Genomic DNA, 57,671 nt, shown 5'->3' with positions numbered 1-57,671 from the left:
ATAACTGCGTTGATGAGAGGCCACTTTCTCCTTCCCGTACAGGATGACGATTTTTTCACTATAAACCTTGACATGTACTTTTTCTCCCACAAGAGAATCAGGTACGGAATAATGAACATTTTTCATGCTGATAGTTGACCATTTATCCACAATGTACTCATAGACCTCAAAACAGCCCAGATTACCGGGAAAAGGCTTCAGCGATGACAGGTCAGCTTCCAGACGTGATGTTTTCTCCGCTGTTGAAAGACTGCCTTGCTCGTTGTTGACCTGCATACATACCCGGTTTAAATGCTCCTGGGCAGAATGTATATCACCAAAATGGTCTGTCAGGCAGAAAGCTTTCCTTCTGACATATTCCACGCTGCGCTCCACATGTCCTTTCTCCCATCCGGCCCGTACATTACAGAAACGGTACTCAAAACAATAGAAACCGGACATCTTCATCAAAGCTTCTGTAGGTTTCTTATCACCACCGACAAAGCTCTTGACGGCTACACGCATATTGTCATAGGCCATCATGGCGGGGACACCATGTATATCCCTGAAAAAGTTACGGTGGGATTCCATGAAGGCAAGCGTATTCTGATGCCTGAAAAGATAGGCGTATCTGCCATTGCTATGCCCGAAAGTGAATACGGCCAGATAAAACTTGGTTTTGACGCCGTCAATAAAAAGAAGAACTTCACCCCAGTCAAACTCGGCAATGCATCCAGGCTCATAGAACAACCGGATAAAGGCTTCGCTCTTTTTCTTCTCTTTGTATGACTCTATATTTTTTATATAACTGCATACTGTGGCGTAACTGATGGTGTATCCTTGAGATAACAGAAACTGGTGGATATCCTTTTTCAACATGCGCTGTTTGCGAAGTCCGGTAGCTATCTTAACGGCATTCTTCTTCAGGCAAAATCCTATCTTATCCTTAATCTCTTGTGTGAGCCGGCGAGGACGGCGTCTGGAACTGTCATACCTGGGCTGGATGGTAAGCAAATCACTCAAAGCCTCTTCTGGATTGTCCGTGCGGATGGCTGACTCGTACTTTGAAAGAATATTGTCAACGGTATGACGGCTGACATGAAGTTCACGAGAGATACGCCGTTTGCTATAACCGCATACTCTATACATGTGTATTATTGATTGTCTTTCTACCATAGTCTTCATTTTACCTTTGCATTTGGATTATACAAAGGTCATTATACTTATCCTATGGTGGCGCAATTTTCAACTGGAATATTGGCGCACTTTTCAATTAGTATCTACATTCTACACTTTCTACAATGTTATAAATCAATGTATTAGTATATAAAAACGACTTCTATACATTTCTACAACTTTCTACAAAATGCAGTTTTTCTATATTTCTTCTCACTACTGTCCCGTAAAAGTGGATAAATAGTTCTTTGAAATTATTGAAATATAGTCAATTACACGGTTTTTTGAAATGAAACGGACTTGATTTTGCAACTTTGCAGTCTAATACAAATGGCTGCTATGTTCCAAGACAAATACGTATTCTCTCAATTAACCGCTTTTCTGAACAGGACTCAGTTCAACAACTATGTTCGCAAGTATGATGGCAACAGATATGTGAAACATTTCACTTGCTGGAATCAGATGCTCGCGATGATGTTTGGACAACTGAGTAACCGTGAGAGCCTGCGAGACTTAGTCGTTGCTTTCGAGGCGCATAGGGCCAAGCAATATCATCTTGGTTTAGGTCGTGAACCGATAGCCAAGACAACTCTTGCGACAGCGAACCAGAACCGTGATTACAGAATCTTCGAAGACTTTGCATTCTATATGATGAAGGAAGCCTGCGAGAAGCGGACGACCAACATCCTTGACATTTCCGGAAAGAAATATGCGTTTGATTCAACAACGATTCCGTTGTGTCTTGCAACATTCCCATGGGCAAAGTTCCGAAGCAAGAAAGGAGGGGTGAAAGCTCATGTCTTATACGACATTGAAGCACAAGTTCCTGCCTTCTATACTGTAACTACTGCATCAAAGCATGATTCCACAGCAATGTCTTCAATCCATTATGAACCAAATGCTTATTATATATTCGACAGGGCTTATGACTCCTTTAAAGAACTCTATAGGATACATCTTACAGACTCTTTCTTTGTTGTCAGAGCCAAGACGAACTTAAAGTATAAGACAGTCAGATGGAAGCGAAGAATGCCAAAGAACATAATGACAGATGCGGAAGTGAAACTGACCGGATATCTCTCCGAGAAAAAATATCCTGAGTCATTCAGACTCGTCCGATATTACGACGAAGAGGATGACCGTGAGTTCACTTTTTTGACGAATGCAAAACAACTTTCTGCACTGGATGTCGCCGATCTTTATAAGAAAAGATGGTTAATCGAGCTGTTCTTCAAATGGCTCAAGCAGCATCTCAAGATAAAGAAATTCTGGGGCACAACAGAGAACGCTGTTCGCATACAAATCAGTGTGGCTATTATCACGTACTGTCTTGTGGCTATTGTCCAACATGATATGAAGTTGAAACGTTCAACCTATGAAGTTTTACAAATTCTCAGCATATCATTGACTGACAAAACCCACTTGCGTGACCTGTTCGACAAGACTAATTTCAATGATGTCAAAGATCTAAATGATCCCCTGATTCCGGGGCTTTTTGATTAATTGTTTAACTCGTCCCATTTTAACGGGACACTAATGATTTCTTCTACAAAATGGCACTTTATAGACAGATTTTCTACACTTATTACCCAATAATAAAACCGTTATATTGTTGATATATACTTGTTTATGCAGATTGTAGAAATTGTAGAAGGTGTAGAGAGCAAAAATGTATTACTTTATGCGTTGAATTTTGCCGGAAAAATAGCGGGCAATGTTATATATAGTGACTATATTTGCATAGAAACCAACTATTTATGATATGAAACCTTATGTAACGATTGAACTGCAACCTTATCTGCATGATTTCCTTTACCATGAATTTGGGTGTACAAGGGGAACTGACGAATATATACAGGTCACATCGGCCAATGACCTGGGCAAATTTATTCAGGCTATGGTGACAGTCAGTGACCGTCCGCCCCAGCAGTCCCTTAAGGACCATCCGATAAAGCTGTGCCTTCCTATCCGTGAATGGAATCATTTTATCCTGAAAGAGAATTTTATTTATATTCCGGAGTGGAAACAGCAGATGCTTCGCGACTATATCGAGGCATCGTTCCGCATCCGTATTCGTGAGTACTTTGTTTCAGGCTATGAGAAAGGGTATAAGCAGGATAGGATTATCAAAGCCTTTCTGGCTGCCTATAATATCAAGGCCAACGCATTGAATTATGATGCGGTGAAGAAGTATGATTATCGTAATCGCCGGCGGATTGTCAAGGAAGTGAACCATGACATACAACTGACCCTTTTTGATTAACATTATTTAATCTGTTAAACTTTAAGTAAAAAACGGATTTTCAATTGAATATCACTTAAACTTTTAACTAAAATGAATCAGGATGACAGACGGTCGCAGGTATGCGGCATGTGTTTTCTTCCGATAGCGGATGCTTCGGTTGGAAATTGTCCAGGTGCGGATTTTATTAGGGTCCGCGGTGACTGGGAAGTTATCGGAATATCTTCCGGAGAGTTTAAAGAGAGCTGCGATACGTCCGGAGGCGTAGTGAAACAAGAGCTTAAGGCTGTTGTTACGGATACGGGAAAAGCCAATATGGGGAGAATACAGGAGCTGGTACGGCAGGAAGGGTTGGTGCTGCTCGATTTATCGAATGGTGACTGCAAGGTGGTAGGCACGGACCAGTTCCCGGTGTCGTTCTCAACGGAATATGCAGGTTCTCCTTTGAAATTAACCCTCTCTTTTAAACGTGATAGTGCGGAGTTTGCCAAAAATTTAAAGTCCTTTTAAGCGGGTAGCGCTGTTGTACCTTTGTATCGTTTATTAGTAGATACAAATATAATGGCGTTTTCAAATTTATATAGTGCGGTCTGTCGGGGCAAATGGTTCGTTTCGTTCCGGGAGGTTGAATCCAACCTGCTTGTTGTCGATAAACTGTTGGAACGCGACTTTGATAGTCAGGATACCGGTCGGTTGTCTGAGCGTGAAGCTATACCGCTGATGATTGCGACAAAAGATGGGCGTAGCGCAAGACTCGGCAATAGCTTCAGCGATGCTCCGCAAGGTAGTACGGCTATCATTCCGGTTCATGGTACTATGCTGAAGTATGGTACGTATTGCAGTTACGGGACAACGGAATATGCGGCCCTTATTCGTGACGCGGCTGACTCGGCTAATATCTCTTCTGTTTTGTGTGACATCGATTCCGGTGGCGGTGCAGTGGATGCCATTGCACCGCTGGTCGATGCCATTCTTTATGCAAAAAGTAAAGGAAAAGCGGTTGTTGCACATTGTGACCTTTGTGCATCGGCTGCTTATTATGCTGCTTCCTACTGTGATGAGATTATTGCCTCGAATACCATATCTGCCGAGTTCGGCAGTATCGGTGTGATGATGAGCTTTCCGGATTATGCTAAGTATTATGAAAATGCCGGCGTTAAGGTGCATACTATTTACTCCAATCTTTCCGATTACAAGAATGCTCCGTTTGAAGCGGCCAAGAAAGGTGATTACGCTTCCATCCGTGACGAAGAACTGGACCCGTTGGCAAGGGATTTTCAGGCAAATGTCAGGAAGAACCGGGGTGAATGTTTGAAGCAGGAGACTGAAGGACTGCTTCGCGGACGCATGTTCTATGCGGAAGATGCGCTGAAAGTTGGACTTATAGATAGTATCGGTAACCAGGATTATGCTGTACGGCGTAGCCGGGAAATCAATGCGGAAATGACAATTAACAATTATATCAACTCAAAATCCTGAAAGTATGTTTGGAAAAGTAATGAGCGTGGTACTTGGCTTTTTGGGCATCTCGGCCTTTGCGAAAGACGAGAAAGGAAAATCAATCCTTCTTTCTACGCAGGAAGAGCAGTTGAAGCAGAAGTACGGGGCGGTATTCGTCGAAGCCTTTAAAAAGGATCTCGCCGAATTTGAGAAAGAGGGTAGGAATGCAGAGGAAGCGGTTACCGATGACGTGAAAGCGGAATTGGAACGGGAGCGCGACAGTAACGAGACAGCGCTTGCCCAGGCACGTAAATCCTTGAAAGAACTGGATGATAAAGTGAAAGCTCTGAAGGATGAGATTGCCCAAAAAGATGCGCAAATAGAAAAAATGACAAAAGAACCGGTTCCGGATGCCGGTCAGCAGGTTGATGGGGGTAAATCAGAGATGGGTAATAAGTTTAAACCGGACATGAGTCTGGCACATAACCGTTATTTGGACGCAGCTTTCAAAGGTGCGGCATACAGTGGTAACTCGACCATTGAAACAACTGAACTCCAGAAGGAGTTTGGGAAGTATGTATCTTCGGAACGGATTGAGATACTCAAAGGACTGATGGGTACTACGGAGTCCACGAAGTACATGTCAACATTGGTAACGGATAAGACGGAAGTACGTGCGCAGCAGGCTGCCATTGATTCAGTGCTTCAGCAGTTCGTTCCGAAGTGGACGCCTAAAGGCAAGTCTAAGTTCACTCCGCTGACAATAAAGAACTACAAGTGTAAAATCAACGTTCCCATTACGCCGTCGGACATCATGGAGGATATTCTCGGCTATCTGTATGATGAGAACTTGAAACCGGAAGATATGCCGGTAGTGAAATACATCTTGTATCAGCTTATATTCCCAAAACTGGACGAGGAACGCGAAATCGCATTGGCGGTTGGTGAGTTTAAGGAAACTTCGGCTACAAAGGACGGTGATGCCGCTACGGATGCTAATGACGTCATGGACGGTTATGTCACCCAATTGAAGAAACTCAAGAAAGCGAATAATGAAGCGATAACCTGGCTGCTCGATGGTGAGAAGCTCGAGGATGCGACACTGGTTGACCAGATAGAGAAAGCGGTTGAGGAAGTGAAACCTCTGTACAAGAAAAAATCCATGTTTATCCATGCGGACCCGGACTTGGTAACACGTTATGGTAAGGCATATCGTAAAAAATATCCTTGGCTGAAGAATGAGGACGGTGAGAAAATCAAGGTCGATTTTTCCAAGTTCTCGTTTGTGCCGCTTGAAGGCATGCGAGGTACGGGTGTGTTCTTCATCACACCGAAAGAGAACTTCAAACATCTGCGCAGTAAGGACCCTCAGAGTGCAAAAGTTTGGATGCAGGGAGAGAATTACGATGTGAAGATTTTTGCGGAATGGTGGGAGGCTACCGGATTTTGGCTGGCTGAAGCTATTTTCGCTTATCTGCCGCCGGCAGAAGAGGCTTCTGTTTCTTCGGCTTCTGATGATGGCATTTGAAATGAAAGGAGGTATATATGAGTGAAAACTATACAATGGTATCAGTACCGAAAAAGACATCGAACGCCGGACGTCCGAAAGGGAAGAAGTCCTATGTCATGCTTTTCCGTTGGGAGGACGTTAAGACCTGCACCCGTGATGAAAAGGGCGTGAAGGTGACCGCTTTTGAAATGGCGGAAGGCAAAAAACCGATAGCGGTGTATACTACGGATTCTACAATAAACATCTATCATACCAGTGAGGGGGAAGATGATGCGCGCGGATTCATTCACCACGTGGATTATGAGCATCCGGGTACGGAGCTGGAACATGATGAGTTTGTTAACAACAACATCAACGAGAACCTGGGGGCGATTGTTTTCGGGTGTTCGGGGGATGATGCGAAGATTGCCGGAACACCGTGTACTCCGCTCAAGATGACCAAGGCGGATTCTCAGGATAACAAGGAAGGGGATAAGAATACCATTAATCTGGCCAGTTCTTTACGCGGTGGCACTATCGGCCATATAGCCAAGAGCCTTATTCCGGCAACGGACAGCGAGGAAATCAACGCTGTTTTAGGATTGCCGCCTGCTTCGGAATTGTCGTCTGACGGAGATGGAATGTAGTTTTGTTTAAAGGTTGGTTATAGGAGAGGCGTTTGCTTGGCATGCGCCTCTCTGTCCTTTTATAGGATATTGATAGGGGATATTTTTGTATCGAATAAAAAAAATAAATTATGGCAACGAAAAAGGAAACTGAAAAAGATGAGTTAACAAAGGTGGATATCACCCATGCAGATGTGAATGATGGTATGGCAGCGCCGGAACAGGAGGCTTTGTCTGAAATGGAAAAAGTGAATGCTACGGCTCAGGACCATATAACGGTTGTTATTCCTTATTGCAGGGAATTTGCTCAGGGCAGAGAGCTGCTGTATGCTTTACGCTCCTGGCAGGAGAATGTACGTTTCGGAATCAATGTGGTGGTCATCGGTGACCGTGAGGCTTGGTTCAGCGAAGAAATTACCTTTATCGAGCATCAGCGTGTATCCGATAATGTGCAGGTTGATACACTCGCTAAATTGAGAATTGCTGTAGCTTCTCCTGAAGTGACCGGATATTTCATCTGGAGTAATGATGATATCTATGTTATGAATCCGGTTGCATTGCCACACATCGCACTTCCTAAAGTATCGGGCAAGCTTGTTCCGATGAGATTCAAGGGACTTTATGCGGAGAATATGAAACAGACCGCAATGTTGTTGGAAAAGAACGGTTTGCCATGCCTGAATTATGAGACCCATACTCCGGTATTGTTTGATAAAGAGAAGTTGACTGCGATGTTTGAACGGTTCCCGGAACTGGAAAAGGGAGGTTACCTGTTTACTTCTGTTTATTATAATTCCCATCCATATCCGACACAGCCGGTGTATCTTGATTGGAAAACCGACCAGGTGTTGCTGCCTGTAGTATCGCAGAGTCCGGATGAGAATAAGGTGGTTGATATCTTATCCCGTAAGGTGTTTATGAACAATGCTGTTTCGGGGTATTCTTCTTGGTTGGAAAAATTCCTTGATAAATGTTTCCCGGTTTCTTCCGATTTTGAGAATTGAAGGGAGCTTACGGGAAGTGCTTCACGGAGAGAGCCGCTCTCTTTCCGTGAAGAATTTCCGTTCCTGAATGAACCGGACTGCCCCATGGAGCTGGAAGCGCTTGTTTCGCGTAAGTTCAGCAAGTATCATGCTTATGTGCGGTTACACCGGAAATTGCGCGATTGCACCTCTTTGGAAGAATGCGCTACTGTCAGTCGTGAACTGATTGATAGCTATATCGGTAATCGGATGATATGGGAAGAGTTGAACTATTACAAGGAAAACCACTCGCTGTTGGGAAAACATCCGGCTTTTGCCGAGTTCCGCCGCAGGAGTGAGCTTCTGAAACTTCCGGTCAAGGAACTGGTACGTAGGCTGAGACAGGTGGAGAATAATATTTGGCGGGTTAAGTCGGAACTGGCGAAAGGGGATAAACCGCATTTGGATGCGATTCGCCGTGAAAGGTTGGCCGGCTATGAGAAGGAGCTGGCAGATATAAATCGTCTGTTGGAATGAGTTATTATTTTAATTTGGAGGAACTCCGGAAAGAAATGTCCGATTCCCGTATTTTCACCAGACGTTTTGAAACAATGTTGACGTTCAAGCTGAATAGCTTGAAAGAATTATGCGGACGTTTGCCTAAGGAAAACGAGGCGTTTTTTATCGAGACAAAGAAGAGTTTTACGGCATTTACCTTTATTGTGTATCTGATAAAGCATGCAGGGCAGGTGAATCATTTGTATGTAGCGACCTATTCGACGAATGAGCGTATCATTAATGCGCTGCTCCGCTGGAAGGAAAAAGGATTTATCGGCGTCATTCATCTCCATATTTCGGAAACGATTAAGTTCCGGATGCCGAAGGTATTTGAACGGCTGATGCAGCTCTACCGGGAAGGAACGATTGAGTTGTCTTTCTCCTGGAGATAAGAAGATAACCTGTCTTGACACAACGGCAGGTTATTTTGTTGTTGAGGGGTCGGGAAATTACGGGGAAAATGCAATGGAAGAGCAGTATGTATTCTTAAAAAACAAGGAAGTGTATGAGTTTCGTAGCGGACGAAGTGGTAAAATGGCGTGAAGATCCGCCATGGTTTGACCGGATAGACATGGATGAACTGGGACGGCTGGCCGGTATCGGTTATGAGCCGAAACAGATTGCAATGTATTACAATGTTCCGGAAACGGATTTTATCTGGTATTTCAACCTTGTAGGGTCTCCGTTGAAATACCATTATGAACGTGGGCAGTTGTTGCAACGGGCCAAAGAGGGTTTGGCTATGGCTGCCAGTGCGGAGACGGGGGATAACGTGACTCAGGCGCAGCGGTTTGATAAGTTCCGCCAGGCGACCGGGTATCGTAATTCGATTAGTAAGATATTTTATGACGATATAGGCTGATGTTTGAAAAATCTTATTTTGAGACCTTGCAGGACTACATTGCTTCAGGATGTACGATAGAACTGACCGGTGATGAATTGGATTACTATAATGCGCTGTATGCCCTGGTGGGGATAAATCGTAAATATGGTAAGGACAATGCAATCGCTTTCCTGATGCACGAGCCGTTTAATGTGGAACGGATGCGTGCCAGGCAGATGTACAGTGAAGCCATTAATCTGTTCTACCTGAATGATACCATAGAGAACAATGCGCACCGGAACATGGTGTTTGACAATCTGATGAAAGCTGCCCATGTGGTTCTTCAGAACGCAGTTAACTCCAAAGACATGGAAGTGTACGGCAATCTGACCGTACAGGCTGCCAGGATTAAGCAGCTTGACAGACCGGACCCGGTGAAGCCGAAAGAACTGGATGAGAAGCCTTTCAAGGTGTATGACCTTGACCCGGAAAAGGTGAGGCTTCCTTCTGCCAACCGGAATCTGTTGGCTGCTCAGATTGACTCGATGCCGGATATACCATCCAGGGAGAAGGTACGGCTGAAACGTGATGCCAATGTGGTTGATATTGATTTTGAAGAAATGCTCGATGACCAGGAAGAAAAAACTAAAGATATTGGATGATGTGGAGCTGCGCTATTCCAATTGGATGGCTCAGCTCATATCGGTTATGATGCCATGGTCGCTCTATTGGGTTGCCGGGCGTGCTTCTGCCAAAACAGTGCAGGTGCTTGCGGAACGGGTGCAGGAAGTTGCGCACGATTGTCCGGGTGCGCCGTTTGCATGGGTGTCGGATACCTATTCGGATTTGCACAAGAATATCATCCCCTCTCTTATTGACGGGTTGTCTATGCTGGGGTGGGAACTTGACAGACATTATGTGATAAACAAAGAACCGCCTCAGGAGTGGAAGGAACGGATGTACAACGTGTGCTCCGATTGGAGAAATACAATGGTGTTCTACACCGGCTTTAACTTCACTTTTATCTCATTGGACCGCCCGGCAATCGGTGCGGGACGCTCTTATGTAGGCGTATTCGGGGATGAGGTGAAGTATTTCCCGGAAGAAAAGTTCACGAACTTGCTGAAGGCGGTGCGTGGCTTTCGGGTGAAGTATGGGGACAGTGTCTGGTATCGCAGTCGTACCCTTACGACCGATATGCCGAACCCGAACCATTTGGGCGAATATGACTGGATTTTGAAGCTGGCGAAGCAGAATGATAAGAAAAAGATACTGCTGATGCTGCGTACCGGTTTTGTCTACAATGAGACGAAAAGAGAATACCTGGCCTGCTTGCAGCATTATAATGAGCTGAAGAATAGTTTCCGGACCGACAGGTCTTTGGAGGCAAAGCTGACGGCCGCCGGGCGTTCCCTGGAACTTGCAGGAAAGAACATGAAACGCTGGGAAGCCCGCTGGATAAAGACGCGTCGTGGTGTATCGTTTTTTTTCATATCTTCTTCCTATGTGAATGCGGATGTATTGGGTGAGGACTGGTTCACGGATGAGTTTGCGGAAGGGCTTGAGGGTTTGGAATGCAATGTGCTTTCCATCATTCCGAAATTGGAGGCTGGCCAGATGTTTTATTGTAATCTGGCGATGAAGCATTTTTATTCGGACGGCTATCTGAATGAAGTGATAGAACGGCATCCGTTCGGGTGGGAACAGGACTGCACAGTCCTTCGTTACCTGGATGTGAGCAAGCCGCTGGAAGCAGGCATGGATGCGGGCAATATGCTTTCCATGGTTTTTGGGCAGAGGAGCGGGCATATCATGCGCGTGATGAAAGAACTGTACACGCTTCCACCGAACAGTGTGCGTGTGTTGGCGGATAGGTTTCTGTACTACTTCAAACCGCACAGACGTAAAATACTGAAGCTGTATTATGACCGTGCCATGAACAACTACAAAGGGGTAGGTGCGGATATGGCTACGCAGATAAAGAAGAACATAGAAACGGATGCTGACGGTAATCGTACCGGATGGCAAGTGCAGCTAATGTCTTTGGGACAGGGGAATATCGGCAGTAACCTGGAATATCGTTTCTTTATGGACTTGCTGAGCGGGAACCTGGAGCGCAATCTGTTTTTGTTGTTAATAGACCAATATAATTGTCCGAACCTTAAGTCGGAAATGGAAGTGACGGAAACCAAAATAGCGAGCGGTCCTAACAGTGCCAGTCTGATAGTCAAGCAGAAGACTGGGGATAAATTGCCTACGCACAGACTGCCTAAGGAGTCTACCAACTTGACGGATGCACTGAAATATTTCATATTGAGAAAGGAATATATTCGTGTGTGGAGGATAGGCAGGAGTGTATCGGGTGCTGCCTCTGTATAACACTTTTTTTTGTTGATTTCGTTTAGCCTGGCCTTGTTGTCCGTGAGGATAGCAGGGCTTTTTTGTATGGTGTGCCGGTATGGGTGGGATAGGGCGCACTACGGGCACGAAACTACGGGACTGTAAATATTTTGTCATATTTCCGAATGCGGGCGGGCGGCTGCGATTGCAAACGGACGACGGCGCGGCTCGGGCAGCGAGCTGCTTCATTCCTGCGATTTTATCACAGGAATGGGGTTTTTGTTTTGTCTTTCAATGGAATATAGTTCTTTAAAGGGCTTTTCTCGGTTGAAAAACGTCCGAATATGGTGAGAAGTCGCCCGTAGGAGTGGGGGCGCGCGAAAATTCCGTGTGGTACGCTTGGTTATAGATACTGTATAGGGTACAGGCATAACCAAACTTAACCACACGGAATTTTCGCGTTTTAGCGGTAGAAAGCAGTGCTTTCTGTCTGTTTTTTTGCACCTATGCAGGTACGCCCGGTATTGTCTATTCAAAGGATGTACCGGGCAGAGAGGTATTTTTTTATTTTTCCGTTCCTTCAACCACGGCGGGGGATTTGTTTAAAGTTAAAAGGATATAATTTTATATCTTTTATCGGATGAATATTTGTAGGATATAAAATTATATCCTATCTTTGTAGTGTAATCAAAAAACAATATGATATGCCAACAGTTTTAATTTTATTCGGATTGAAATTTAAAATCTACACAGCGGAACACCAGCCACCGCATTGCCATGTCACCAGCCAAGACGGGCAAGCCAAGTTTGAAATCAGAGACGAAGTCAAATTGATAGAGAACAAAGGTATGAAACCTAAAGACTTGAGTTTGGCAAGAGCGATTTTAGAGGAAAATCTGGAAGTTATCCAGGAAGAATGGAAAAAATTGCATGGGGATTTTTAATCCCCCATGCTTCTCAATATAAAGAAGGAGGTTGATATGAAGATTATTAAATTATGGTTTGAGAATGGTAGGATTTATGTAACCAATGACAAGGAGGAGACTTTGTACCAATCTTTGAAATTCTATCCTCGCTTGTTAGTGGCTACCGATGAGCAACGTGCAAAGTATGAATTTGAACCGTTTGGTATCCATTGGGATGACATAGACGAAGATATGAGCTATGAAAGTTTCTATTATGATGATACCAAAGAACCGGCCCCTGGCATTCAGGATGCTTTCCTTTCACATCCGGAATTGAATATCTCGGCGGTTGCCCGGAGGATGGGCATTCAGCAGAGTTTGTTGGCAAGCTATATAAAGGGAACGAAAACGCCCTCACCGGAACGTAAGAAGCTGATATTGGATACTATCCATGACATTGGCAGTTCGTTACAGGCTGTATCATTTTAGATAATTGGTACATGATAATGATATACTATATTGTTTGACGGCAAAGAGACTTTTACGGGTTGGAAGCTTCTTTTGTGTAGATATTGCAGCTTTACCGATGAGATTTGTTCTTTTTGTAAACTGATGGCGAGCATAGTTTTTCAAAGATGGGGATTTTTTTATGGATGTTTCGCAAAAAAAATCTTTTTTATTTTGTCATGTCAAAATAAACCTACATTTTTGTAATGCTCCTAAAAATTAGTGACTTGGTTTCAATATACTGAGAAATATAACATGAATCCCTTTTCAAGACATAATCCGTGAAATCGGGTTAAGGTTGCACTAATACCTTTGGGCATGTTTTGATAAGGGATTCACCATTTTTTTAATGATAGATTATAATATAAGTGTATATCTTGCCGAAAAACGTTTTAGGAGAAGGCTAAAAAGTATAGCTAAAAGAAAGAAACGCAGGAAAAAGGGAATTCTTGAGTTTGACAAAAATAGGTTATATTTGTTAGCAGCAAAAAAAATAAAGTCATATGAGGATGCTTTAGTCGTTTTTCTGCCTAGAAATTTATCATATTTGGTTTATGATACCAAAAGCCCTTTTTATATAAAAAAATTAGAAAAAGAAAAATCTAAGAAGGTACGGAACTTTGAAGTTCCAGAATGTTTCTCTATAATAGAAAATGAAACAGAAAGCTATCTTCTTTTAAGACAGATTATTTCTGCATTTATATATCAAACTTGTGATGAAATATGGCTTGATTATAAAAAGTGTAAGAAGGTAGATTTGGTAACACAAGTTTTTTTGGATGCCATTCTATTGGAAATAGATAATTTCATAAAGAAATGCAAAAAGGGAAATATATATAATAAGTATGTTAGACTAGCTTCTGTAGGAGGTAAGAATATAGACGATAAAAGTGTAAATAGGTTGCTTAATTCTGTGGGCTCGCCTACAGAGTTAATAAAACGGCGAATTTTATATAAAGACATTATTCCATATAGATTAAGGTGTTTTGATGGAGAGGGACTCGGACATGAAAGTATGCTGGCCCAAAAAGAAATTGATACCACAACGTTACTGGATTATGTAAATAGCTGTCTGAAAAGAGTGAAAAAAAAACTTAGTCGAGAAGCTATGAGAGATTTAGGTTGCGTCATAGGCGAAACATTAATAAATGCAGAAGAACATTCTTCATTAAAATATAGATATTTAATAGGGTATTTTGAGGAGTGTATGGATGGTAAAAGACATTTTGGTATGCTGAATTTGGTGATTTTGAATTTTGGACAAACAATTTATGAGAAATTTAAATATCCCAATGAAGATTCGTCTATAAATTTTGACTGTTTGGAAAAAATGAAAGAGTTATCAGACAGTTTTAAATCTCGTAATATTTTTAAAAAAGATGCCTTTACAGAAGAAACATTGTGGACGCTATATTCCTTGCAAGAGGGAGTAAGTTGCATTCCAAAAGAAATATGTAAAAGAGGAAATGGTACAATTCAATTTATTGATAGCTTTCACTACTGTCCCGTAAAAGTGGATAAATAGTTCTTTGAAATTATTGAAATATAGTCAATTACACGGTTTTTTGAAATGAAACGGACTTGATTTTGCAACTTTGCAGTCTAATACAAATGGCTGCTATGTTCCAAGACAAATACGTATTCTCTCAATTAACCGCTTTTCTGAACAGGACTCAGTTCAACAACTATGTTCGCAAGTATGATGGCAACAGATATGTGAAACATTTCACTTGCTGGAATCAGATGCTCGCGATGATGTTTGGACAACTGAGTAACCGTGAGAGCCTGCGAGACTTAGTCGTTGCTTTCGAGGCGCATAGGGCCAAGCAATATCATCTTGGTTTAGGTCGTGAACCGATAGCCAAGACAACTCTTGCGACAGCGAACCAGAACCGTGATTACAGAATCTTCGAAGACTTTGCATTCTATATGATGAAGGAAGCCTGCGAGAAGCGGACGACCAACATCCTTGACATTTCCGGAAAGAAATATGCGTTTGATTCAACAACGATTCCGTTGTGTCTTGCAACATTCCCATGGGCAAAGTTCCGAAGCAAGAAAGGAGGGGTGAAAGCTCATGTCTTATACGACATTGAAGCACAAGTTCCTGCCTTCTATACTGTAACTACTGCATCAAAGCATGATTCCACAGCAATGTCTTCAATCCATTATGAACCAAATGCTTATTATATATTCGACAGGGCTTATGACTCCTTTAAAGAACTCTATAGGATACATCTTACAGACTCTTTCTTTGTTGTCAGAGCCAAGACGAACTTAAAGTATAAGACAGTCAGATGGAAGCGAAGAATGCCAAAGAACATAATGACAGATGCGGAAGTGAAACTGACCGGATATCTCTCCGAGAAAAAATATCCTGAGTCATTCAGACTCGTCCGATATTACGACGAAGAGGATGACCGTGAGTTCACTTTTTTGACGAATGCAAAACAACTTTCTGCACTGGATGTCGCCGATCTTTATAAGAAAAGATGGTTAATCGAGCTGTTCTTCAAATGGCTCAAGCAGCATCTCAAGATAAAGAAATTCTGGGGCACAACAGAGAACGCTGTTCGCATACAAATCAGTGTGGCTATTATCACGTACTGTCTTGTGGCTATTGTCCAACATGATATGAAGTTGAAACGTTCAACCTATGAAGTTTTACAAATTCTCAGCATATCATTGACTGACAAAACCCACTTGCGTGACCTGTTCGACAAGACTAATTTCAATGATGTCAAAGATCTAAATGATCCCCTGATTCCGGGGCTTTTTGATTAATTGTTTAACTCGTCCCATTTTAACGGGACACTAATGGATAGCTTTTTTAAATTGAAAGGAAATGATAAAGCTGATAATATTTCGCGGATGTATCTTTTATCTGGCAATACAAGAATTGAATTTGATGGTACTTATAAGCTGGTAGATATAAAAGATGAAAATGGCACTTCAAGAGGAATTATTTCTTTTAATAAGTCGGGTAAATTAACGGATGTACCGGATAAAAAATATGTCTATACAGTACCTAACTATTTCCCTGGAACAGCTATCTTTGCAAAGTTGTTAATTAACGATGATGATTTGAATAATGAACAAAATTAATAACATAATTGATTTAGAGGACTATAGAAGCCAAATTGGGAGCGTAAAATCTAAAGTTTTTACAGGAAGGGATCGTGGAGAAGATGTTCGTAACAAGAGTCAATTAAATGACTTGTTTGAACATTTTGATAAGGTAAAACTAATCATTCCTAAAGATATATATTCCATAACTCCGTCTTTTTTGGAGGAATTATTTAGAAATGTTGTGCAAAAGTATGGTCGTTCCATTATTGAACAAAAATTAGAATTGGAAACGAATGGCTATGATTTGCAAGGCCCTTTAGATGAAGCTGTTGAAAGAATTCTTCAAAATAAAACAGGTTTAGATAAATAATAGAAATGAATATGGTGTTTATCAATAGTATATCAGTAGTAAAAGATTCCTTATGTTCTATAGCTACTCCTTCACCTGTTTTACAAGAAGTACATTGGACAGACTGGTTAGATATTGTCTATAAGATAGCGATGATTTTGATAGCTCTCTTCAATATTTGGTTTGCTATTACGATACATAAATTGAAAAATAAGAAAGAAGATAATTTTAAAGAGGCTGATAGAAAAATTGCATTACTTAAGACTTTGATACTAGATTATAATTTGAAATTTGTATATGATTTTTTTGATAGTCTTGAGTTGCATTTAAATGAATTGAAAACAAAAGAGGCGAATAAAAGGAATATAGAATCTGATATACAAGCAGATTTTAAAAAGTTAAATGAAAAATTTATAAATCTTTTATCTGCTGTTGATAATGGTTTGTATGGAAAAATTCTACAAATAGGAGATGATTGTAGGGATAAACTTGTCACCAATATAGGAGATGCTGGCGTTAATTTGTATGTTGAGTCCCAATATGTAAAATTAATAAAGAAACCTTATGAAGAAGCGAAAAAAGAGATGTTAAAGGTTCTCTTTAATTATAAAGGTATTTGATGATTTATAAAGCGGAGCAAAAAACTCCGCTTTTATTTTATTATTTCAAAAACAACTCCTATATTTGCAGTGCGAAACAGAGCAGCCCTGATTGGTTGTCGATGTGCATCGTATAATGCTCACAAGTTTGCGGGCTTTTTTTATGCCCGATTTTAAGATATTGGCGGCTGCCTTTCCCACACATTGTTTTTGCGGGTCAGCGGATTTCCCCGGTTGGCAAGCTTTCTTTTAAGCGTATAGCCTAGCCAGTCTGAACATGAAGAATTTCAGATCAGCCACCCCTCTTAACTGGCTTCGAAAAGCTTTGATTTTAGCATTGAACGACTCCGCTGAAGCATTTGTCAATCGTTCTTCAAAATAATTTATGATGGTCGTACTATGGTTTGAAAACGTATCAAGTACCTTGTTGAACTCCATATAGTCAAACTTTTCCACTTCATTGTACCATCTTGCGAGATTTAGCCTTGCTTCATCGAGACCTGACTTCTTGTTGAAGATGTCTGTCAGTTTCATGCTAAGGCTGTATCCTTCCAGAAGCTTGGGGAATTTATCAAAGAGAATGGCAGCCCTGGTCTTTTGCTGTTCATTCCATTTGCTCCAGTGTTTCAGTATAATGTGCTTGCTTCTGCTTACTATCTGTGACAGGGTTTCTCCGTTCTCCATTCTTTCAGGTTCCCATTTCCCTATTCTTTCCCTTTCCGCCTTACTCTTTGTTTCTTTCTTCTTTTGGCGATGCTCCCTGATAGCCTGATTTTCCGCATCAAGTACTTTCCACCGATAGCGTATTCTTAACTGGTCAACAGCTTCAGACATGAGCTGCTGTACATGAAAACGGTCATTGATCAGCTTTGCGGCAGGAAACACCTTTCTGACTGTCAGCATCATGGCTGAAGATAAATCTGTAGTGACAGTCTTGACAGACAGCCGTTTCCGGTGCGGAAGCCTGCGCAAGATTCCGCTTACCGCATCTGTGGCCACTCCACGAACTATTGCAACTAAAGCACCCTTACGACCTTTAGCTGCTTTATTGGTCAGAATCGTATAAACATCTCCATTGCTCAGGCAAGTTTCATCCAAAGAAAGCTTTTCTCCAATATTTTCAGGATAAAGGAGATAGTCATGCGCATGTTCGAGCTGATCCCAGTTCCGGTAATCACTGATTTTCTCCTTGTATTGTTTACGAAGAGTCTGCCCTTTTACGCCATAACGTTCCGCAAGCACACTGATGCTCACAGGAGTAGATTCAATCTCCTTCTTTTAAAAAAGAGACGAACTCAGAATTGAGCCGTGTACCGTCAAATTCGGATAAATCCCAGTCATAACTGAAGATTTCATTGGAAGATTTGTCAAGCCATTTACGTTTACGAACATGGAGATAAGTGGCGCGACCACGAATAGGATAGTCTTGGATTGTACGATACTCACCAAAACCATAGGATATGATATCCGGATTGATCTTATCTTCTTTTAGTTGAACTTTTTTTTCATCAAGATAAATATCAAAACGGTCAGCACTCTTGTCGAAATTGACAATATCAAAGTTGTCTATAAGCACATCCGGAAGGATGGCACGAAGGAGTTGTGCGGGTTTCATAAAACAAAGGTAAGCAAATTTAGATATAAATCACGATTTATATGCCAGTGGGATATGAAAAAATCAAGACCACCCCTATCTTTATGGCGTGGAGGTCTCAGTGTGTGAGCCTCAAAATAAATGTTTCACGAGCTCTTAGTCTCAAAATGTAATAGCCTATGCGGATAGTATGTGGTCTTGACGTACACAAAGATAGTGTATTTGTTTGTATTCTCAACGAAAAAGGTGAGAAATTTGAAGCCAAGTACGGTGTTTTGACACCTGAACTGGAAGAGCTGCATCAACTTCTCCTTACTCATGAAGTTAAGGAAGTTACTATGGAAAGCACCAGTATTTACTGGTATCCCATCTGGCGCATTCTCAGTGACATAGAATGTCTGAAGTTGGTCAACCCCTACTTCATCAAGCAGCTTCCCGGCAGAAAAAGTGATGTCCGTGACGCTGCCTGGATAGCCGAATGTACCATGAAGGATCTCATCCGTGGCAGTTTCGTGCCGGATGAGATAGTGCAGCGCATGCGTCAGTATAACCGACGCATTTTTGACTTGAACAAGGAGAAGGTCTATAAACTGACCAAACTGGATGCCTTGCTTCAACGTTGCAATATCCGTATCAGCAACTACGTATCTTCTACAGACAGTAAGAGCTACAAAGATGTGGTGAAATTGCTTTCCGAAGGAATTGTCAATGCGGAAAAGCTGACGGAGGCCATCCATGGACGGACGGTGAACCGTGTCGGAAAAGAAGTAATTACAGCCGCTCTGACAGGAGTTGTCAATGAAGTGGACATAGACCTGATACGCCAGTACCGGGAGGAAATCCTTATGGATGACAAGCATCTGAAAGAGTGCCAGGAAAAACTGACGGAAATCTGCAGGAAAGAGTTCCCCAGGGAGTTCGATAATCTTCAGACGATACCCGGTGTAAAGGAACGCTCGGCAACCTCCATACTCTCTGAATTAGGGGCCGACATGAAGATGTTTATTACAGCGGCTGCATTGGTGTCGTGGTGCGGGCTCAAACCACGGAATGAAGAAAGCGCAGGAAAAATCAAATCACGAAGAATCACACATGGTAACAAGTACATCAGAAAGACTATGATTGAATGCGCATGGGGAGCCAGCCGGACACAAAACTGTTTTTACTCGAATTTCAGTTACACACAAACTGTCGTCAGAAGGAAGAATGCCATGAAAGTGAAAGTGGCCATAGCGCGGAAAATGCTTGTTGTCATTTGGCACGTGTTGAGTGATGGTGTTCCATACAATGATTATAAGAAGCCTGAAGCTATTGCAGAAGGCAACTCATAATATACCGCTTATTGTAAGGCCAGTATCTTTGTGGTAGCATAGACTCCGTTTTGCAAATTGACTGATGCTTTAAGCGGCTTAGAATGCCAGTGTTAGGAAATAAAGCCTGAAGAGGAAAATGATACTTTTTATATTGTATATCTGACTGCTCTTGATAGAACGGTCAATACATTCATGCTCATTAACACCATAAACTAAGTAAAGGAGCCATAAAGACAGGGGTAATCTTTATCTTTTCATAGAGGACAAAGGTAAGCAAATTTAGATATAAATCACGATTTATATGCCAGTGGGATATGAAAAAATCAAGACCACCCCTATCTTTATGGCGTGGAGGTCTCAGTGTGTGAGCCTCAAAATAAATGTTTCACGAGCTCTTAGTCTCAAAATGTAATAGCCTATGCGGATAGTATGTGGTCTTGACGTACACAAAGATAGTGTATTTGTTTGTATTCTCAACGAAAAAGGTGAGAAATTTGAAGCCAAGTACGGTGTTTTGACACCTGAACTGGAAGAGCTGCATCAACTTCTCCTTACTCATGAAGTTAAGGAAGTTACTATGGAAAGCACCAGTATTTACTGGTATCCCATCTGGCGCATTCTCAGTGACATAGAATGTCTGAAGTTGGTCAACCCCTACTTCATCAAGCAGCTTCCCGGCAGAAAAAGTGATGTCCGTGACGCTGCCTGGATAGCCGAATGTACCATGAAGGATCTCATCCGTGGCAGTTTCGTGCCGGATGAGATAGTGCAGCGCATGCGTCAGTATAACCGACGCATTTTTGACTTGAACAAGGAGAAGGTCTATAAACTGACCAAACTGGATGCCTTGCTTCAACGTTGCAATATCCGTATCAGCAACTACGTATCTTCTACAGACAGTAAGAGCTACAAAGATGTGGTGAAATTGCTTTCCGAAGGAATTGTCAATGCGGAAAAGCTGACGGAGGCCATCCATGGACGGACGGTGAACCGTGTCGGAAAAGAAGTAATTACAGCCGCTCTGACAGGAGTTGTCAATGAAGTGGACATAGACCTGATACGCCAGTACCGGGAGGAAATCCTTATGGATGACAAGCATCTGAAAGAGTGCCAGGAAAAACTGACGGAAATCTGCAGGAAAGAGTTCCCCAGGGAGTTCGATAATCTTCAGACGATACCCGGTGTAAAGGAACGCTCGGCAACCTCCATACTCTCTGAATTAGGGGCCGACATGAAGATGTTTATTACAGCGGCTGCATTGGTGTCGTGGTGCGGGCTCAAACCACGGAATGAAGAAAGCGCAGGAAAAATCAAATCACGAAGAATCACACATGGTAACAAGTACATCAGAAAGACTATGATTGAATGCGCATGGGGAGCCAGCCGGACACAAAACTGTTTTTACTCGAATTTCAGTTACACACAAACTGTCGTCAGAAGGAAGAATGCCATGAAAGTGAAAGTGGCCATAGCGCGGAAAATGCTTGTTGTCATTTGGCACGTGTTGAGTGATGGTGTTCCATACAATGATTATAAGAAGCCTGAAGCTATTGCAGAAGGCAACTCATAATATACCGCTTATTGTAAGGCCAGTATCTTTGTGGTAGCATAGACTCCGTTTTGCAAATTGACTGATGCTTTAAGCGGCTTAGAATGCCAGTGTTAGGAAATAAAGCCTGAAGAGGAAAATGATACTTTTTATATTGTATATCTGACTGCTCTTGATAGAACGGTCAATACATTCATGCTCATTAACACCATAAACTAAGTAAAGGAGCCATAAAGACAGGGGTAATCTTTATCTTTTCATAGAGGAAAGATAGCTAATTTTAAAACTTACCAACCAGATATTTCCGCTGAGCCCTTTTTTTTGTCCGAATTTTGTCCGACCTTTTAAAAGGAAATGAGGATAAATGATTGAAATACAACCTTTTATCCTCATTTTAGTTGCGGAGGCCTGACTCGAACAGACGACCTTTGGGTTATGAGCCCAACGAGCTACCAACTGCTCCACTCCGCGATGTTTTGTGAGTGCAAAGGTACGGCTTTTATTTGAATTTGCAAATAAAAGCCGGCTTATTTTTCATAAGAAATGCACTAATATACATAATCGGTTGATAAATAGGCTGATAAAATACAAATATTTTTATTTGCTAATTGGCTTGATTGTTAATAAAATGTGCTTTTGTTTGTGATATATGCGGAAATGTCTTACTTTTGCACAAATTATTAAGCAATGTGCAATTAGTCTATGGCCGTATCGAAGACAAAAGCTAAATTAGTGGATGTAGCCCGTCAGTTGTTTGCTAAAATGGGTGTTGAGAATACCACGATGAATGATATTGCCCTCGCTTCTAAAAAAGGTAGGAGAACGCTTTATACCTATTTTAAGAGCAAGGAAGATATTTATATGGCTGTTGTCGAATCGGAACTGGATATGCTTTCGGACATGATGAAGCGTGTGGCGGAGAAGAATATATCGCCGGACGAGAAGATGATTGAAATGATATACACGCGTCTGGATGCAGTGAAAGAGGTGGTATTCCGTAATGGGACGCTCCGGGCTAATTTCTTTCGCGACATTTGGCGGGTAGAGAAGGTACGTAAGCGTTTTGATGCCAAGGAGATACTGCTGTTCAAAGATGTATTGCGCGAAGGAGTGGAGAAAGGCGTGTTCAGAATAGACGATATTGACATGACTGCCGAGTTGGTGCATTATTGCGTAAAAGGGATTGAAGTGCCCTATATCCGTGGCCATATCGGTGCAAAGTTGGATGATGAAACCCGCGACAAATACGTTGTCAACCTCGTGTTTGGCGCATTGCATAGAACATAAAAACATTTAATCAATAATTAAAAACAGTATGGGATTATTAGACGGAAAAACAGCCATTGTAACCGGCGCCGCTCGCGGCATTGGTAAGGCTATTGCTTTAAAGTTCGCTCAAGAAGGAGCTAATATAGCATTCACCGACCTGGTGATTGACGAAAATGCTGAAGCTACAGCTAAAGAAATCGAAACGTTGGGCGTAAAGGCCAAAGCGTATGCTTCCAATGCTGCCAGCTTTGAAGATACTGCCAAAGTGGTGGAGGCTATCCATGCAGACTTCGGTCGCATTGATATTTTGGTAAACAACGCCGGTATCACCCGTGACGGTCTGATGATGCGCATGACCGAACAGCAATGGGATATGGTTATCAACGTGAACTTGAAATCGGCTTTCAACTTCATTCACGCTTGTACTCCGATTATGATGCGCCAGAAAGCCGGCAGCATTATCAATATGGCTTCTGTAGTAGGTGTTCACGGTAATGCAGGCCAGGCAAACTACTCTGCTTCTAAGGCCGGTATGATTGCATTGGCAAAGTCTATCGCACAAGAACTGGGTTCTCGCGGCATCCGTGCCAACGCTATTGCTCCGGGCTTCATTATGACGGCTATGACGGATGCGCTGTCCGAAGAAGTAAAAGCCGAATGGTGCAAGAAGATACCTTTGCGTCGTGGCGGTACTCCCGAAGACGTTGCCAATATTGCTACCTTCCTGGCTTCTGATATGTCTTCTTATGTATCAGGACAGGTAATTCAGGTAGACGGTGGTATGAACATGTAAAATAGTGATTGACGGTTAGCGGTTAGTGAGAATTGCCAGCCGCTAACCTCAGTTTTTTAATCACTAATCGCTAATCACTAATCGCTAAATAAATGACTGTCGTATACGAAGACAATCATATCATTATAGTCAACAAGACCGCTTCCGAGATAGTTCAGGGAGACAAGACGGGTGATACGCCGCTTTCGGAAACCGTAAAGCTGTATCTTAAGGAGAAATACCAAAAGCCCGGCAATGTCTTTATAGGTGTTACACACCGTTTGGACCGCCCCGTAAGCGGTCTTGTTGTTTTTGCCAAAACGAGTAAGGCACTTGCCCGTCTGAACGAGATGTTCAGGAACAGTGAGGTGAAGAAAACCTATTGGGCAGTGGTGAAGAACCGCCCTCGGGAGTCAGAGGGTGAGTTGGTGAACTATTTGGTACGTAATGAGAAGCAAAACAAGAGCTATGCCTACGATAAGGAAGTGCCGAACAGCAAGAAAGCGATTTTGCATTATCGGCTCATAGCCCGGTCGCAGAACTATTATCTGCTGGAAATAGACCTGAAAACGGGGCGGCATCATCAGATACGCTGTCAGTTGGCAAAAATGGGATGTCCCATTAAGGGAGATTTGAAGTACGGTTCTCCCCGTTCCAATCCCGACGGAAGCATTTGTCTGCATGCGCGCTTTGTGCGCTTTGTACATCCGGTATCCAAGAAGCTGATAGAGGTGGAAGCCCCTGTCCCTGCCGGTAATCTATGGAATGGCTTTGAAATGGTTTGATAATCTGTTAATAACAAATTCAATGAAAAAGATTCTGATTCTTTCGGGACTGTCCCTGCTTGTTGCGCTTGCAGTTCGGGCACAGGATAAAGTGACCGAATACAATGTACGTCCTGCCGTTGCGGTGCGTACTCCGCTCCAGGGTGACAGTATCAATTTTACTGGGGAGAAGTTCACGGCCGACGCTTTGTTGAAAACCGATATCAGTCTTGACTTCGACGGGCGTCCTTATGAACGTATCACGGCGGATACCGCAGGATATGTACGGGTGGAGAAAGCCGATAAGGATAATCTGTTCTATCTGTTTGCCACCCATCTGCGTGCGGAACGCTTTATGAAAGGAAAGTTGAATATTTACTCTCCCGTGCGTTTCGAGGTGTTTGTGAATGGCGTTTCCAAACAGTCTAAAACAACTGCGGAAGATAGCTTGTCGCAGGTTGCTCCTTCGGTACTCAGTCTGCGTCTGGAGCCGGAAACGGATTATGAGATAGTCGTTAAATTGTTGTCGACGGCTGCCGATAAGGCTGTTCCCGTATTGAAGTGCGAGTTTGAGAAAGATAAGGAGTTTGCCGATGTAGGTTATCGGCTCGCACCCGATTTGAAAAGACGTTTCGCATTGCACAATACGGCTTTCGGAAGTCGCGTGCGCTCGGTCAGTCTCTCTCCGAACGGCAAATATCTGCTTGCCTGCTATGCGGATAACTACTCGTTGAAGCGCTCAAGGACACGTTGTGAACTGACCGAACTGAAGACAGGCAGGGTGATACTGCCCGCTGCCGATGAGAAAATGCGTTGGATGCCCCGCAGCAATAAGCTTTATTATACCGTAACAGGCAGGCAACGGAATGATTTGGTTGTGTTCGACCCTGCTACCATGCGCGAGGAAGTGTTGCTGAAAGATGTTCCCGAGGGATATTTTGCATGGTCGCCTGCAGAAGACTATCTTATCTACTCTCCGGATGATAAGGGAGAAGCGGTAGGCGGTCCTTTGAAGCGGCTGCTGCATCCCGACGACCGGATTCCCGATGCGCGTTCCCGCAACTATCTCGTTAGGTACGACCCTGTCACCGGACTTTCCGAACGTCTCACTTACGGCAGCCATGCCGTTTATCTGAATGATATATCCTCTGACGGCAAGAAACTCTTGTGTTCCACCTCTAAATCGAATATCACTCAATGTCCTTTCTCGCTTACTTCCATCTTCGAGCTGGATTTGGCTACGTTGCAGGCAGATACGCTGGTGGCGTGGGACCCTTATGTAAACAGGGCGGCTTACTCTCCCAACGGCGGACAGCTTTTGGTAATCGGCAGTCCGATGGCTTTTGACGGAATAGGGAAAAACTGCGGCGAGCATCCCATCGCCAATGATTTCGATACTCAGGCATTCATTGTGGACAAGGCCACGAAAAAGGTTAATCCCATCACGCGCGATTTCAATCCTGCCGTCGACTTCCTGCAGTGGAACCGTGTAGACGGCTGTATCTACTTCAATACAACGGACGAAGATTGCAGACATATCTATCGCTATGTGCCGAAGACGGAGAGTTTTGAAATGCTGCCGCTTCAGGAAGATGTGATTTCTTCCTTCGACCTGGCGGAGTACAATCCTGCGGTTGCCGCCTATGTCGGTGGTGGCAATGCCAGTGTGGGAGTTGCCTATACGTATGATGTGAAGAAGAAAACATCCGTTTTGCTTGCCAATCCGATGAAGTCTGTTTTGGACAAGATAGATATGGGCACAATGAAGGAGTGGAACTTCACGGCGGAAGACGGTACGGAGATTAAGGGTATGATATGCCTGCCGCCGGCTTTCGACCCGAACAGGAAATATCCGCTTATCGTTTATTACTACGGCGGGACTACACCTACCACACGCGGCATCACTTCGCCTTATTGTGCGCAATTGTTTGCATCACGCGATTATGTGGTTTATGTTATCCAGCCCAGCGGGGCTATCGGTTACGGTCAGGAGTTTTCCGCCCGTCATGTCAATGCGTGGGGAGAACGCACTGCCGATGAAATCATCGAGGGCACGAAGAAGTTCTGCGCCGCGCATCCGTTTGTCAACGACAAGCGTATCGGCTGTATCGGAGCATCCTATGGCGGTTTTATGACGATGTACTTGCAGACCAAGACGGATTTGTTTGCCGCTGCCGTTTCGCATGCGGGCATCAGTAACGTGACCAGTTACTGGGGCGAGGGCTATTGGGGCTATTCCTACAACTCCGTTGCCGCTGCCGGGAGCTATCCGTGGAATAATTCCGATTTGTTTACCAAACACGGAGCATTGTTCAATGCGGATAAAATCAAGACCCCGTTGTTGCTGTTGCATGGTACGGTGGACACGAATGTGCCTATCGGCGAAAGTATTCAGTTGTACAATGCCTTGAAGATATTGGGTAAGCCGGTTGAGTTCATAACGGTGGACGGTGAGAATCATTTCATCAGTGATTATCCCAAGCGCGAGTTGTGGCACAACTCTATTATGGCATGGTTTGCACGTTGGCTGCAAGATAGTCCGGCATGGTGGAACGACCTTTACCCGGAAAGACATTGGTAAGATATTAAGATAAGAGGAAAAAGGGCTCAGCGGAAATATCTGGTTGGTAAGTTTTAAAATTAGCTATCTTTGCTTACCTTTGTTTTATGAAACCCGCACAACTCTTTCGTGCCATCCTTCCGGATGTGCTTATAGACAACTTTGATATTGTCAATTTCGACAAGAGTGCTGACCGTTTTGATATTTATCTTGATGAAAAAAAAGTTCAACTAAAAGAAGATAAGATCAATCCGGATATCATATCCTATGGTTTTGGTGAGTATCGTACAATCCAAGACTATCCTATTCGTGGTCGCGCCACTTATCTCCATGTTCGTAAACGTAAATGGCTTGACAAATCTTCCAATGAAATCTTCAGTTATGACTGGGATTTATCCGAATTTGACGGTACACGGCTCAATTCTGAGTTCGTCTCTTTTTTAAAAGAAGGAGATTGAATCTACTCCTGTGAGCATCAGTGTGCTTGCGGAACGTTATGGCGTAAAAGGGCAGACTCTTCGTAAACAATACAAGGAGAAAATCAGTGATTACCGGAACTGGGATCAGCTCGAACATGCGCATGACTATCTCCTTTATCCTGAAAATATTGGAGAAAAGCTTTCTTTGGATGAAACTTGCCTGAGCAATGGAGATGTTTATACGATTCTGACCAATAAAGCAGCTAAAGGTCGTAAGGGTGCTTTAGTTGCAATAGTTCGTGGAGTGGCCACAGATGCGGTAAGCGGAATCTTGCGCAGGCTTCCGCACCGGAAACGGCTGTCTGTCAAGACTGTCACTACAGATTTATCTTCAGCCATGATGCTGACAGTCAGAAAGGTGTTTCCTGCCGCAAAGCTGATCAATGACCGTTTTCATGTACAGCAGCTCATGTCTGAAGCTGTTGACCAGTTAAGAATACGCTATCGGTGGAAAGTACTTGATGCGGAAAATCAGGCTATCAGGGAGCATCGCCAAAAGAAGAAAGAAACAAAGAGTAAGGCGGAAAGGGAAAGAATAGGGAAATGGGAACCTGAAAGAATGGAGAACGGAGAAACCCTGTCACAGATAGTAAGCAGAAGCAAGCACATTATACTGAAACACTGGAGCAAATGGAATGAACAGCAAAAGACCAGGGCTGCCATTCTCTTTGATAAATTCCCCAAGCTTCTGGAAGGATACAGCCTTAGCATGAAACTGACAGACATCTTCAACAAGAAGTCAGGTCTCGATGAAGCAAGGCTAAATCTCGCAAGATGGTACAATGAAGTGGAAAAGTTTGACTATATGGAGTTCAACAAGGTACTTGATACGTTTTCAAACCATAGTACGACCATCATAAATTATTTTGAAGAACGATTGACAAATGCTTCAGCGGAGTCGTTCAATGCTAAAATCAAAGCTTTTCGAAGCCAGTTAAGAGGGGTGGCTGATCTGAAATTCTTCATGTTCAGACTGGCTAGGCTATACGCTTAAAAGAAAGCTTGCCAACCGGGGAAATCCGCTGACCCGGAAAAAGTTCCTCACTGCTTTATTACGACAAAAAGCCGTTTCCCGGAATAGACAAGGAGGAAACGGCTTTTTTGTTGTCAGTGTGCTTACTGTTATTCGGCACATGAAGTTGTGAAATGGATGCTCTTGGCCGTTTGCATCTGTGCTCAGGCCAAGAACGATCCGTCACAAACAAACATAAACAGGGCTGCTACTAATACTAGTTTTTTGTTTTTTACTTGTTTTTAATTAGGTTAATATATTTATTCGGTTTTGGTTTAGGTAGATTCTACTTTGATGTTGTGGAGTTAAACTTCACACAATATATATATCAAATGACGTGCCAGAGTGAGGGTGGAAACGGTAAGTCATTGCAGATTAGCACGCTATTTTTACTGTGAAGGTGCGCAGGGGTGTGAAGATGTGTGGAAGCGGTGTGGAAAGTGTGGAATAGAGTGTGGAGTTTTTCCACAGTTATAACTCTATTCCATATAATTTAAGTTTGTTGTAAAGTGTCTTTCTGTCTATCCCCAGCAGTTGGGCGGCGCGGCTTTTGTTATATCCTGTCTGCTTCAGGGCTTCGATTATCTGCTGCTTCTCGGTCTCTTCGTTACGGAGAGGCATACCTGCTGCGGATGGGGCTACCGGACTCTTCAGTTCGCTAAGCTCGTTCAGGGTGATGAGTTTGTCTTGCGCCAAAAGGGTGGCACGCCGGACGATGTTCTTCATCTGGCGCAGGTTGCCCGGCCATTGATATTCCAATAAAGCTTTGGATGCCTTTTCGTCAAAGCCGATGAGGTGCTTGTCCAGTTCACGGTTTGCCTGGTCCAGGAAGAAGTTTGCAAAGAGCAGGATATCCTCGCGGCGGTCTTTCAGTTGCGGCATACGCAGGGTAAACTCATTGATGCGGTGGTAGAGATCCTCGCGGAAAGTCCCTTTCTCGATGGCCTGTTCCAGATTCTCATTGGTGGCGGACACTAAGCGCACATCTACCTGTATCTCCTTGTTGGAGCCGACAGGACGTATTTTACGTTCCTGCAGGGCGCGGAGCAATTGTATCTGCACCTCGTAGCTGAGATTGCCTATTTCATCCAAAAAGATAGTGCCGCCGTTGGCAGCAACGAACGCGCCCGTCTTGTCGGTCAGCGCACCGGTAAAGGAACCTTTTACATGGCCGAAGAATTCGGAAGCCGCCAGCTCTTTGGGGATAGCTCCGCAGTCAATGGCTATGAACGGCTGTTTGGCGCGGCGGCTCAACTTATGGATGCGTTGCGCCACGTACTCCTTGCCTGTTCCGCTGGCCCCGTTGATGAGGACGGACATGTTGGTGGGAGAAACCAGGTTCACATAATTATAAAGTTGCCTGGCGGCATCGCTTTCGCCTTCCAGGTAGTCGGATGAAGCGTTCTCTGCACCTTTCCGGTAGGGATTCCCATTGCTTTCGGAACGCATGGTCTGTTTGGACGAAACAGACGGTCTGTTTGGGTCGAACGCATGGTCTGTTTGGGTCGAACGCATGGTCTGTTCCGAAGCAACGGATGAGGACTTCAGGGCTTCATCCATTTTCTTCAATAACTCGTCGGGGTTTACGGGTTTTGCAATGTAGTCGCATGCGCCCAGTTTCATGGCTTGCACGGCAGACTGTATGTCGGCATAGCCCGTCATGATGATAAGAGGGATGTGCAGGGAATGTTCTCCCAGCCACTTCAGCAAATCTATGCCGTCGCGGTCGGGCAGGCGCAAGTCGGACAGTATCAGGTCCACCGTCTCGGCTTCGATATGCTTCTGGGCACGGGCTATACTGCTTGCCGAACTGACTTGGAATCCTTTTTTGCCAAGCCATGTTTTCAATATCATGCTGTAAGTGATATCATCTTCTACGATTAATATGGATTTCATCCCTTCTGCTTTTTATCTCTTTTATGGCACAAAGGTAAATCGTTTTGTCCGATTTTAGTATATTTGCAGGCTTAAATTAAACAAAAAGACAGATGAAAAGAAATCTCATTGTATTATTAACCATACTGGTATGCGGCCTGACGGCCTGCAAACCGGGACAAAAGAAAGACGGAAATATGGAAAAAGAAACGAAGTTGAAGATTGAGACAAGTGCGGGTGACATCATCGTGAAACTGTATAACGAAACGCCGAAGCATCGCGATAACTTTATCAAGCTGGCCGAGGAAGGTACTTATGAAGGTACGCTGTTTCACCGTGTCATCAAGGACTTCATGATACAGGCGGGCGACCCCGAATCGAAGAATGCCCCGAAAGGCAAGATGCTGGGAGCGGGCGATGTGGGATACACTGTTCCTGCGGAGTTTGTCTACCCGAAATACTTCCATAAGAAAGGTGCGCTGTCTGCCGCCCGTCAGGGAGATAACGTAAACCCGAAGAAGGAATCGTCCGGTTGTCAGTTCTATATCGTGACCGGAAAGGTGTATAACGATTCTACGCTTCTCGGCATGGAACATCAGATGAACCAGGCACGCCTGAACAATGCTTTCAATGCTTTGGCGCAGAAGCACATGAAGGAAATCTACAAGATGCGTAAGGACGGTGACCAGGAAGGGCTGATGAATCTGCAGGACACGCTTATCGCGCAGGCTGAGGCTCAGGTGGCCGGCGAACCGGAGTTCCGTTTCACGCCGGAACAGGTAAAGGCATATACCACTGTAGGCGGCACACCGCATCTGGACGGCGAATATACCGTGTTCGGCGAAGTCGTTGAAGGCATGGATGTGGTAGATAAGATACAACAGGTAAAGATAGACCGCAGCGACCGTCCGGAAGAGGATGTGAAGATTGAGAAGGTGACTGTGATTGACTGATAAACAGAATTGCGTCAAACCTTTGGGAAGAGAGTCTCGCCCTGTCACACAAGTATGAAGATAAATAAGCATTGTTTCCCCAACGGCCTGCGGCTGGTACACTACGAGGATACCAGCACGCAGATGGTGGCGCTGAACATCGTTTACGATGTCGGTGCGCGCGACGAGCATCCCGAGCATACCGGCTTTGCCCATTTGTTCGAGCATCTGATGTTCGGCGGTTCGGCGCATATTCCCGATTACGATACGCCTTTGCAGTTGGCGGGGGGAGAAAACAATGCCTGGACCAATAATGACATAACCAATTACTACCTCACCGTTCCGAAGCCGAACGTAGAGACAGCCTTTTGGCTGGAGTCCGACCGTATGCTGGAGCTGGCTTTCAGCGAGCAAAGCCTCGAAGTGCAACGCGGTGTAGTGATGGAAGAGTTCAAGCAACGCTGCCTTAACCAGCCGTATGGCGATGTGGGGCATCTGTTCCGGCCGCTGGCGTTCCGGGTGCATCCGTACCGCTGGCCTACTATCGGCAAGGAACTCTCGCACATAGAGCAAGCCACGCTGGACGAGGTGAAGAGTTTCTTCTACCGTTTCTATGCTCCGAACAATGCCGTGCTGGCAGTGACGGGAAACATTTCATGGGATGAAACCGTTAAGCTTACCGAGAAGTGGTTTGCTCCCATACCCCGGCGGGACGTTCCGGTGAGGCAATTGCCGCAGGAGCCGGAGCAAACGCAGGAACGCCGGCTGACGGTAGAAAGAAACGTGCCGCTGGACGCCTTGTTCATGGGCTATCACATGTGCAGTCGCGAGGGTGCGGATTATTACGCATTCGATATTCTGTCCGATATTCTCAGCAACGGACGTTCCAGCCGTTTGAACCGCCGCTTGGTACAGGAACAGAATATCTTTTCCGGTATCGACGCGTACATCAGCGGTACGCGTGATGCGGGTCTGCTGCAAATCAGCGGTAAGCCTGCGGCAGGTGTGTCGTTGGAGCAAGCGGAAGCTGCCGTCCGTAAAGAACTGGAAGAGTTGCAGCGGTCTCCGGTAGACGGGCAGGAGCTGGAGAAGGTTAAGAACAAGTTTGAATCTACCCAGATATTCGGCAATATCAACTATCTGAACGTAGCCACAAACCTTGCCTGGTTCGAGCTGACGGGAAAGGCGGAAGATATTGACCTTGAAGTAGAGCGTTATCGCTCCGTTACGACGGAGCAGTTGCATACTGTGGCGCAGCGTACTTTCTGCGAAAGCAATGCCGTAGTATTATATTATAAGAGTGATAAATGACAGTCAAAGGGAGCGTTTTTCGTCTCTTTGCAGGAAGGGAAGGGCGCCGTTTGACGAAACGAAAGTTCCCTGTTAAGGAAACTTCGGTTTCCTTGTTGAGGAAGCTTCGGTTTCCCGTTGAGGAAGCTTCAGTTTCCCATTGAGGAAACTCCCGTTTCCCGTCGGGGGAACTCCCGTTTCCCATTAGGGAAACTTTGGTTTCTTACTAAGGAAATTCTGGTTTCCCGTCAGGGGAACAATGGTTTCTCCCTTTGAAACAAATTTTAGACAATAAGATGATGAATTGGATAGCCGGCTATAAGCAGCATTATAAAGCGTTGATATTTTTGGGACTTCCCATTGTTATCGGACAGGTGGGAGTAATTATTCTCGGTTTTGCCGATACTCTGATGATCGGGCATCACAGTACCGAGGAGTTGGGTGCAGCTTCTTTCGTAAACAATGTATTTACGCTTTGCATCATTTTCAGTACCGGTTTCAGTTACGGGCTGACGCCTATCGTGGGCAGTCTTTACGGCAACCGCCGCTTTGCGGAAGCGGGGCAGGCGTTGCGTTGCAGTTTGGTGGCGAATGTCCTGGTGGCATTGCTCCTTACGTTTATCATGACGGTGGTCTACTTCAACGTGGAGCGCCTGGGGCAGCCCGAGGAACTGATGCCTTTGATAAAACCTTATTACCTGGTATTGCTTGCTTCGCTGGTTTTCGTGATGCTGTTCAACGGCTTCAAGCAGTTTACGGACGGAATTACAGATACGAAGACCGCCATGTGGATATTGCTGGGCGGAAATACGCTGAACATCATAGGCAACTATATCCTTATCAACGGCAAACTGGGCTTCCCGGAGCTGGGGTTGCTGGGAGCAGGCATCAGTACGTTGTTCTCGCGTATTATGATGGTGGTGGTGTTTGCGTTGATTGTGCTGCGCGGCCGCCGCTTTATCCGTTACCGGATCGGGTTCTCCCGCATGGGATGGTCGTTTCCGGTGTTCAAGAAGCTCAATGCACTGGGCTGGCCTGTCGGTTTGCAGATGGGAATGGAGACGGCCTCTTTCAGCCTTAGCGCCATCATGGTGGGCTGGCTGGGCACTATCGCTTTGGCATCCCATCAGATAATGCTGACCATTTCGCAATTCACGTTTATGATGTACTACGGTATGGGTGCAGCGGTGGCGGTGCGTGTCAGCAATTTCAAGGGGCAAGACGATATGGAGAATGTACGCCGCTCCACATTTGCGGGTTTCCACTTGATAATGGCTATGGAAGTAGTGCTTATGAGCATCGTTTTTGTGATGCGCGGACAGGTGGGCGGCTGGTTTACGGATAGCGCAGAGGCTTCGGCGCTGGTAGCCTCTTTGTTCTTCCCTTTCTTGATTTATCAGTTTGGCGACGGACTGCAAATCAACTTTGCCAATGCGCTGCGGGGCATATCGGATGTAAAGCCGATGATGGTTATTGCATTTATTTCTTATTTTATTATATCTTTGCCCGTAGGATATTTTTGCGGTTTTGTACTGGGCTGGGGACTGGTCGGCGTGTGGATGGCTTTCCCGTTCGGTCTGACCAGTGCCGGGGTGATGCTGTGGCTGCGCTTCCGCTATAAAACGAGGACAAGATGATGCACGGGGCGATGCTTTGTCACCCTGTCGCTCCATAACTCTTTTATTACCTGTTTATGAATAGCGTATCGAAAGTAAAGATAGCTGTCGGATACACTCTGCTGCTGGGAGTGTTGTTCTTTTCCCTGTTCTTTGTGCACCGGGAGATGGAGCATCTTATGCTTTCCGATAACCGGGACGTGCAGTGGACGGACAGTCTCATCACGCTTCTTCGGAAGAAGGATGCGAACACCATTTACATGCTGCGCGTGTTGAGCGAGACGAACGACAGCATGGTCTCTACCCGGGAGATAGAAAATATTATCGCTACCCGGCAGGATTCGTTTGTGACAAACCAGCGCGTACAGCAGCGCATCATTACGCATCGCGACACGGTGGTTACCAAGCCCAGGAAGAAAGGATTCTTCCGCCGTTTGGGAGAGGTGTTCGTGCCGCCTAAGAAAGATACCGCCATTCAGGTAAAGACTTCCCTCGAATATGCCACGGATACGGTGATTAACGTGTATAATCCGGTGGATTCCCTGCAGGAAAAGCTGCGTGCCGTGGCACAACAGCAGAAAGAACACATTGCGATTGTACAGCGCCGCAGGCGTACCTTGCAACGCATGGACCGAATGCTGACCGCCCGTATCGACAGTCTGCTGAAAGGCTACGAACAGGAAACCCTGCAGCGTGCCCGCAAAGAGGCGGAGTACCAGCAGTCCGTACGCCATCACTCCATTAAGACAATCAGCGGCATTGCCGTCGGTGCGGTGCTGCTTTCCGTCTTTTTCCTGATAATCATAGGGCGCGACATTACGCGCAGCAACCGCTATCGCCGCGAACTGGAAGAAGCCCGCCGCCGTGCCGAGGACCTGCTGGCCACGCGCGAGAAGATGATGCTTGCCATCACCCACGACTTTAAGGCGCCGCTCGGTTCCATCATGGGCTATGCCGATCTGCTCTCCCGTCTGACGGTGGACGAACGGCAACGCTTCTACCTGGATAATATGAAAACCTCATCGGAACATCTGCTGAAGCTGGTGGTCGATTTGCTCGATTTCCACAGGCTCGACCTTCATAAGGCGGAGATAAACCGGGTCACCTTCCATCCCGCCCGCTTGCTGGAAGAGATTCATGTCAGTTTTGAACCGCTGACTTCTGCCAAAAGCCTGGAGTTGCATTGCGATATTGCTCCCGAACTGGAGAGTACTTACATCTGCGACCCGCTCCGTCTCCGCCAGATTATCAACAACCTGCTGTCCAATGCAGTGAAGTTTACGGACGAGGGGAGCATAACGATGACGGCGCGTTACGAGGAACGCCGGCTGGTGGTGGCCATTGCCGATACGGGCAAAGGTATGGAACCGGCGGACAGGGAGCGGATTTTCCAGGAGTTTACCCGCCTTCCCGGTGCGCAGGGCAAAGAGGGCTTCGGACTCGGTTTGTCTATTGTGCGCATGCTTGTGCAGTTGCTGGAAGGAACGATTGACGTGGACAGTGTGCCGGGCAAGGGAAGTACATTTACGCTGCGTGTTCCCTTGTTCCCCGTACAGGTATCGGAGGATACCGGCGAGAAATATCAGGAGACGGAAACCGGAACTTCTTCCGCTCTTTCAGAGAGCATGCCCGCTTCTTCACAACCTTCGCTCCGTGTGCTGCTGATTGACGACGACCGCATTCAGCTTACGCTTACCGCAGCCATGCTCCAGCATAGCGGCATCGCTTCGGTATCGTGCATGCAATTGGACGAATTGCTGGATGCCCTGCGTTCCGATACCTTTGATGTGTTGCTCACCGATGTACAGATGCCTGCCATCAACGGTTTCGACCTGTTGAAACTGTTGCGTGTGTCGAACCTGCCCCAAGCGCAGGCCATTCCCGTGATAGCCGTTACCGCCCGTAGTGATATGAAGCCGGAAGAGTTCAAGGAATATGGCTTTGCCGGCTGCCTGCACAAACCGTTTACGGTGGCGGAACTGTTCCGGGAACTGAATGCGGAAGGTATCGGACAAACATCTGCCATGCGGAGCGAAGTAGCAGCAGCGGAGACGGTTGAGGCTTCATCGCCGGATGCTCCTTATGACTTCTCGGCACTCACCGCTTTCTCCGGTGACGACCCGGAGGCGGCAAAGTCCATTATGGAGAGCTTCGTTACCGAAACCCGCCTCAATGCCGAACGTTTGCAAAAGGCGGCGGATGCGGCGGATATGGACGAGGTGGCGGCCGTTTCGCACAAGATGATTCCTCTCTTTACGCTGATTGGCGCTACGGAACTGGTGGCGGAGCTTAAAATACTGGAAGGCTTGCGCGGTACTCCTTTTACAGCCGGGCAGAGGCAGCGGGCACTGCGTTCGCTTGCTCTTATCGAGGACATTATCCGCTTGCAGGCACGGGCGGATTAGAATAAGCAATTACGGTATAAGTGGTCGTAAACACCGGCGCAACATAGTATTTTTCTTTTATTAGGAACTTTATCTCAAAATTAATTGTTTACTTTGTACGAATTAATCGATGACAGCTTGACGTTCCAATGAGAAGAAAATGGTTAAGAGGGGCACTTTGGGTGCTTCTTACTCCTATTATCCTATTTGTAATATTGATGATATTGCTTTACGTGCCGCCCGTACAGAATTTTATACGGAAGCAGGCCACGGCAATAGCATCGGATGCTACGGGCATGAATATCTCCGTAGAGCGGATAGACCTTCGTTTTCCGTTGAACCTGCTTGTGCGCGGTGTTCAGGTAGTGCAGCCGGGAAGCGATACTATTGATATCCAACACCCCGATACCTTGCTGAACCTCGGAAGCCTGAACATCCGCGTACAGGCATGGCCCTTATTGAAAGGAAGGGTAGAGGTGGATGACATCACTTTGCAACGGGTGGCCGTAAACTCTTCCGGCCTGCTGGAAGGCATGCGCATAAAAGGTACGCTCGGACGGTTCTTTCTTGCCAGTCACGGCATAGACCTGAATAAAGAGGATGCCGTACTGAACCGGGTGGAACTGAGCGATACCCACGTGCAGGTGATGCTTGCCGACACTACCGAAACTCCGGAGGATACCACCGAAACCGCCTTGAACTGGCGCGTAGCATTGCATAGCCTGAAACTGAAGAATGTGTCGGTGGATTTGCAGATGCCGCTCGACTCCATGTCGCTGGCAGCCACTATCGGGGATGCAAGCATAGAGGATGCCGAAGCCGACCTCAAGCGGCAGTTCTATGGCTGGCGTAAGTTTGCCCTTACGGGGACTTCCGTGAATTATGATACGGGCACAGCCGTTCCTGCCGAGGGCTTTGACGCTTCGCACATCGCATTGCGCGATATCCGTATCGGCATAGATTCGGTGATGACCTGCGGCCGCGACATGAATGCCGTTATCCGAGAGTTCTCCATGTACGACCGTTCTGGGCTGACGGTGACTTCCCTGACCGGACGCCTCTTTGCCGACTCAGCCGTTATCCGTGTTCCCTATTTGCAGCTCAAGACCCCGCACAGCGAGATGAACCTGACGGCGCAGACCTATTGGAAACTTGTCGATATACCCACTACCGGACAGTTGTCCGCCCGCTTTAACGCCAATATCGGCAAGCAGGATGTATTGCTCTTTGCCGGCGGACTGCCCGAAACTTTTAAAGAGGCTTATCCTTTCCGCCCGTTGGTAATCCATGCCGGTACGGAAGGCAATCTGAAACAGATGCAGATTTCCCGTTTCACGGCCGAACTTCCCGGCGCTTTCTCATTGAGCGGCGGCGGTGAGTTGTGGAACCTTACGGATAGCCTGAAGCGTAGCGGAGGGCTTGATTTTGAGATGCAGACGCAAGACCTTAATTTCCTCACCGGGCTTACCGGGGTCACTCCCGACGGCTCTATCGTTGTGCCCGACAGTATGAACCTCGTAGCGCGTCTCGGGCTCGACGGGCCTCAATGCAATGCCCTGCTCAAAGTGCAGGAGGGCAAAGGCAGTCTGAATCTGGATGCCGCTTACAACCTGTCTACCGAGGTCTATCATGCAGACCTCGCCATAGATGCCTTGCAGCTTCATCATTTCCTGCCCAAAGATTCTGTTTATGCACTTACTGCGCATGTTGCCGCCAAAGGCAGGGGAGTGGATATGACTTCCCGTCAGACGACGGCTCTTGTGGAAGCCAAACTGGACGAACTGCAATATGCTCGCTGGAATCTGTCGGGTGTGAACCTGAATGCGGGGTTGAAATCTGCGGTAGCTTCTGTACGGTTGACGAGCGATAATGAACTGTTGAAGATGCAGTCTGAAGCTGACCTTCGTCTCGACCGTAAATATATGGACGGCAGACTGAACATGAAAGTAGAGGAACTGGACTTGTATAATCTGGGAATCGCATCCGAACCTTTGGAACATCCCGTTGCGTTCAATCTGGGAGCGGAAGCGCGTCGCGATTCCATTAAGTTGCGGATGGATGCCGGCGATATGGATTTGCAGTTCCGTGCCCGCAGCACGTTGGAGGAGTTGTTGGGGCAGTCGGACAAGTTCGTAGCCATTCTGACGAAACAGATAGAGGAAAGACGCCTTGACCATGCCGCCTTGCGGCAGGTATTGCCCTCGGCGGGCATGAAGTTGACGGCTGGGCAGGCCAATCCGGTCAGCTATTTCCTGAAAACAAAAAACATAAGTTTCAATGACTTCACCCTTCGTTTCGGAAGTACGCCGGCACGGGGCATCAACGGACGGACCGCCGTTCACGGATTGCGTGTGGACTCGTTGCAGCTCGATACGGTTTTCTTTGCCGTGAAGCAGGATACTTCCCGGATGATGCTGCAAAGCGGGGTGATTAACGGACCGAAGAATCCGCAGTTCGTATTCCGCAGTACGCTGACCGGTGAGATTCGCAGTGAAGATGCCGAACTGACCGTGAATTATGTGGACGGAAAAGGACAGACGGGAGTGCTGTTCGGCGTCAATGCCCGCCCGCTGACGGAGGGACATGGCAAAGGCAACGGAGTATTGCTTAATCTGACGCCTGCCGAACCGGTTATCGCATACCGTAAGTTCCATTTCGTAGACAACAGCAATTGGATATATCTGCATAACAACATGCGCGTCTATGCCAATATCGATATGGATAGTGACAACGGTTTGGGCTTCCGTATGCAGTCGGACAAGAACGACAGCATTTCATTGCAGAATATGAACGTGGAGTTGAGCCGTTTCCAACTGGGCGAACTGAGCGAGGTGCTTCCTTATATGCCCCGTCTCACCGGCTTGTTCTCTGCCGAGGCGCAGTATATACAGACCCCTACTTCCTTGCAGGTTTCAGCCGAAGCCAATATCGATGAACTGACCTATGAGCGGCAGCATGTAGGAGACATCGGTATGGGAGCCACATGGCTGCCGGGCGATAAGGGCGCTACGCATTATCTGAATACATATTTCAGTTATGACAACCGGGAAGTGATGACTGCCGACGGCATACTGACAAAGAAGAACGGAAAGGACACGCTGGAAGTGACTACCTCTTTTGAACACTTCCCGATGAAGATTGCCAATGCTTTTGTGCCCGACCAAATGATGTCCTTTACCGGCGACCTCGATGGCGGGATGTACATCTACGGACCGTTGGAGAAACCCAGGATGCACGGAGATATCACGCTGGACAGCGTATCGGTATATGCCCGTCAGGCAGGGGCCCGCTACTGGTTTGACGACCGTCCCGTACAGATTAGGGATAACCAACTGATATTTGACAAGTTTGCCATTTATACCACCAGCAAGAATCCGTTTACCATTAACGGCAAGGTGGACTTCCGCAATTTGGAACGTCCTACGGCGGACTTGAAGTTGCTGGCGGAGAACTATACGCTGCTGGATGCGCCGCGCACCCGCGAAAGTCTTATCTACGGCAAGATATTTGTCGATTTGAACGCTACGGTACGAGGGCCTTTGGATGCCCTGACCATGCGCGGTAACATGAACCTGCTGGGCAATACGGATGTTACCTATGTACTGACGGACTCACCGTTGACGGTGGAAGACCGTCTTGAGGGTTTAGTAACCTTTACTTCTTTTGCCGATACGGCTTCGGTGGGCACTGATGAGGCTCCCGCCATGTCTTTGGGCGGTATGGATATGATTATGTCCGTACATATCGACAATGCCGTGCGCCTGCGCGCCGATTTAAGTCCCGACCGCAGTAAATTCATTGAATTGGAAGGCGGCGGAGATTTGAACATGCAGTATACTCCGCAAGGCGATATAAGCCTTACCGGACGTTATACGCTTTCGGGCGGAATTATGAAGTATTCGCTTCCTATCATTCCGTTGAAGGAATTCCAGATTAACAACGGCAGTTATGTGGACTGGCGAGGCGACCCGATGAACCCGACGCTGAACCTGAAAGCGACGGAGCGTATGCGCGCTTCGGTAGCCGATGGTGATGACGGTGGTTCGCGCGTGGTGAATTTCGATGTGTCCATAGCTATAAAGAATCGCCTTGACGCTCCCGAACTTATTTTCGATATAACGGCGCCGGATGATGCCACCATTGAGAATGAGTTGCAGGCTATGGGAGCCGAGGAGCGCAGCAAACAGGCCATTGCCATGCTGGCGACCGGTGTTTATATGAACAGCGGTGTCAAAGGCGGCGGATTGTCTATGGGCAGTGCTTTGAACAGTGTTATCCAAAGTCAGATCAACTCATTGGCAGGCTCGGCTTTCCAAAGCATCAACGCAAGTTTCACTATGGGTATGGAAGACCGTACGTCAGCCGAAACGGGTGACAAGCAGACGGATTATAGCTTCCGCTATTCGCAGCGTCTTTTCAACGACCGTGTGCAGATTGTCATCGGCGGTAAGGTGACAACCGGCGCCAATGCCACGAATGATGCGGAATCGTTTATCGACAATATTTCGCTTGAGTACCGCCTTGATACGTCCGGTACGCGCTATGTCCGTGTGTTCTATGACAAGAACTACGAGAGTGTGCTCGACGGGGAAATAACGGAAACCGGAGTCGGTCTTGTGCTTCGTCGCAAAATGGACCGCCTGGGCGAACTTTTTATCTTCAGGAAAAAGAAGAAGCAAACTGTAGAATGATATGAAACGACTGATAGTATATATGGCGGGCATACTGTTGCTGGCAGGATGTTCCACAACCAAGCATTTGCCGGAAGGTGAAATTCTGTATACGGGACAAAAAAAGATGATTGTCGAGAACCGCAGTACCACTCCGGTAGGCGAGACTGCCATGGAAGAGGTTGAAGCGGCGCTTGCCACTGCTCCGAACAATTCTTTGCTGGGTAGTTCCACTATTCGCATACCTTTTCCTATGGGGTTATGGATTTACAATGGCTTTGTGAAATATGAGAAAGGCTTTGGCAGGTGGATATTCAACCGCTTTGCGGCAAAGCCCGTACTGATGTCTACTGTCAATCCCGATATCCGGCAGAAGGCGGCCGCCAATTTATTGCGCGATTACGGCTACTTTAACGGAACGGTCAGTTATAAAACGTTCATCGATCCGAAGGATTCTTTGAAAGCAAAGCTGCAATATACGGTGGATATGCGCAACCCTTATTTTATCGATACGGTCTATTATCACGGTTTCAGTGAGCGTACCTTGCGCATTATGAATATGAGCCGGCGCCGTTCGCTTATCAGTCCGGGAGAACAGTTCAACGTGACCGACCTCGACGGAGAACGTACCCGTATCAGTACTTTGCTGCGCAATGTAGGGTGCTATTATTTCCGTCCCGATTATCTGACTTATCAGGCGGATACGACCTTAGTGCCCGGCGGACATGTTGCCATGCGCATGGTTCCTGCTCCCGGCATGCCTTCCGTTGCCGAGAAACCGTTTTATGTAGGCAAGAAAGCTTTTTATCTGTATGGCAAGCAGGGACAGACCCCTAATGACAGTATCGACTACAAAGGCCTGCGCATCTATTATCACGACAAGCTGCGGGTACATCCCAATATGATTTACAGATGGCTGAACTATCAGGCGTATCGTCAGAAACGTCAGGTGCAGGACAGTACGGGGATTTCCCGCAGACGCTCCATGCAGCGCCTTTACAGCCTTTATCGCCAGACCCGCGTGCAGGAGCGCTTGAACAATGTAGGCATCTTCCGTTATCTTGAGATGCAGTATACCCCGCGTGATACGACATTCGTGTGCGATACGCTGGATGTGAATATTCATGCGGCACTCGACAAGCCTTATGATGCCGAACTGGACTTCAACGTAAAGATGAAAAGCAATAACCAAACCGGACCGGGAGCTTCGTTCACCGTAACGAAGAACAATGTGTTTGGCGGCGGTGAGGCATGGAATGTAAAGTTGGACGGTTCGTATGAGTGGCAGACGGGTAAAGACCGTTCTTCGCTGATGAACAGTTATGAAGTGGGGTTGTCTACCTCGCTTATGTTTCCGCGCGTGGTCTTCCCTCGCTTTGGCGACAAGGAGTATGACTTTCCGGCCACTACGACTTTCAAACTGTACATCGACCAATTGAACCGTGCCAAGTATTATAAACTGCTGGCGTTTGGCGGAAACGCTACATACGATTTCCAGCCGAAGCGTACGAGCAAGCATAGTTTTACACCGTTCAAACTCACGTTCAACGTACTTCGCGACCCTACGGAAGCCTTCAAGGAGTTGCAGGCGGAGAATCCTGCACTCTACGTCAGCCTGCGCGACCAGTTTATTCCGGTCTTTGAGTATATGTACACCTACGACAACGCATCTTTGCCGGGTGTGCGCAATCCTATCTGGTGGCAGACGACAGTGAGCTCGGCTGGTAACCTTACTTCGTGCATTTATCGTATTTTCGGAAAGTCGTTCAAGGAGAAGGACAAAAAGCTGCTGGGTGTTCCTTTTGCACAGTTCCTGAAGGTAAACAGCGAATTCCGCTATCATTATAAGATAGACAAGAACCAGATGATTGCCTCGCGCATTGCCGGCGGTGTGATATGGTCGTACGGAAATGCGCTGGCGGCTCCTTATACCGAACAGTTCTATATCGGCGGCGCCAACAGTGTGCGTGCTTTTTCTGCACGTAGCATAGGTCCGGGCAGTTATGCTCCGGATAAGGAAAATAAGTATTCTTTCATCAATCATGTGGGTGATATACGTATGGAAGCTAATGTTGAATACCGCTTCCGCATTATCGGAGATTTGCATGGAGCTGTATTCTTGGATGCCGGTAATGTGTGGCTGATGCGTAAGGATGAGTCCCGTCCAGGCGGCGAGTTCACTTTAAAGAACTTTGCCAGACAGATAGCTTTGGGTACGGGAGCTGGTTTGCGTTATGATATGGACTTTCTGGTTTTCCGTCTGGATTGTGGAGTGGGGTTGCACGATCCGTATGATACCGGTAAGTCGGGATACTATAATATTCCCAAGTTCAAGGACAGTCTTGCCTTGCATTTCGCTATCGGTTATCCGTTCTAAGGCAAACTGTGGGTTTGGGGCTGACAATAGTGAAGAATTGTGGCTAATAAGCAAACTAAAAGTAGAAGTATCTGCCATTGAGGCGGAGTTTTGTACGATTATGGAAAAGAATGGACTGAAATCTTCCTTTTTCTGATATAAATTTTACTACTTTTGTGCCTGTTATCAACCATGATACACTAACCTTTTTAAATAATAACTAATATGAAACCAACTTTATTCTTATTGGCAGCCGGCATGGGCAGCCGCTATGGTGGCCTGAAGCAATTGGACGGACTGGGGCCTAATGGCGAAACTATTATGGATTATTCTATTTACGATGCTATCAAGGCCGGATTCGGTAAGCTCGTTTTTGTTATCCGTAAAGATTTTGAACAAGACTTCCGCGATAAAATCATATCCAAATACGAAGGTCATATCCCGTGCGAATTGGTGTTCCAGGAACTGGATGCACTTCCCGAAGGATTCACGTGTCCGGCCGACCGTACCAAACCTTGGGGAACCAACCACGCCGTAATGATGGGTGCCGATGTGATAAAGGAACCGTTTGCCGTTATCAATTGCGATGACTTCTACGGTCGTGATTCTTTCCAGGTAATGGGCAAGTTCCTGTCTGAGCTTCCCGAAGGCTCCAAGAATGTATATTCGATGGTAGGATTCCGTATCGGCAATACATTGAGTGAAAGCGGTACGGTGTCTCGCGGTCTCTGCAGTACTGATGCAAATAATCTGCTGACTTCTGTCGTTGAACGTACCAAAATTCAGCGTATGGACGGTGAAGTGAAATATATTGATGATAACGGTGAGTGGACTGCTACTCCCGATACAACTCCGGTCAGTATGAATTTCTGGGGCTTTACTCCCGATTACTTCGCTTACAGTCAGGAATTCTTCAAGACGTTCCTCAGCGATTCGAAGAATATGGAGAACCTGAAGAGTGAATTCTTTATTCCTTTGATGGTGGATAAACTGATTAATGACGGTACTGCTACGGTTGAAGTGCTTGATACGAACAGCAAGTGGTTCGGGGTGACTTATCCGGAAGACCGTCAGAGCGTGGTCGATAAGATTAAGGCATTGGTGGATGCGGGAGAATATCCGGCTAAGCTGTTCTAAAAGAACGCCAATCTATTCTAAAGGAGCGCCCAGGCGATTCCCTTTATAAAAATATCCCCTCTTTTTCTTTCTGTTTTCCAAATCGGTTGGACAGAAAGGGAAAGAGGGGATTTCTTGAAATTTAAATGAATGCAGTTGTATGCTTTGAATGCATGATTGCATGAGAATAAAAAATAATATCGTTACCTTTGCAGTCTTGAACGATTAATTCATTGACACTATGATATCTGTAGAAGGACTGAAGGTGGAATTTAATGCTACTCCTCTGTTTGAAGACGTTTCTTACGTTATTAATAAGAAAGACCGTATAGCCCTTGTCGGCAAGAATGGGGCGGGCAAGTCCACCATGCTCAAAATACTGGCAGGTATTCAGCAACCCACTTCCGGTGTTGTTGCCGTCCCCCGCGAATGTACTATCGGTTACTTGCCGCAGGTAATGGTTCTCAGCGATGAACGTACTGTGATGCAGGAGGCTGAACTTGCCTTTGAGCATATCTTTGAGATGCAGGCCGACATCGAACGTATGAACCAGCAACTTGCCGAACGTACCGATTATGACAGCGAGGATTATCAGAAACTGATAGACCGCTTTACCCACGAGAACGAACGCTTTCTGATGATGGGCGGCACTAATTATCGTGCCGAGGTAGAGCGTACTCTTCAGGGGTTGGGCTTTTGCCGGGAAGACTTCGACCGCCCTACGAGTGAGTTCTCCGGCGGCTGGCGTATGCGTATCGAACTTGCCAAGTTGTTGTTGCGCCGTCCCGACGTGTTGTTGCTCGATGAACCTACGAACCACCTCGATATAGAGAGCATCCAGTGGTTGGAGAACTTTCTCTCCACCCGTGCCAATGCAGTGGTACTTGTCAGCCACGACCGTGCTTTCCTGAATAATGTCACTACCCGTACTATTGAAATAACCTGCGGGCGTATTTATGATTATAAAGTGAAATACGATGAGTTTGTGACGCTTCGCAAGGAACGCCGTGAACAGCAGCTCCGCGCTTATGAAAACCAGCAAAAACAGATACAGGATACGGAAGAGTTCATCGAGCGCTTCCGCTACAAAGCTACCAAAGCCGTGCAGGTGCAGAGCCGCATCAAGCAACTGGAGAAGATAGAGCGCATCGAAGTGGACGAGGAAGACAACTCTGCGCTGCGGTTGAAGTTCGTTTGTAGCAGCCGTAGCGGTAACTATCCTGTTATTTGTGAAGATGTAGCCAAGGCGTATGGTAGCCATGTCATATTCCACGATGTAAATCTCACCATAAACCGTGGTGAGAAGGTGGCTTTTGTAGGTAAGAACGGTGAGGGTAAGTCTACACTCGTAAAGTGTATCATGGACGAGATTACGGATTATACCGGAAAACTTACTTTGGGACACAATGTGCAGATTGGCTATTTTGCTCAGAATCAGGCGCAGTTACTGGATGAAAATCTTACGGTATTCGATACCATCGACCGTGTGGCGGTAGGGGATATCCGGCTGAAAATACGTGATATATTGGGAGCGTTCATGTTCGGTGGAGAGGCTTCGGACAAGAAGGTGAAAGTGCTTTCCGGCGGAGAGCGTACCCGTCTTGCCATGATTAAGCTGTTGCTGGAACCGGTGAATTTCCTGATTCTCGATGAACCTACGAATCATCTCGACATGCGCTCGAAGGATGTGTTGAAGGAAGCTATCCGCGATTTTGACGGTACGGTGATAATTGTCAGTCACGACCGTGACTTTTTGGACGGTCTTGCGACTAAGGTATATGAGTTCGGTGGCGGATTGGTGAAGGAGCACCTCGGAGGTATCTACGATTTCCTGCAGAAGAAGCAGATAGAGAGCCTGAATGATTTGCAGAAATCGCCTTCTTTGTCTTCCTCACCGTCTGCGGAAAAAACGGTTGCCGGCGGCAATGCCGGGGCAACGGTTGCACAGCCTTCCGCTGCAAAACTTTCTTATGAGGAACAGAAAGAACTCAATAAACGGCTTAAGAAGCTGGAACGCCGTGTAGCGGATTGTGAAGCAGAGATAGAGCAGACGGAAGCGGCCATTTCCATTCTCGAAGCTAAAATGGCTACGCCGGAGGGCGCTTCGGATATGGCGCTCTACGAACAGCATCAGAAACTGAAAGCCCAACTGGACAGTGTGATGGAAGAGTGGGATGCAGTTTCCTGCGAGTTGGAAGAGGCAAGGAAATAATAACATTTATTTTATATAAGTATGAGAGTATTTCATTTTTTACCCATTGCAGCATTCTGTCTGATGACAGGCGCTTGCAGCACCGGCAAGAAGCAGGCTGAGCTCACAGCCGGTATTCAGTTTGCCAACCTCGACACAACGGCCTTGCCCGGAACGGATTTCTACCAATACGCTTGCGGCGGTTGGATGAAGAACAATCCCATTCCTGCCGAGTATTCACAGTATGGTTCTTTTACCATCCTTGCGGAAAATAACCGTAAGCAGATTCAGGGACTCATCGAGGAGCTGGCTGCCACGCAGCACGAAGCCGGCAGCGTAGCTCAGAAAGTTGGTGATTTGTATAAAATCGTAATGGACAGCGTGAAGCTGAACAAAGACGGTGTGGCTCCCATTAAAGCAGAACTTGACCGCCTCGGTGCATTGAAGGACCGGAAAGAGGTTTATGCATTACTGGGCGAGATGCAGAAGAAAGGAATTGTGGCTTACAATGTCTTGTACGTAGGCGCTGATGAAATGAACAGCAGCATGAATGCCGTACAGTCTTATCAGGCCGGCTTGAGCATGGGTGAGCGCGAATATTATTTGGAGAACGATGAGGCTACTGCCAAGATACGCAATGCTTTTCGTGCACATGTACAGAAGATGTATCAATTGGCAGGGTTTGATGAGGCTGCTGCCAAGAAAGGCGTAGAAGTGGTGATGGATGTGGAAACACGTCTTGCCAAAGCTTTCCGTTCGCGTACGGAGTTGCGTAATCCGCATGCCAATTACAACAAGATGAGTTTGGAAGAACTGAAGAAGAATTATCCTACTTTTGATTGGGATGCTTATCTGTCAGCTTTGGATTTAAAAGATGTGCAAGAAGTTATCGTAGGTCAGCCCGCTTCTCTGAAGGCTGCTGCAGAAATTCTGGATACTCTTCCTCTTGAGCAACAAGGTCTCTATTTGCAATGGAAACTGATTGATGCTGCCGCAGGTACTCTGAATGATGCTATGGCCGAACAGAACTTCGATTTCTATCAACGTACCATGAGCGGTACGCAGGAAATGCAACCTCGTTGGAAGAGAGCGGTCAGCACTGTAAGTTCTGCTTTGGGTGAAGCGGTAGGCCAGATGTATGTAGAGAAATATTTCCCGGCCGCAGCCAAAGAACGTATGGTGACTTTGGTGAAGAACCTGCAGGAAAGCTTGGGTGAACGCATCAAAAATCTCGCTTGGATGGGCGATTCTACCAAAGTGAAAGCTTTGGAGAAACTGGCTACTTTCCATGTGAAAATAGGTTATCCTGATACATGGAAAGATTATTCTACATTGGAAATCAAGGATGATTCATATTGGGCGAATATGGAGCGTGCCAACGAATGGAGCCATGCAGAGATGGTGGCTAAAGCCGGCAAGCCGGTAGATAAAGACGAATGGCTGATGACTCCGCAAACCGTAAACGCTTATTATAATCCTACAACGAATGAAATCTGCTTCCCAGCCGGTATTTTGCAATATCCGTTCTTTGACATGAATGCGGACGATGCCTTCAACTATGGTGCTATCGGAGTGGTAATCGGTCATGAAATGACGCACGGCTTTGACGACCAGGGACGCCAATACGATAAGGACGGTAATTTAAAAGACTGGTGGACTGAGGAAGATGCCAAACGTTTTGATGAGCGTGCACAGGTGATGGTGAATGTGTTCGACAGTATCGAGGTTGCTCCGGGTGTATATGGTAACGGCCGTATGACTTTGGGTGAGAATATTGCTGACCATGGTGGCTTGCAGGTTGCTTATCAGGCATTTAAGAAAGCTACGGCTGCCAACCCGCTGCCTGTAATGAATGGTCTTACTCCCGAACAGCGTTTCTTCCTTGCTTATGCAGGCGTATGGGGAAACAATATCCGTCCGGAAGAAGTGCTGAACCGTACCAAGAGCGATGTTCACTCATTGGGTAAGTGGCGTGTTAACGGTGCTTTGCCGCAAATCGGCGCTTGGTATGAGGCTTTCAATATAACAGAGAACGACCCGATGTTTGTGCCGGTGGACAAACGGGTTTCTATCTGGTAACAGAGCGGTTGTTATAAAAGATTTCAGTCCCGTTGGAAAGGTGTGGATACCTTTTCAACGGGACTTTTTCTGCATCATTGTACAAAGGTATCGGAATTAATAATGAGTTCCTTTTTTAATTATACCTAATTTATTGTGTATGAATGTATGTGTGAATAAACAAAATTAGTAACTTTGCATTCCGAATAGTAAAATGTACGCATTACTTTAATACGCAAATCCATGTCTGAAACTAAAAGAATCAAAACAGCTCTGGTATCCGTTTACCACAAAGAAGGTTTGGACGAAATCATTACCAAACTGCATGAAGAAGGTGTAGAGTTCCTTTCAACCGGCGGAACTCGTCAATTTATAGAATCTTTGGGTTATCCCTGCAAGGCAGTGGAAGACCTTACCACATATCCTTCCATTCTGGGTGGACGCGTTAAGACTTTGCATCCGAAGATATTCGGAGGTATCCTTTGCCGTCGCGGATTGGAACAAGACATGCAACAGATAGAGAAATATGAGATTCCCGAAATAGACCTTGTTATCGTTGACCTGTATCCGTTTGAAGCCACCGTTGCCAGCGGTGCCGAAGAACCGGCTATTATTGAGAAAATTGATATAGGTGGCATTTCTTTGATACGTGCCGCTGCCAAAAATTATAATGATGTGGTTATCGTTGCTTCACAGGCTCAATACCAGCCTCTTCGCGATATGCTGATGGAGCACGGAGCTACCACTTCACTCGAAGAACGCCGTTGGTTTGCCAAAGAGGCGTTTGCCGTATCTTCTCATTACGATTCGGCTATCTTCAACTATTTCGATGGCGAAGAAGGGTCTGCTTTCCGTCAGTCCGCCAACAACCAAAAGACTTTGCGGTATGGTGAGAACCCGCATCAGAAAGGTTATTTCTATGGTAACATAGATGCTATGTTCGACCAGATACACGGTAAGGAAATCTCTTATAACAACCTGCTCGATATCAACGCTGCCGTTGACTTGATTGATGAATTCACAGATACTACTTTCGCTATACTGAAGCATAACAATGCCTGTGGTCTGGCTTCACGTCCCACAGTATTGGAAGCTTGGACAGACGCGCTTGCCGGCGATCCGGTATCCGCATTCGGCGGTGTGCTCATCACAAATGCCGTGATAGACAAGGTTGCTGCCGAGGAAATCAACAAGATATTCTTTGAAGTTATCATAGCTCCCGATTATGATGTGGATGCACTGGAAATTCTCGGTCAGAAGAAGAACCGCATCATTCTGGTGCGCAAGCAGGCTGCTCTGCCCAAGAAGCAGTTCCGCTCTTTGCTGAACGGTGTGCTGGTGCAAGACCGTGACCTGAAGGTGGAAACTCCCGAAGATTTGAAAACCGTAACGACCAAGGCTCCGACTGCGGAGGAAGTTGAAGATATGCTTTTCGCAAACAAGATTGTGAAGAACAGCAAGTCCAATGCTATCGTACTGGCTAAAGGCAAGCAACTGCTGGCAAGCGGTGTGGGACAGACCAGCCGTGTAGACGCTTTGAAGCAGGCTATTGAAAAAGCCAAGAACTTTGGTTTTGATCTGAACGGTGCCGTAATGGCAAGTGATGCTTTCTTCCCCTTCCCCGACTGCGTGGAGATTGCAGGTAATGAAGGTGTTACGGCCGTTATCCAACCGGGTGGAAGCATTAAGGACGAGCTCTCTTTCAATTATTGCAATGAACATGGCATCGCAATGGTGATAACAGGGTTCCGTCACTTTAAACACTGATTAAATTGAGAATTGAGAATTGAAAATTGAGGAATGATGCTTTCTCCTGCTTTTTAGTTCTCAGTTCCTGATATGAGTGATATTTTTTAATTTTTAATTCTCAATTTTTAATTTACATGGGATTATTCTCTTTTACACAAGAAATAGCGATGGACCTTGGCACTGCCAATACTATCATTACCACAAATGGCAAGATAGTAGTGGACGAGCCTTCGGTGGTGGCGTTGGACCGTCGTACAGACAAGATGATTGCCGTGGGTGAAAAAGCAAAGCTGATGCACGAAAAGACCCATGAGAACATACGTACTATCCGCCCTCTTCGCGACGGTGTGATTGCCGACTTCTATGCCTGCGAGCAGATGATACGCGGACTTATCAAGATGGTGAACAATCGAAACCGTCTGTTTTCCCCTTCGCTCCGTATGGTAATAGGCGTTCCTTCGGGCAGTACGGAAGTAGAGTTGCGTGCCGTGCGCGACTCTGCCGAGCATGCCGGCGGACGTGACGTTTACCTGATATTCGAGCCGATGGCTGCCGCTATCGGTATCGGCATCGATGTGGAAGCGCCGGAGGGTAATATGATTGTTGATATAGGCGGCGGTTCTACGGAAATTGCCGTTATTTCGCTGGGTGGTATCGTTTCCAACAACTCCATCCGTATTGCCGGTGATGACCTCACTGCCGATATTCAGGAGTATATGAGCCGCCAGCACAATGTGAAGGTCAGCGAGCGTATGGCAGAACGTATCAAGATTAACGTAGGTGCAGCCCTGACCGAACTGGGCGAGGATGCTCCCGAAGATTATATCGTTCATGGTCCGAACCGTATTACGGCGCTTCCTATGGAGGTTCCCGTATGCTATCAGGAAGTGGCACACTGTCTGGAGAAGTCCATTTCTAAGATTGAGACTGCTATTCTAAGTGCATTGGAGAATACGCCGCCCGAATTGTATGCCGATATTGTGCACAACGGTATCTATCTGGCAGGTGGCGGTGCTTTGCTTCGCGGACTGGATAAGCGTCTGACCGATAAAATCAACATACCGTTCCACATTGCGGAAGATCCTTTGCATGCCGTTGCCAAAGGTACAGGCGTTGCACTGAAGAATGTCGACCGCTTCTCATTCCTGATGAGATAGGTATGCGGAATCTACTGAACTTTCTTATTAAATACAATTACTGGTTCCTCTTTCTTCTGTTAGAGGTTACCAGTTTTGTTTTATTGTTCCGTTTCAACCATTATCAGCAGAGCGTGTATTTTACTTCGGCAAACGGAGTAGCCGGGAAAGTTTATGAGATTTCGGGCGGCATCAGTTCTTACTTCCATTTGAAATCGGTCAATGAGGACTTGCTCGACCGGAATATGTGGCTGGAACAACGGGTAGCTTTTCTGGAAAAAAGCCTGCAGGAGCAGGGCTTGGATTCCGTAAAACTATATAGTATGGCGCGCCTTGCTCCGGATGATTACCGCATATTCAAGGCGAATGTTATAAAGAACAGTCTGAATAAGGCAGATAATTATATAACATTGGACCGTGGCTCGTCAGATGGTATTCGTCCGGAAATGGGGGTAGTGGATGCAAATGGAGTGGTAGGTATCGTATATAAGACTTCTCCCCGCTATTCGCTGGTTATTCCGTTGCTGAACAGCAAGTCGAGTATCAGCTGCAAGATTGTGGGCAGTGAGTACTTCGGCTATTTGAAGTGGGAAGGTGGAGATTCGCGTTTTGCTTATCTGAAGGACTTGCCCCGTCATGCGGAATTTAATCTGGGTGATACGGTGGTGACCAGCGGCTATTCCACAGTATTTCCTGAAGGAGTTATGGTAGGAACGGTCGATGATATGTCCGATTCCCATGACGGACTTTCATATCTGTTGAAGATAAAGTTAGCTACGGATTTCGGTAAGGTGAGCAATGTGCGTGTCATTTCGCGCAGCGGACAGGAAGAACAGAATATGCTGGAAAAAGAAGGAGAGAAATGATAATCAATTATTTGCATAAGATAGGGTGGTTTGTCGGTCTGGTATTATTGCAGGTGCTGATACTGAACAATGTGCATATTGCAGGATATGCCACTCCGTTTTTATATATATATCTGATATTGAAGTTTGAGTCGGATGTACCCCGTAATGCATTGATGCTATGGGCTTTTTTTCTTGGACTGGCGGTTGATATCCTTTCCGATACTCCGGGAATGAATGCGGCGGCTACGGTGCTTTTAGCCTTTTTGCGCCCTACATTCTTACGCTTGTTCGTGCCTCGCGATACGCTGGATACATTGGTTCCGGCAGTCCGTACAATGGGAATCTCTCCTTTTTTGAAATACTTGGTTGCCAGTGTCTTGGTACATCACGGGATGTTGCTTACTCTTGAATTCTTTTCTTTTGCCCACATAGGTGCGTTATTGCTGAGAATTGTAACAAGCACTTTGCTGACTGTAGCTTGTATAATGGCAGTAGAGGGCATACGGAAGAAGTAAAAAGAGGTTGCAAGTTATGTTACTTGTATTTATAACTCATATGTTGTGATTGAATGAAGGATTATACGCTGGAGAAACGAAAATATGTGATAGGCATGGCGGCTGTCGTCATTGTCCTTATCTACGTGATTCGCCTGTTCGACTTGCAAATTATGACGGATGATTACAAGAAGAATGCGGACAGCAATGCCTTTTTGAATAAGATTCAATATCCTTCGCGTGGAGCTATCTATGACCGTAACGGTAAACTGCTGGTTTTTAACCAGCCGGCATACGATATCACGTTTGTGCCTCGTGAAGTGACGCAGCTCGATACGTTGGATTTATGCCGTGCGTTGAACATCACGTTCGAGCAGTTCCAGAAGCGGATGAAGGATGTAAAGAACCGTTGGATGAATCCCGGTTATTCCAAATATACGCATCAGGTGTTTATGACACAACTCTCGGCAGAAGAGTGCGGTGTGTTTCAGGAGAAACTATTCAAGTTTCCCGGTTTCTACATCCAGCGGCGTACTATCCGGCAATATACTTACGATGCTGCCGGACATGCGTTGGGGGATATAGGTGAAGTGTCAAAGAAAGATATTGAGTCAGATAATTATTATATCCGCGGGGATTATATAGGCAAGCAAGGTATCGAGAAATCTTATGAAAAGTATCTTCGTGGCGAAAAAGGGGTGGAGATTCTGCTTCGTGATGCGCATGGACGTATTCAGGGGCATTATATGGATGGGAAGCTCGACCGTCCCTCTGTGCCCGGTAAGAACCTGACTTTAGGTATCGATATTGAGTTGCAGAGGTTAGGTGAGCGTTTGTTGCAGCATAAAATCGGAGCTATCGTAGCCATTGAACCGGCTACGGGAGAGATACTCTGTATGGTTTCTTCTCCTACTTTCGATCCTCACTTGATGATTGGACGCCAGCGTGGAAAGAATCACCGGATGTTGCAAAGAGACAAGCGGAAACCTCTCCTGAACCGCGCAATCATGGGAGCGTATCCGCCGGGCTCTACTTTCAAGACTGCGCAGGCATTGACATTTTTGCAGGAAGGAATAATCCATGAAGATTATCCTACTTTCCCTTGTGCACACGGTTTCAATTATGGAAGTTTGCATGTAGGCTGTCACGGGCACGGTTCTCCTTTGCCTTTGGTTCCGGCAATAGCCACTTCGTGCAACTCTTATTTTTGTTGGGGGCTGTTCCGTATGTTCAGCGACAAGAAGTACGGTTCTCCGCAAAATGCCATTACCGTATGGAAAGACCATATGGTGTCGCAGGGATTCGGCTATCGCCTTGGTACCGACCTTCCCGGAGAGCAGCGCGGCTTGATTCCTAACGCTAAGTTTTATGATAAAGCATATCGGGGCTCTTGGAACGGACTTACGGTAATCAGTATCGCTATCGGACAGGGAGAAATTCTTGCGACCCCGTTGCAGATAGCCAATTTGGGTGCAACCATTGCCAACCGGGGGCATTTCATTACTCCGCATGTTGTAAAGGAGATACAGGATAATGAATTGGACAGTATCTACCGTACCCCCCGTGTCACGTCAATCGACCGGGAATATTACGATGAAGTTGTGGAGGGGATGCGTGCCGCTGTTACAGGTAGTACGGGTAGTGCAACCTGCCGTATGGTCGGCACAATCCTGCCGGGTGTAGAGGCATGCGGCAAAACCGGTACGGCACAAAATCGCGGTAAAGACCATTCGGTGTTCATGGGATTCGCTCCGATGAATGATCCTAAGATTGCTATTGCGGTGTATGTGGAAAATGGCGGTTTTGGTGCAACCTACGGCGTCCCTATCGGTGCGATGATGATGGATCAGTACTTGCATGGCAAGTTATCGCCGGAGAATGAGATACGTGCGGAGGAATTCAGCAACCGCGTAATTCTGTACGGAGACGAAGAAAGGTAATAAACAGTCAAACAGTAGCAGTATAAATGGTAAGAAGAGACAGTATATGGAAATCATTGGATTGGGTGACGATTATAATCTACCTGATGTTGATTGTATTCGGCTGGTTCAGTATTTGCGGGGCAAGTTACGACTATGGTGACCGTGATTTTCTTGATTTCTCTACCCGTGCCGGCAAGCAGTTCATGTGGATTGTCTGCTCATTCGGGTTGGGATTTATTCTGCTGATGCTGGAAGACACGCTTTATGATATGTTCTCTTACATTATATATATAGGACTTATTCTCTTGTTGGTTGTCACCATTTTTATCGCTCCTGATACCAAAGGTTCACGGTCTTGGCTGATTTTGGGGCCTGTCAGTCTACAACCGGCTGAATTTGCCAAGTTTGCCACGGCATTGGCGTTGGCCAAGTATATGAGCGCCTATTCGTTCACTATAAAAAGCTGGAAGAGCGCGTTGATGCTGGCTTTCCTTATTCTTCTGCCAATGACGCTGATTATTCTTCAGCGGGAAACGGGGTCTGCATTGGTTTATATGGCTTTCTTCCTGATGCTTTATCGTGAAGGTATGCCTGGAGTAGTGCTTTTCTCCGGTATTTGCGCTGTGGTATATTTTGTGGTGGGTATCCGTTTTGATCAAGTCTTTATTGCAGATACTCCAACACCTATCGGAGAGTTTGTGGTACTGTCGATGATTTTGCTCTTTGCCGGTGGAATGGTATGGGTATATAAGAAGAAATGGGAGCCGGTTCGGAATATCATCGTCGGTTCTTTTATCGTATTGCTTGTCGCTTATCTGGTTTCGGAATATATAACCCCTTTTAATCTGGTATGGGTGCAATGGGGATTGTGTATGGTTGTAACATGTTATTTATTCTTCCTTGCTTTGAGTGAACGCCATTGGAGTTATTTTCTTATTGGTTTGTTTGCCATAGGTTCGATAGGTTTTCTCTACTCCAGCGACTATTTTTTCAATAAAGTATTGGAACCTCACCAGCAGATTCGCATTAAGGTTCTGTTGGGCATGGAAGAGGACTTGGCAGGAGCGGGATATAACGTAAATCAATCGAAGATTGCTATCGGTTCGGGCGGATTGACCGGGAAAGGCTTTTTGAACGGTACACAGACCAAACTTAAATATGTTCCCGAACAGGACACGGATTTCATATTCTGTACCGTAGGCGAAGAAGAAGGCTTTATCGGTTCGACGGCTGTATTACTCTTGTTCCTGACTTTGATACTTCGTCTGATAGCGTTGGCAGAGCGGCAGCAGTCCGCATTTGGCAGAGTATACGGGTATTCGGTGCTGAGTATTTTCCTGTTTCATCTTTTCATAAACATCGGGATGGTACTCGGATTGACGCCTGTTATCGGTATTCCGTTACCTTTCTTCAGCTATGGGGGGTCTTCGTTATGGGGCTTTACGATACTGCTGTTTATATTCCTGCGTATTGATGCGGGGAGAAATAGAAGGTTGGTATAATATTATCGTTGTAATTTGATTCCCACATCATTGATGCCGGGCAGGAGGCTGTCGGGTAATGTATAAGCTACTTTGAAAAGGTATTCACCGGGTTTCCCTATCTTGATGTTTCCTGCGGGAAATGCAGACTGATATAAACCGCCCCAGCCATCTCCTTTCCATATGCCTTCTTTATCGGCTAAGACGGCTGTCAGTGTATCTGTCTGTAGTTTTTTCAATTCCGGACTGTCATAGCAGACGGATAAGTTGATGTTTTGGTAAGGGTAAGTGCTGCGGTTTCTAATTTCTACTATCAGTTTGTAGTAAGTTTGCGAATCGGGTACAGCGACATTGAAAAGGAGTGTGTCCTGTCGTTTCCAACCCTCTTGCGGAATGGATTGGAATGCATGATATACAGTCTGTTTATCGCAAGCGCCTAATGCGCTTACGATAAACAGCAGTATGATATATCTCAGAGTCTTTATCTTATTCTTGAGCAGGCTTGTCATTTTGAGCAGGTTTATCTCCCTGAGGTTTGGGCTTGTTGTTGTGAGGACGTTTACGGTTGTTACTATTCCGTTGTGAACGTCTTTCATTTCCTTGCGGCCGTTTTTCGTCTCCCTGCTGTCTGGGCTGCTCTTGTTGTTGCGGAGCGGCAGACTGTTCTCCGCCTTGCGGTCGGTTATTGGGAGTCTTTTTCTTCTTTTTATTCCGGTTGCCGCCGTTATTTCCATTACCGTTTCCATTGTTGCCGTCTCCGCCGTTCTTGTTCTTGCGGTTACGGTCGAAGCGGGTCAGGCTTTCCTGCTCCAGCAGGTCTACCGGTTTCTTGGGTTCGGTGCGATGTGTCTCTTCCAGCAGGCTCTCCGGTTTGATGCCCCTTTTATTCAGGCCGATAACTTCAAAGGCGCGTCTTCCGCTGATAGTAACCAGATTGGCAGGGATACTCTTGTCGGTGGAGTAAGTTATCTGGTTGCTGAGAATGTCGGCTTTGAAGAAATAGAATACGCCGTCTTTGGTTTCCAATTCGATTTCTTTGGAAGGCAGGCGTTTTTGTGCTTCTACGTAACAGTCCACTTCGTAGTTGAGGCAGCATTTCAGTTTGGCGCATTGTCCGGCAAGCTTTTGCGGGTTCAGTGAAATATCCTGGTAGCGGGCGGCGCTGGTCGAAACGGAA

The 57,671-nt window shown here is 46.0% G+C and carries 48 protein-coding genes and 1 tRNA gene (2 of these 49 running past the window's edge); 42 read left to right on the top strand and 7 right to left on the bottom strand.

Features of this window, described 5'->3' with window-relative positions:
- Positions 1-1,164: the 5' portion of an IS21 family transposase gene (istA, locus tag NQ565_RS01545; protein ID WP_005652217.1), read on the bottom strand. Its footprint begins 435 nt before the window's first position; 1,164 of the gene's 1,599 nt are visible here — the first part of the coding sequence; it begins with the start codon at positions 1,162-1,164; its stop codon lies beyond the left edge, outside the window.
- Between the two features lie 330 nt (positions 1,165-1,494).
- Between istA and NQ565_RS01540 the strand changes: the two genes are divergently transcribed.
- The 19 genes from NQ565_RS01540 (at position 1,495) to NQ565_RS01450 (ending at position 17,085) form a co-directional block, all read left to right on the top strand.
- Positions 1,495-2,658 carry an IS4 family transposase gene (locus NQ565_RS01540; RefSeq protein ID WP_016660807.1) on the top strand — a complete coding sequence of 388 codons (1,164 nt, stop codon included), beginning with the start codon at positions 1,495-1,497 and terminating at the stop codon, positions 2,656-2,658.
- Positions 2,659-2,917: 259 nt separating this feature from the next.
- Complete coding sequence (locus tag NQ565_RS01535; RefSeq protein WP_005652213.1) at positions 2,918-3,418, top strand: hypothetical protein; 501 nt, start codon at positions 2,918-2,920, stop codon at positions 3,416-3,418.
- 72 nt (positions 3,419-3,490) lie between these two features.
- Positions 3,491-3,907, top strand: a complete 417-nt coding sequence (locus NQ565_RS01530) for a hypothetical protein (RefSeq protein WP_005652211.1) — start codon at positions 3,491-3,493, stop codon at positions 3,905-3,907.
- A gap of 51 nt (positions 3,908-3,958) precedes the next feature.
- The gene (locus NQ565_RS01525) at positions 3,959-4,876 is read left to right on the top strand and encodes a S49 family peptidase (RefSeq protein ID WP_005652210.1); all 918 of its coding nucleotides are present in this window, start codon (positions 3,959-3,961) and stop codon (positions 4,874-4,876) included.
- Positions 4,877-4,880: 4 nt separating this feature from the next.
- Positions 4,881-6,365 (top strand): hypothetical protein, encoded by a 1,485-nt coding sequence (locus NQ565_RS01520; protein ID WP_005652208.1) that lies wholly within the window; start codon positions 4,881-4,883, stop codon positions 6,363-6,365.
- 17 nt (positions 6,366-6,382) lie between these two features.
- Complete coding sequence (locus NQ565_RS01515) at positions 6,383-6,973, top strand: hypothetical protein (RefSeq protein WP_005652206.1); 591 nt, start codon at positions 6,383-6,385, stop codon at positions 6,971-6,973.
- A gap of 110 nt (positions 6,974-7,083) precedes the next feature.
- Positions 7,084-7,956, top strand: a complete 873-nt coding sequence (locus tag NQ565_RS01510; RefSeq protein ID WP_005652205.1) for a hypothetical protein — start codon at positions 7,084-7,086, stop codon at positions 7,954-7,956.
- A gap of 84 nt (positions 7,957-8,040) precedes the next feature.
- The gene (locus NQ565_RS01505) at positions 8,041-8,451 is read left to right on the top strand and encodes a hypothetical protein (protein ID WP_005652203.1); all 411 of its coding nucleotides are present in this window, start codon (positions 8,041-8,043) and stop codon (positions 8,449-8,451) included.
- A complete protein-coding gene (locus NQ565_RS01500; RefSeq protein WP_005652201.1) occupies positions 8,448-8,864 on the top strand; it encodes a hypothetical protein in 417 nt (138 codons plus the stop codon). Before NQ565_RS01505 ends, NQ565_RS01500 begins: the two co-directional genes overlap by 4 nt.
- Positions 8,865-8,977: 113 nt before the next feature.
- Complete coding sequence (locus NQ565_RS01495) at positions 8,978-9,334, top strand: hypothetical protein (protein WP_005652197.1); 357 nt, start codon at positions 8,978-8,980, stop codon at positions 9,332-9,334.
- Positions 9,334-9,957: a hypothetical protein gene (locus NQ565_RS01490; protein WP_005652195.1), complete on the top strand. Its 624-nt coding sequence runs from the start codon at positions 9,334-9,336 to the stop codon at positions 9,955-9,957. The genes NQ565_RS01495 and NQ565_RS01490 overlap by 1 nt, the downstream gene beginning before the upstream one ends.
- Positions 9,923-11,674 (top strand): hypothetical protein, encoded by a 1,752-nt coding sequence (locus NQ565_RS01485; protein ID WP_005652194.1) that lies wholly within the window; start codon positions 9,923-9,925, stop codon positions 11,672-11,674. The genes NQ565_RS01490 and NQ565_RS01485 overlap by 35 nt, the downstream gene beginning before the upstream one ends.
- 665 nt (positions 11,675-12,339) lie before the next feature.
- A complete protein-coding gene (locus tag NQ565_RS01480; protein ID WP_005652189.1) occupies positions 12,340-12,579 on the top strand; it encodes a DUF4160 domain-containing protein in 240 nt (79 codons plus the stop codon).
- A 36-nt stretch (positions 12,580-12,615) separates the two neighbouring features.
- Positions 12,616-13,029 carry a DUF2442 domain-containing protein gene (locus NQ565_RS01475; RefSeq protein ID WP_040315482.1) on the top strand — a complete coding sequence of 138 codons (414 nt, stop codon included), beginning with the start codon at positions 12,616-12,618 and terminating at the stop codon, positions 13,027-13,029.
- A gap of 367 nt (positions 13,030-13,396) precedes the next feature.
- Complete coding sequence (locus NQ565_RS01470) at positions 13,397-14,572, top strand: hypothetical protein (RefSeq protein ID WP_005652184.1); 1,176 nt, start codon at positions 13,397-13,399, stop codon at positions 14,570-14,572.
- A gap of 95 nt (positions 14,573-14,667) precedes the next feature.
- Positions 14,668-15,831 carry an IS4 family transposase gene (locus NQ565_RS01465; RefSeq protein WP_016660807.1) on the top strand — a complete coding sequence of 388 codons (1,164 nt, stop codon included), beginning with the start codon at positions 14,668-14,670 and terminating at the stop codon, positions 15,829-15,831.
- A 33-nt stretch (positions 15,832-15,864) separates the two neighbouring features.
- Entirely contained in the window at positions 15,865-16,152 is a 288-nt protein-coding gene (locus NQ565_RS01460) for a hypothetical protein (protein WP_005652182.1), read from the top strand.
- Positions 16,139-16,486: an STAS-like domain-containing protein gene (locus NQ565_RS01455; protein WP_005652180.1), complete on the top strand. Its 348-nt coding sequence runs from the start codon at positions 16,139-16,141 to the stop codon at positions 16,484-16,486. The genes NQ565_RS01460 and NQ565_RS01455 overlap by 14 nt, the downstream gene beginning before the upstream one ends.
- An 11-nt stretch (positions 16,487-16,497) precedes the next feature.
- Entirely contained in the window at positions 16,498-17,085 is a 588-nt protein-coding gene (locus NQ565_RS01450; protein ID WP_139168228.1) for a hypothetical protein, read from the top strand.
- A gap of 228 nt (positions 17,086-17,313) precedes the next feature.
- On the opposite strand, the gene NQ565_RS01445 is transcribed toward NQ565_RS01450, so the two are convergent.
- Positions 17,314-18,318 carry an ISAon1 family transposase gene (locus NQ565_RS01445; protein WP_040315496.1) on the bottom strand — a complete coding sequence of 335 codons (1,005 nt, stop codon included), beginning with the start codon at positions 18,316-18,318 and terminating at the stop codon, positions 17,314-17,316.
- Positions 18,319-18,328: 10 nt separating this feature from the next.
- Positions 18,329-18,679, bottom strand: coding sequence for an ISAon1 family transposase N-terminal region protein (locus tag NQ565_RS01440; protein WP_005652161.1), 351 nt, complete (start codon positions 18,677-18,679; stop codon positions 18,329-18,331).
- Between the two features lie 158 nt (positions 18,680-18,837).
- Between NQ565_RS01440 and NQ565_RS01435 the strand changes: the two genes are divergently transcribed.
- Both NQ565_RS01435 and NQ565_RS01430 read left to right on the top strand, forming a co-directional pair.
- Entirely contained in the window at positions 18,838-19,989 is a 1,152-nt protein-coding gene (locus tag NQ565_RS01435; RefSeq protein WP_005654610.1) for an IS110 family RNA-guided transposase, read from the top strand.
- Positions 19,990-20,389: 400 nt separating this feature from the next.
- The gene (locus tag NQ565_RS01430) at positions 20,390-21,541 is read left to right on the top strand and encodes an IS110 family RNA-guided transposase (RefSeq protein WP_005654610.1); all 1,152 of its coding nucleotides are present in this window, start codon (positions 20,390-20,392) and stop codon (positions 21,539-21,541) included.
- 377 nt (positions 21,542-21,918) lie between these two features.
- Here NQ565_RS01430 and NQ565_RS01425 read toward each other — a convergent pair.
- A tRNA-Met gene (locus NQ565_RS01425) sits at positions 21,919-21,991 on the bottom strand.
- Positions 21,992-22,222: 231 nt separating this feature from the next.
- On the opposite strand from NQ565_RS01425, the gene NQ565_RS01420 reads away from it, so the two are divergent.
- The 6 genes from NQ565_RS01420 (at position 22,223) to NQ565_RS01395 (ending at position 28,358) form a co-directional block, all read left to right on the top strand.
- The gene (locus NQ565_RS01420) at positions 22,223-22,807 is read left to right on the top strand and encodes a TetR/AcrR family transcriptional regulator (RefSeq protein ID WP_004288944.1); all 585 of its coding nucleotides are present in this window, start codon (positions 22,223-22,225) and stop codon (positions 22,805-22,807) included.
- A 28-nt stretch (positions 22,808-22,835) separates the two neighbouring features.
- A complete protein-coding gene (fabG, locus tag NQ565_RS01415; RefSeq protein WP_005652328.1) occupies positions 22,836-23,582 on the top strand; it encodes a 3-oxoacyl-[acyl-carrier-protein] reductase in 747 nt (248 codons plus the stop codon).
- Between the two features lie 92 nt (positions 23,583-23,674).
- Positions 23,675-24,346: an RluA family pseudouridine synthase gene (locus NQ565_RS01410; protein WP_005652323.1), complete on the top strand. Its 672-nt coding sequence runs from the start codon at positions 23,675-23,677 to the stop codon at positions 24,344-24,346.
- A gap of 22 nt (positions 24,347-24,368) precedes the next feature.
- Positions 24,369-26,906 carry a prolyl oligopeptidase family serine peptidase gene (locus NQ565_RS01405; RefSeq protein ID WP_040315498.1) on the top strand — a complete coding sequence of 846 codons (2,538 nt, stop codon included), beginning with the start codon at positions 24,369-24,371 and terminating at the stop codon, positions 26,904-26,906.
- Between the two features lie 86 nt (positions 26,907-26,992).
- Positions 26,993-27,343, top strand: coding sequence for an ISAon1 family transposase N-terminal region protein (locus tag NQ565_RS01400; RefSeq protein ID WP_005652318.1), 351 nt, complete (start codon positions 26,993-26,995; stop codon positions 27,341-27,343).
- 10 nt (positions 27,344-27,353) lie between these two features.
- The gene (locus NQ565_RS01395; protein WP_040315496.1) at positions 27,354-28,358 is read left to right on the top strand and encodes an ISAon1 family transposase; all 1,005 of its coding nucleotides are present in this window, start codon (positions 27,354-27,356) and stop codon (positions 28,356-28,358) included.
- A gap of 489 nt (positions 28,359-28,847) precedes the next feature.
- On the opposite strand, the gene NQ565_RS01390 is transcribed toward NQ565_RS01395, so the two are convergent.
- Positions 28,848-30,272 carry a sigma-54-dependent transcriptional regulator gene (locus tag NQ565_RS01390; protein WP_005652314.1) on the bottom strand — a complete coding sequence of 475 codons (1,425 nt, stop codon included), beginning with the start codon at positions 30,270-30,272 and terminating at the stop codon, positions 28,848-28,850.
- A gap of 92 nt (positions 30,273-30,364) precedes the next feature.
- On the opposite strand from NQ565_RS01390, the gene NQ565_RS01385 reads away from it, so the two are divergent.
- The 15 genes from NQ565_RS01385 to rodA all read left to right on the top strand — a co-directional run bounded on the left by NQ565_RS01385 (position 30,365) and on the right by rodA (position 56,515).
- Entirely contained in the window at positions 30,365-31,204 is an 840-nt protein-coding gene (locus NQ565_RS01385; RefSeq protein ID WP_005652312.1) for a peptidylprolyl isomerase, read from the top strand.
- A 54-nt stretch (positions 31,205-31,258) separates the two neighbouring features.
- On the top strand, positions 31,259-32,494 hold the full coding sequence (locus tag NQ565_RS01380) for a M16 family metallopeptidase (protein WP_005652310.1): 1,236 nt from the start codon (positions 31,259-31,261) through the stop codon (positions 32,492-32,494).
- A 275-nt stretch (positions 32,495-32,769) separates the two neighbouring features.
- Entirely contained in the window at positions 32,770-34,110 is a 1,341-nt protein-coding gene (locus tag NQ565_RS01375) for an MATE family efflux transporter (protein WP_005652303.1), read from the top strand.
- A 56-nt stretch (positions 34,111-34,166) separates the two neighbouring features.
- On the top strand, positions 34,167-36,494 hold the full coding sequence (locus NQ565_RS01370) for a hybrid sensor histidine kinase/response regulator (RefSeq protein ID WP_005652301.1): 2,328 nt from the start codon (positions 34,167-34,169) through the stop codon (positions 36,492-36,494).
- 128 nt (positions 36,495-36,622) lie between these two features.
- The gene (locus NQ565_RS01365) at positions 36,623-41,164 is read left to right on the top strand and encodes a translocation/assembly module TamB domain-containing protein (RefSeq protein ID WP_005652300.1); all 4,542 of its coding nucleotides are present in this window, start codon (positions 36,623-36,625) and stop codon (positions 41,162-41,164) included.
- Between the two features lies 1 nt (position 41,165).
- Entirely contained in the window at positions 41,166-43,520 is a 2,355-nt protein-coding gene (gene tamL, locus NQ565_RS01360; protein WP_005652299.1) for a translocation and assembly module lipoprotein TamL, read from the top strand.
- 204 nt (positions 43,521-43,724) lie between these two features.
- Positions 43,725-44,636: a nucleotidyltransferase family protein gene (locus tag NQ565_RS01355; protein WP_005652298.1), complete on the top strand. Its 912-nt coding sequence runs from the start codon at positions 43,725-43,727 to the stop codon at positions 44,634-44,636.
- 220 nt (positions 44,637-44,856) lie between these two features.
- Positions 44,857-46,827 carry a ribosomal protection-like ABC-F family protein gene (abc-f, locus tag NQ565_RS01350; RefSeq protein WP_005652295.1) on the top strand — a complete coding sequence of 657 codons (1,971 nt, stop codon included), beginning with the start codon at positions 44,857-44,859 and terminating at the stop codon, positions 46,825-46,827.
- 21 nt (positions 46,828-46,848) lie between these two features.
- Positions 46,849-48,885 carry a M13 family metallopeptidase gene (locus tag NQ565_RS01345; RefSeq protein WP_005652293.1) on the top strand — a complete coding sequence of 679 codons (2,037 nt, stop codon included), beginning with the start codon at positions 46,849-46,851 and terminating at the stop codon, positions 48,883-48,885.
- A gap of 222 nt (positions 48,886-49,107) precedes the next feature.
- A complete protein-coding gene (gene purH, locus NQ565_RS01340; RefSeq protein ID WP_005652292.1) occupies positions 49,108-50,631 on the top strand; it encodes a bifunctional phosphoribosylaminoimidazolecarboxamide formyltransferase/IMP cyclohydrolase in 1,524 nt (507 codons plus the stop codon).
- 116 nt (positions 50,632-50,747) lie between these two features.
- Positions 50,748-51,770 carry a rod shape-determining protein gene (locus NQ565_RS01335; RefSeq protein WP_005652290.1) on the top strand — a complete coding sequence of 341 codons (1,023 nt, stop codon included), beginning with the start codon at positions 50,748-50,750 and terminating at the stop codon, positions 51,768-51,770.
- A 2-nt stretch (positions 51,771-51,772) separates the two neighbouring features.
- Complete coding sequence (mreC, locus tag NQ565_RS01330) at positions 51,773-52,615, top strand: rod shape-determining protein MreC (protein WP_005652287.1); 843 nt, start codon at positions 51,773-51,775, stop codon at positions 52,613-52,615.
- Positions 52,612-53,112 (top strand): rod shape-determining protein MreD, encoded by a 501-nt coding sequence (gene mreD, locus NQ565_RS01325; protein ID WP_005652285.1) that lies wholly within the window; start codon positions 52,612-52,614, stop codon positions 53,110-53,112. The genes mreC and mreD overlap by 4 nt, the downstream gene beginning before the upstream one ends.
- A 53-nt stretch (positions 53,113-53,165) precedes the next feature.
- Positions 53,166-55,031, top strand: a complete 1,866-nt coding sequence (gene mrdA / locus NQ565_RS01320; protein WP_005652283.1) for a penicillin-binding protein 2 — start codon at positions 53,166-53,168, stop codon at positions 55,029-55,031.
- Positions 55,032-55,057: 26 nt separating this feature from the next.
- Positions 55,058-56,515: a rod shape-determining protein RodA gene (rodA, locus tag NQ565_RS01315; RefSeq protein ID WP_005652282.1), complete on the top strand. Its 1,458-nt coding sequence runs from the start codon at positions 55,058-55,060 to the stop codon at positions 56,513-56,515.
- A 2-nt stretch (positions 56,516-56,517) separates the two neighbouring features.
- Here the strand turns inward: rodA and NQ565_RS01310 are convergent, their stop codons facing one another.
- Both NQ565_RS01310 and NQ565_RS01305 read right to left on the bottom strand, forming a co-directional pair.
- On the bottom strand, positions 56,518-57,003 hold the full coding sequence (locus NQ565_RS01310) for a gliding motility lipoprotein GldH (RefSeq protein ID WP_005652280.1): 486 nt from the start codon (positions 57,001-57,003) through the stop codon (positions 56,518-56,520).
- On the bottom strand, positions 56,981-57,671 hold the 3' portion of the coding sequence (locus NQ565_RS01305; RefSeq protein ID WP_175456016.1) for a PSP1 domain-containing protein. Its footprint extends 656 nt past the window's final position; the window shows 691 of its 1,347 coding nt (coding positions 657-1,347); its start codon lies off the right edge, out of view; the stop codon is at positions 56,981-56,983. The genes NQ565_RS01310 and NQ565_RS01305 overlap by 23 nt, the downstream gene beginning before the upstream one ends.

Origin of the sequence: Bacteroides stercoris ATCC 43183 (assembly GCF_025147325.1) — a bacterium.
In the GTDB taxonomy this organism is placed as follows: domain Bacteria; phylum Bacteroidota; class Bacteroidia; order Bacteroidales; family Bacteroidaceae; genus Bacteroides; species Bacteroides stercoris.
Note: the sequence above shows the minus strand (reverse complement) of the source record. Positions and strands in the feature narration are given on the sequence as shown.

Coding starts and splice junctions, on each gene's coding strand:
- NQ565_RS01430 (WP_005654610.1), top strand. CDS start 20,390: ATGCGGATAGTATGTGGTCTTGACGTACACAAAGATAGTGTATTTGTT.
- NQ565_RS01435 (WP_005654610.1), top strand. CDS start 18,838: ATGCGGATAGTATGTGGTCTTGACGTACACAAAGATAGTGTATTTGTT.
- NQ565_RS01540 (WP_016660807.1), top strand. CDS start 1,495: ATGTTCCAAGACAAATACGTATTCTCTCAATTAACCGCTTTTCTGAAC.
- NQ565_RS01510 (WP_005652205.1), top strand. CDS start 7,084: ATGGCAACGAAAAAGGAAACTGAAAAAGATGAGTTAACAAAGGTGGAT.
- NQ565_RS01420 (WP_004288944.1), top strand. CDS start 22,223: ATGGCCGTATCGAAGACAAAAGCTAAATTAGTGGATGTAGCCCGTCAG.
- NQ565_RS01465 (WP_016660807.1), top strand. CDS start 14,668: ATGTTCCAAGACAAATACGTATTCTCTCAATTAACCGCTTTTCTGAAC.
- NQ565_RS01380 (WP_005652310.1), top strand. CDS start 31,259: ATGAAGATAAATAAGCATTGTTTCCCCAACGGCCTGCGGCTGGTACAC.
- NQ565_RS01335 (WP_005652290.1), top strand. CDS start 50,748: ATGGGATTATTCTCTTTTACACAAGAAATAGCGATGGACCTTGGCACT.
- NQ565_RS01475 (WP_040315482.1), top strand. CDS start 12,616: ATGAAGATTATTAAATTATGGTTTGAGAATGGTAGGATTTATGTAACC.
- NQ565_RS01485 (WP_005652194.1), top strand. CDS start 9,923: ATGACCAGGAAGAAAAAACTAAAGATATTGGATGATGTGGAGCTGCGC.
- rodA (WP_005652282.1), top strand. CDS start 55,058: ATGGTAAGAAGAGACAGTATATGGAAATCATTGGATTGGGTGACGATT.
- NQ565_RS01525 (WP_005652210.1), top strand. CDS start 3,959: ATGGCGTTTTCAAATTTATATAGTGCGGTCTGTCGGGGCAAATGGTTC.
- NQ565_RS01400 (WP_005652318.1), top strand. CDS start 26,993: ATGAAACCCGCACAACTCTTTCGTGCCATCCTTCCGGATGTGCTTATA.
- NQ565_RS01530 (WP_005652211.1), top strand. CDS start 3,491: ATGAATCAGGATGACAGACGGTCGCAGGTATGCGGCATGTGTTTTCTT.
- NQ565_RS01520 (WP_005652208.1), top strand. CDS start 4,881: ATGTTTGGAAAAGTAATGAGCGTGGTACTTGGCTTTTTGGGCATCTCG.
- NQ565_RS01535 (WP_005652213.1), top strand. CDS start 2,918: ATGAAACCTTATGTAACGATTGAACTGCAACCTTATCTGCATGATTTC.
- NQ565_RS01490 (WP_005652195.1), top strand. CDS start 9,334: ATGTTTGAAAAATCTTATTTTGAGACCTTGCAGGACTACATTGCTTCA.
- NQ565_RS01440 (WP_005652161.1), bottom strand. CDS start 18,679: ATGAAACCCGCACAACTCCTTCGTGCCATCCTTCCGGATGTGCTTATA.
- NQ565_RS01370 (WP_005652301.1), top strand. CDS start 34,167: ATGAATAGCGTATCGAAAGTAAAGATAGCTGTCGGATACACTCTGCTG.
- NQ565_RS01515 (WP_005652206.1), top strand. CDS start 6,383: ATGAGTGAAAACTATACAATGGTATCAGTACCGAAAAAGACATCGAAC.
- NQ565_RS01410 (WP_005652323.1), top strand. CDS start 23,675: ATGACTGTCGTATACGAAGACAATCATATCATTATAGTCAACAAGACC.
- NQ565_RS01470 (WP_005652184.1), top strand. CDS start 13,397: ATGATAGATTATAATATAAGTGTATATCTTGCCGAAAAACGTTTTAGG.
- NQ565_RS01355 (WP_005652298.1), top strand. CDS start 43,725: ATGAAACCAACTTTATTCTTATTGGCAGCCGGCATGGGCAGCCGCTAT.
- NQ565_RS01405 (WP_040315498.1), top strand. CDS start 24,369: ATGAAAAAGATTCTGATTCTTTCGGGACTGTCCCTGCTTGTTGCGCTT.
- NQ565_RS01460 (WP_005652182.1), top strand. CDS start 15,865: ATGGATAGCTTTTTTAAATTGAAAGGAAATGATAAAGCTGATAATATT.
- tamL (WP_005652299.1), top strand. CDS start 41,166: ATGAAACGACTGATAGTATATATGGCGGGCATACTGTTGCTGGCAGGA.
- NQ565_RS01345 (WP_005652293.1), top strand. CDS start 46,849: ATGAGAGTATTTCATTTTTTACCCATTGCAGCATTCTGTCTGATGACA.
- NQ565_RS01365 (WP_005652300.1), top strand. CDS start 36,623: ATGAGAAGAAAATGGTTAAGAGGGGCACTTTGGGTGCTTCTTACTCCT.
- NQ565_RS01455 (WP_005652180.1), top strand. CDS start 16,139: ATGAACAAAATTAATAACATAATTGATTTAGAGGACTATAGAAGCCAA.
- mrdA (WP_005652283.1), top strand. CDS start 53,166: ATGAAGGATTATACGCTGGAGAAACGAAAATATGTGATAGGCATGGCG.
- NQ565_RS01375 (WP_005652303.1), top strand. CDS start 32,770: ATGATGAATTGGATAGCCGGCTATAAGCAGCATTATAAAGCGTTGATA.
- mreD (WP_005652285.1), top strand. CDS start 52,612: ATGATAATCAATTATTTGCATAAGATAGGGTGGTTTGTCGGTCTGGTA.
- NQ565_RS01495 (WP_005652197.1), top strand. CDS start 8,978: ATGAGTTTCGTAGCGGACGAAGTGGTAAAATGGCGTGAAGATCCGCCA.
- abc-f (WP_005652295.1), top strand. CDS start 44,857: ATGATATCTGTAGAAGGACTGAAGGTGGAATTTAATGCTACTCCTCTG.
- NQ565_RS01500 (WP_005652201.1), top strand. CDS start 8,448: ATGAGTTATTATTTTAATTTGGAGGAACTCCGGAAAGAAATGTCCGAT.
- purH (WP_005652292.1), top strand. CDS start 49,108: ATGTCTGAAACTAAAAGAATCAAAACAGCTCTGGTATCCGTTTACCAC.
- NQ565_RS01310 (WP_005652280.1), bottom strand. CDS start 57,003: ATGACAAGCCTGCTCAAGAATAAGATAAAGACTCTGAGATATATCATA.
- fabG (WP_005652328.1), top strand. CDS start 22,836: ATGGGATTATTAGACGGAAAAACAGCCATTGTAACCGGCGCCGCTCGC.
- NQ565_RS01505 (WP_005652203.1), top strand. CDS start 8,041: ATGGAGCTGGAAGCGCTTGTTTCGCGTAAGTTCAGCAAGTATCATGCT.
- NQ565_RS01390 (WP_005652314.1), bottom strand. CDS start 30,272: ATGAAATCCATATTAATCGTAGAAGATGATATCACTTACAGCATGATA.
- mreC (WP_005652287.1), top strand. CDS start 51,773: ATGCGGAATCTACTGAACTTTCTTATTAAATACAATTACTGGTTCCTC.
- NQ565_RS01450 (WP_139168228.1), top strand. CDS start 16,498: ATGGTGTTTATCAATAGTATATCAGTAGTAAAAGATTCCTTATGTTCT.
- NQ565_RS01480 (WP_005652189.1), top strand. CDS start 12,340: ATGCCAACAGTTTTAATTTTATTCGGATTGAAATTTAAAATCTACACA.
- NQ565_RS01385 (WP_005652312.1), top strand. CDS start 30,365: ATGAAAAGAAATCTCATTGTATTATTAACCATACTGGTATGCGGCCTG.